The sequence below is a fragment of the Thermoanaerobaculia bacterium genome (genome assembly GCA_018057705.1).
Classification (GTDB): Bacteria; Acidobacteriota; Thermoanaerobaculia; order Multivoradales; family JAGPDF01; genus JAGPDF01.
In genome coordinates this window covers 57,496-115,166 of the sequence record JAGPDF010000001.1, presented here as the reverse complement: position 1 = coordinate 115,166, position 57,671 = coordinate 57,496, and the positions used below count along the sequence as shown (strand labels likewise).

General features: G+C 69.4%; 49 protein-coding genes (2 of these 49 only partly in view). 23 read left to right on the top strand and 26 right to left on the bottom strand.

Going from position 1 to position 57,671, the window contains the following annotated elements; genetic code table 11:
- Positions 1–866, bottom strand: partial view of a tryptophan 7-halogenase gene (locus KBI44_00485; protein ID MBP9142931.1) — the 5' portion only. Its footprint begins 442 nt before the window's first position; only the first 866 of its 1,308 coding nucleotides appear in the window; the start codon lies at positions 864–866; its stop codon lies off the left edge, out of view.
- Between the two features lie 69 nt (positions 867–935).
- Between KBI44_00485 and KBI44_00480 the strand changes: the two genes are divergently transcribed.
- Positions 936–2,387, top strand: coding sequence for an acyl--CoA ligase (locus KBI44_00480; GenBank protein ID MBP9142930.1), 1,452 nt, complete (start codon positions 936–938; stop codon positions 2,385–2,387).
- Complete coding sequence (locus KBI44_00475) at positions 2,384–3,940, top strand: NAD(P)/FAD-dependent oxidoreductase (protein MBP9142929.1); 1,557 nt, start codon at positions 2,384–2,386, stop codon at positions 3,938–3,940. Before KBI44_00480 ends, KBI44_00475 begins: the two co-directional genes overlap by 4 nt.
- A 226-nt stretch (positions 3,941–4,166) precedes the next feature.
- On the opposite strand, the gene KBI44_00470 is transcribed toward KBI44_00475, so the two are convergent.
- From KBI44_00470 to KBI44_00455, 4 genes are all read right to left on the bottom strand, one after another.
- Entirely contained in the window at positions 4,167–6,374 is a 2,208-nt protein-coding gene (locus tag KBI44_00470) for a hypothetical protein (GenBank protein MBP9142928.1), read from the bottom strand.
- The gene (locus KBI44_00465) at positions 6,371–7,258 is read right to left on the bottom strand and encodes a 3-hydroxyacyl-CoA dehydrogenase (protein MBP9142927.1); all 888 of its coding nucleotides are present in this window, start codon (positions 7,256–7,258) and stop codon (positions 6,371–6,373) included. Before KBI44_00465 ends, KBI44_00470 begins: the two co-directional genes overlap by 4 nt.
- Positions 7,259–7,329: 71 nt before the next feature.
- A complete protein-coding gene (locus KBI44_00460) occupies positions 7,330–7,989 on the bottom strand; it encodes a ferritin-like domain-containing protein (protein MBP9142926.1) in 660 nt (219 codons plus the stop codon).
- Complete coding sequence (locus tag KBI44_00455; GenBank protein ID MBP9142925.1) at positions 7,986–9,089, bottom strand: zinc-binding dehydrogenase; 1,104 nt, start codon at positions 9,087–9,089, stop codon at positions 7,986–7,988. The genes KBI44_00460 and KBI44_00455 overlap by 4 nt, the downstream gene beginning before the upstream one ends.
- Positions 9,090–9,148: 59 nt before the next feature.
- Between KBI44_00455 and KBI44_00450 the strand changes: the two genes are divergently transcribed.
- Entirely contained in the window at positions 9,149–10,081 is a 933-nt protein-coding gene (locus KBI44_00450) for a hypothetical protein (GenBank protein ID MBP9142924.1), read from the top strand.
- Positions 10,082–10,101: 20 nt separating this feature from the next.
- On the opposite strand, the gene KBI44_00445 is transcribed toward KBI44_00450, so the two are convergent.
- The gene (locus tag KBI44_00445; GenBank protein ID MBP9142923.1) at positions 10,102–10,581 is read right to left on the bottom strand and encodes a DUF2269 family protein; all 480 of its coding nucleotides are present in this window, start codon (positions 10,579–10,581) and stop codon (positions 10,102–10,104) included.
- Positions 10,582–10,737: 156 nt separating this feature from the next.
- Between KBI44_00445 and KBI44_00440 the strand changes: the two genes are divergently transcribed.
- Both KBI44_00440 and KBI44_00435 read left to right on the top strand, forming a co-directional pair.
- Complete coding sequence (locus tag KBI44_00440) at positions 10,738–11,463, top strand: metal-dependent hydrolase (protein MBP9142922.1); 726 nt, start codon at positions 10,738–10,740, stop codon at positions 11,461–11,463.
- A gap of 47 nt (positions 11,464–11,510) precedes the next feature.
- Positions 11,511–12,227, top strand: a complete 717-nt coding sequence (locus KBI44_00435; GenBank protein MBP9142921.1) for a YafY family transcriptional regulator — start codon at positions 11,511–11,513, stop codon at positions 12,225–12,227.
- On the opposite strand, the gene KBI44_00430 is transcribed toward KBI44_00435, so the two are convergent.
- The 4 genes from KBI44_00430 to KBI44_00415 all read right to left on the bottom strand — a co-directional run bounded on the left by KBI44_00430 (position 12,215) and on the right by KBI44_00415 (position 15,169).
- The gene (locus tag KBI44_00430; GenBank protein ID MBP9142920.1) at positions 12,215–12,688 is read right to left on the bottom strand and encodes a DinB family protein; all 474 of its coding nucleotides are present in this window, start codon (positions 12,686–12,688) and stop codon (positions 12,215–12,217) included. The genes KBI44_00435 and KBI44_00430 overlap by 13 nt on opposite strands.
- Before the next feature lie 111 nt (positions 12,689–12,799).
- Complete coding sequence (locus KBI44_00425) at positions 12,800–13,231, bottom strand: universal stress protein (protein MBP9142919.1); 432 nt, start codon at positions 13,229–13,231, stop codon at positions 12,800–12,802.
- Complete coding sequence (locus KBI44_00420) at positions 13,197–14,648, bottom strand: Nramp family divalent metal transporter (protein MBP9142918.1); 1,452 nt, start codon at positions 14,646–14,648, stop codon at positions 13,197–13,199. The genes KBI44_00425 and KBI44_00420 overlap by 35 nt, the downstream gene beginning before the upstream one ends.
- A 158-nt stretch (positions 14,649–14,806) precedes the next feature.
- Entirely contained in the window at positions 14,807–15,169 is a 363-nt protein-coding gene (locus tag KBI44_00415; GenBank protein MBP9142917.1) for a hypothetical protein, read from the bottom strand.
- A 245-nt stretch (positions 15,170–15,414) separates the two neighbouring features.
- Between KBI44_00415 and KBI44_00410 the strand changes: the two genes are divergently transcribed.
- Entirely contained in the window at positions 15,415–15,870 is a 456-nt protein-coding gene (locus tag KBI44_00410) for a DUF2383 domain-containing protein (GenBank protein MBP9142916.1), read from the top strand.
- A 66-nt stretch (positions 15,871–15,936) separates the two neighbouring features.
- Here KBI44_00410 and KBI44_00405 read toward each other — a convergent pair whose 3' ends face one another.
- Together KBI44_00405 and KBI44_00400 are read right to left on the bottom strand one after the other, a co-directional pair.
- Positions 15,937–16,899 carry a hypothetical protein gene (locus KBI44_00405; protein ID MBP9142915.1) on the bottom strand — a complete coding sequence of 321 codons (963 nt, stop codon included), beginning with the start codon at positions 16,897–16,899 and terminating at the stop codon, positions 15,937–15,939.
- Positions 16,899–18,086: an aminopeptidase P family protein gene (locus KBI44_00400; protein ID MBP9142914.1), complete on the bottom strand. Its 1,188-nt coding sequence runs from the start codon at positions 18,084–18,086 to the stop codon at positions 16,899–16,901. The genes KBI44_00405 and KBI44_00400 overlap by 1 nt, the downstream gene beginning before the upstream one ends.
- A 73-nt stretch (positions 18,087–18,159) precedes the next feature.
- On the opposite strand from KBI44_00400, the gene KBI44_00395 reads away from it, so the two are divergent.
- Positions 18,160–19,932: a protein kinase gene (locus KBI44_00395; GenBank protein MBP9142913.1), complete on the top strand. Its 1,773-nt coding sequence runs from the start codon at positions 18,160–18,162 to the stop codon at positions 19,930–19,932.
- Complete coding sequence (locus tag KBI44_00390; protein ID MBP9142912.1) at positions 19,929–20,333, top strand: ACT domain-containing protein; 405 nt, start codon at positions 19,929–19,931, stop codon at positions 20,331–20,333. The genes KBI44_00395 and KBI44_00390 overlap by 4 nt, the downstream gene beginning before the upstream one ends.
- Before the next feature lie 90 nt (positions 20,334–20,423).
- Here KBI44_00390 and rocF read toward each other — a convergent pair whose 3' ends face one another.
- Entirely contained in the window at positions 20,424–21,326 is a 903-nt protein-coding gene (gene rocF, locus KBI44_00385) for an arginase (protein ID MBP9142911.1), read from the bottom strand.
- A 224-nt stretch (positions 21,327–21,550) separates the two neighbouring features.
- Here rocF and KBI44_00380 point away from each other — a divergent pair, with 224 nt between their 5' ends.
- On the top strand, positions 21,551–22,099 hold the full coding sequence (locus tag KBI44_00380; GenBank protein ID MBP9142910.1) for a molybdenum cofactor biosynthesis protein: 549 nt from the start codon (positions 21,551–21,553) through the stop codon (positions 22,097–22,099).
- On the opposite strand, the gene KBI44_00375 is transcribed toward KBI44_00380, so the two are convergent.
- Positions 22,096–22,359 (bottom strand): GlsB/YeaQ/YmgE family stress response membrane protein, encoded by a 264-nt coding sequence (locus KBI44_00375; protein ID MBP9142909.1) that lies wholly within the window; start codon positions 22,357–22,359, stop codon positions 22,096–22,098. The two genes, KBI44_00380 and KBI44_00375, sit on opposite strands and share 4 nt — an antisense overlap.
- Positions 22,360–22,460: 101 nt before the next feature.
- Here KBI44_00375 and polA point away from each other — a divergent pair, with 101 nt between their 5' ends.
- The 5 genes from polA to KBI44_00350 are packed head-to-tail and all read left to right on the top strand — an operon-like array spanning position 22,461 to position 30,075.
- Entirely contained in the window at positions 22,461–25,184 is a 2,724-nt protein-coding gene (gene polA, locus KBI44_00370; protein MBP9142908.1) for a DNA polymerase I, read from the top strand.
- Between the two features lie 4 nt (positions 25,185–25,188).
- Positions 25,189–26,424, top strand: coding sequence for a tetratricopeptide repeat protein (locus KBI44_00365; GenBank protein ID MBP9142907.1), 1,236 nt, complete (start codon positions 25,189–25,191; stop codon positions 26,422–26,424).
- A 55-nt stretch (positions 26,425–26,479) separates the two neighbouring features.
- Positions 26,480–27,340, top strand: coding sequence for a hypothetical protein (locus tag KBI44_00360; protein ID MBP9142906.1), 861 nt, complete (start codon positions 26,480–26,482; stop codon positions 27,338–27,340).
- Positions 27,341–27,346: 6 nt separating this feature from the next.
- A complete protein-coding gene (locus KBI44_00355) occupies positions 27,347–28,639 on the top strand; it encodes an MFS transporter (GenBank protein ID MBP9142905.1) in 1,293 nt (430 codons plus the stop codon).
- Between the two features lie 2 nt (positions 28,640–28,641).
- On the top strand, positions 28,642–30,075 hold the full coding sequence (locus tag KBI44_00350) for a 1-acyl-sn-glycerol-3-phosphate acyltransferase (GenBank protein ID MBP9142904.1): 1,434 nt from the start codon (positions 28,642–28,644) through the stop codon (positions 30,073–30,075).
- On the opposite strand, the gene KBI44_00345 is transcribed toward KBI44_00350, so the two are convergent.
- The 10 genes from KBI44_00345 to KBI44_00300 all read right to left on the bottom strand — a co-directional run bounded on the left by KBI44_00345 (position 30,042) and on the right by KBI44_00300 (position 44,715).
- A complete protein-coding gene (locus tag KBI44_00345; GenBank protein ID MBP9142903.1) occupies positions 30,042–30,638 on the bottom strand; it encodes a nucleotidyltransferase family protein in 597 nt (198 codons plus the stop codon). The genes KBI44_00350 and KBI44_00345 overlap by 34 nt on opposite strands.
- Positions 30,635–31,621, bottom strand: coding sequence for an XdhC family protein (locus KBI44_00340; protein ID MBP9142902.1), 987 nt, complete (start codon positions 31,619–31,621; stop codon positions 30,635–30,637). Before KBI44_00340 ends, KBI44_00345 begins: the two co-directional genes overlap by 4 nt.
- A 25-nt stretch (positions 31,622–31,646) precedes the next feature.
- A complete protein-coding gene (locus KBI44_00335; protein MBP9142901.1) occupies positions 31,647–32,018 on the bottom strand; it encodes a CoA-binding protein in 372 nt (123 codons plus the stop codon).
- 7 nt (positions 32,019–32,025) lie between these two features.
- Positions 32,026–34,116 (bottom strand): sulfatase-like hydrolase/transferase, encoded by a 2,091-nt coding sequence (locus KBI44_00330; GenBank protein ID MBP9142900.1) that lies wholly within the window; start codon positions 34,114–34,116, stop codon positions 32,026–32,028.
- Complete coding sequence (locus KBI44_00325) at positions 34,113–36,152, bottom strand: sulfatase-like hydrolase/transferase (GenBank protein ID MBP9142899.1); 2,040 nt, start codon at positions 36,150–36,152, stop codon at positions 34,113–34,115. Before KBI44_00325 ends, KBI44_00330 begins: the two co-directional genes overlap by 4 nt.
- 79 nt (positions 36,153–36,231) lie before the next feature.
- On the bottom strand, positions 36,232–39,180 hold the full coding sequence (locus KBI44_00320) for a TonB-dependent receptor (protein ID MBP9142898.1): 2,949 nt from the start codon (positions 39,178–39,180) through the stop codon (positions 36,232–36,234).
- 258 nt (positions 39,181–39,438) lie between these two features.
- Positions 39,439–41,424: a selenocysteine-specific translation elongation factor gene (gene selB, locus KBI44_00315; GenBank protein ID MBP9142897.1), complete on the bottom strand. Its 1,986-nt coding sequence runs from the start codon at positions 41,422–41,424 to the stop codon at positions 39,439–39,441.
- 4 nt (positions 41,425–41,428) lie between these two features.
- On the bottom strand, positions 41,429–41,854 hold the full coding sequence (locus KBI44_00310) for a GatB/YqeY domain-containing protein (protein MBP9142896.1): 426 nt from the start codon (positions 41,852–41,854) through the stop codon (positions 41,429–41,431).
- 97 nt (positions 41,855–41,951) lie between these two features.
- Entirely contained in the window at positions 41,952–44,153 is a 2,202-nt protein-coding gene (locus KBI44_00305; protein ID MBP9142895.1) for a HAMP domain-containing protein, read from the bottom strand.
- Positions 44,154–44,163: 10 nt separating this feature from the next.
- Positions 44,164–44,715, bottom strand: a complete 552-nt coding sequence (locus KBI44_00300; protein ID MBP9142894.1) for a DUF4390 domain-containing protein — start codon at positions 44,713–44,715, stop codon at positions 44,164–44,166.
- Positions 44,716–44,847: 132 nt separating this feature from the next.
- On the opposite strand from KBI44_00300, the gene smpB reads away from it, so the two are divergent.
- Complete coding sequence (gene smpB, locus KBI44_00295; GenBank protein MBP9142893.1) at positions 44,848–45,336, top strand: SsrA-binding protein SmpB; 489 nt, start codon at positions 44,848–44,850, stop codon at positions 45,334–45,336.
- Positions 45,337–45,376: 40 nt separating this feature from the next.
- On the opposite strand, the gene KBI44_00290 is transcribed toward smpB, so the two are convergent.
- Both KBI44_00290 and KBI44_00285 read right to left on the bottom strand, forming a co-directional pair.
- Positions 45,377–45,724, bottom strand: coding sequence for a hypothetical protein (locus KBI44_00290; protein MBP9142892.1), 348 nt, complete (start codon positions 45,722–45,724; stop codon positions 45,377–45,379).
- 47 nt (positions 45,725–45,771) lie between these two features.
- Entirely contained in the window at positions 45,772–48,303 is a 2,532-nt protein-coding gene (locus KBI44_00285; protein ID MBP9142891.1) for a protein kinase, read from the bottom strand.
- A gap of 221 nt (positions 48,304–48,524) precedes the next feature.
- Here KBI44_00285 and uvrA point away from each other — a divergent pair, with 221 nt between their 5' ends.
- From uvrA to KBI44_00245, 8 genes are all read left to right on the top strand, one after another.
- Complete coding sequence (gene uvrA, locus KBI44_00280; protein MBP9142890.1) at positions 48,525–51,365, top strand: excinuclease ABC subunit UvrA; 2,841 nt, start codon at positions 48,525–48,527, stop codon at positions 51,363–51,365.
- Positions 51,366–51,384: 19 nt separating this feature from the next.
- The gene (locus KBI44_00275) at positions 51,385–51,849 is read left to right on the top strand and encodes a DUF1569 domain-containing protein (protein MBP9142889.1); all 465 of its coding nucleotides are present in this window, start codon (positions 51,385–51,387) and stop codon (positions 51,847–51,849) included.
- A gap of 105 nt (positions 51,850–51,954) precedes the next feature.
- Complete coding sequence (locus KBI44_00270; protein MBP9142888.1) at positions 51,955–52,245, top strand: type II toxin-antitoxin system RelE/ParE family toxin; 291 nt, start codon at positions 51,955–51,957, stop codon at positions 52,243–52,245.
- 18 nt (positions 52,246–52,263) lie between these two features.
- Positions 52,264–52,563, top strand: coding sequence for a HigA family addiction module antidote protein (locus tag KBI44_00265; GenBank protein MBP9142887.1), 300 nt, complete (start codon positions 52,264–52,266; stop codon positions 52,561–52,563).
- 46 nt (positions 52,564–52,609) lie between these two features.
- A complete protein-coding gene (tgt, locus tag KBI44_00260) occupies positions 52,610–54,754 on the top strand; it encodes a tRNA guanosine(34) transglycosylase Tgt (GenBank protein ID MBP9142886.1) in 2,145 nt (714 codons plus the stop codon).
- 187 nt (positions 54,755–54,941) lie between these two features.
- Positions 54,942–56,237 (top strand): SpoIIE family protein phosphatase, encoded by a 1,296-nt coding sequence (locus tag KBI44_00255; protein MBP9142885.1) that lies wholly within the window; start codon positions 54,942–54,944, stop codon positions 56,235–56,237.
- 30 nt (positions 56,238–56,267) lie between these two features.
- Positions 56,268–57,002 carry a hypothetical protein gene (locus KBI44_00250; protein ID MBP9142884.1) on the top strand — a complete coding sequence of 245 codons (735 nt, stop codon included), beginning with the start codon at positions 56,268–56,270 and terminating at the stop codon, positions 57,000–57,002.
- A 63-nt stretch (positions 57,003–57,065) separates the two neighbouring features.
- Positions 57,066–57,671 carry the start of a sigma 54-interacting transcriptional regulator gene (locus tag KBI44_00245; GenBank protein ID MBP9142883.1) on the top strand. Its footprint extends 870 nt past the window's final position, so 606 of the gene's 1,476 nt are visible here — the first part of the coding sequence; it begins with the start codon at positions 57,066–57,068; the stop codon falls past the right edge of the window.

Genomic DNA, 57,671 nt, shown 5'->3' with positions numbered 1-57,671 from the left:
TAAGTCGAGGCGCTGTAGGAGAAGTCCTTCTCCACGCGGACGGGCCACTCCCTTCGGGCGTCGCGCATCAGGCCCGCCATCATCGGCGTGTCGTCGAATGCCGCCTGCAGCATGGCCTCCGGAGACCCGTGCTCGAGCTGCATGTAGCGCTTCATCGGAATGACGACGCCGACGCTCGTGAGCTCAGGCGAAATCGGAATGAGCCAGAACCAGCCGGCATCCGCGCGCGCCACCAGCCGGATGTCGTCCGGGCGCTCGCCTTCGAGGCGCGGCACGCCGGTGAAATGAGAGAAGACTGCAATGTTCGCGAGCCGCGGTTCGTCGGAGCGCAGGTCGAACTTCTTCGCCAGCAAGCCGTGCCGGCCGGAGGCGTCGACCAGCGCGCGGACGCGCACTTTGCCGCCGCCGTCGGGCGAGGAGAACTCGAGGCTCGCGGCCTCGGCGTCGAACTCGCAGCCGGAGACGCGATGCCCCTCGCGCACGTCGACGCCCACCTCGCGGGCGCGCTCGAGCAGGATGGCGTCGAACTTCTCGCGGCAGACCTGGTAAGTCAGCGCGCGCGTCACTCCGCTGGCGATGGTGAAGTCGACGCCGCGTCCGGTGAGGCCGTCGGGCGTGTAGAGGCGGGCGCCCCACTTGGGCGGAAAACAGGCGGCCTCGACGCGCTCGGCGACTCCGAGGGTGGCGAAGGCGTCGTTCGCGGTCGACAGGAGCGATTCGCCGATGTGGAAGCGCGGGAACTGCTCGCGCTCGAACAGGACGACGCGATGGCCCTTCTGGGCCAGGCAGATCGCGGCCGAAGTGCCAGCGGGCCCCCCCCCGGCGACGGCGAAGTCGAAATCGTAGCTGGAGGCTGGACGGTTCATGGTCGCGTGGGTTCTCTCGGAAGGCGGTCGAAAATCCCCGTCTGGCGGGTGGACAAGTATACTCGCGGCGTGTTTCGCGACCCAATTCTCGGCGCTTTCGACGCCCTCCATACCGACCAGCCCGAGCGGCCGATCGTGGCTTCGCCCTCGCGTCTGGCGACCGTCGCCGACGTGCACCTCCAGGCGGGCGAGCTCGCCAGCCGCCTGCACGAGCACGCTCTCGTTCCGGGCCGGCTGGTCGGCCTGGTCGCCGCGAATGGTCCTGGATTCCTGGTCGGGTACCTGGCCCTGCGCCGCTGCGGCCTGGTGCCGGTGCTGTGCGACGTAGCGGTGCCGGCGCACGCCCTGGAGGGGATCCTCGAGCGCTTCGATGTCGCCGGCTGTCTCTCGCTCTCCGAGGCCTGGCCGCGCGGGGGAGAGCACTGGACCTTCGTCACCCGGCTCGGCTCGGTGGTGCGCCACCTCCCGGAGTCGATCGGCGCGATCAAGCTGACCTCCGGCTCCACCGGGCTGCCGCGCGGGGTCGTCGTCTCTTCGGCGGCGCTGGTCGCCGACGAGGCGCAGCTCGCGGCCTCCATGGGTCTCACCGCGGAGGACCGGCACGTAGGTGCCATCCCCTTCTCGCACTCCTACGGCTTCTCGAGTGTCGTGCTGCCGGCGCTCGTACGCGGAGCCCTGATCGTCGTTCCGGACGAGCGCTCGGTAATGGCGCCGCTCGCCGCCGCGCGCGATCTCGAGGCGACCTTCTTCCCGGCGGTGCCGGCCTGGCTCTCGTGCTGGGCGCGCCTCGCCTCGCCGCCGCCGCTGCCGCCGAGCGTCCGGCTCCTGACGAGCGCCGGCGCGCCGCTCGCGCCCGAGACGGCGCGCGCCGTCCGCGAGCGCTTCGGTCGGCCGGTGCAGGTCTTCTACGGTGCGAGCGAGTCCGGCGGCATCGCCTTCGACCGCGAGGGAACGGCTGCGGAGCAGGGCACGGTCGGCACGCCGATCGAGGGCGTCGCGATCGAGCTCGACGCCGAGACCGGGCGACTGCGGGTGCGCAGTGCGGCGGTGGCCGAAGGCTACCTCCCGGAGCCCGCCTCCGAGCTCGCCGGCGGGAGGTTCCTGACCGGCGACCTCGCGGCGTGGGACGAAAAGCGCCCCGGAGAGCTCCGCCTGCTTGGCCGGGCCGACGACCTGGTCATCGTCAAGGGCAAGAACGTGCAGCCGCGCGAGGTCGAGAACCTCCTGCGCGACCTTCCGGGGGTGGACGACGTCTGCGTCCTCGGCGTGGACGGACCGGAAGGGCCGCGCACGGTCCTGCGCGCCGTCTTCGGCGCCGCCAACGCGGCGGTGACGTTCGAGAGCGTCGTCGAGCACTGTCGCGGCAGACTCGCCGAGCACAAGATTCCGCGCAGCGTCGTGGTGCTGCTGGAGCTGCCGCGCGACGGGCGCGGCAAGCTCGACCGGCGGCAGCTCGCCGACCCCGCGCTCTCTTCCCTCGCGGCACTGGCTGCGCTCGCCACCGGCGAGGCCGGCCGATGAATCGGCCGCTACAGGAGCGCTACGACGTCGTCGTCCTCGGGGGGGCTTTCAGCGGCGCCTCGACAGCGATGTTGCTCAAACGCGACCATCCGGAGTTCTCGGTTCTCGTGGTCGAGAAGTCGAAGCAGTTCGACGCCAAGGTCGGCGAGGCGACGACCGAGATGTCGGCGATGTTCCTCACCCGGCGGCTCGCGCAGTGGCGGCACCTCGAGCTCGACCAGCTGCCGAAGGAGGGCTTGCGCTACTGGTTCGCGAACGCCGACGTGCAGCACCACTGGCAGGCGACCGAGGCGGGCGGATTCGTGCGCAGCGCCGTGCCGTCGTTTCAGCTGCGCCGGGACGTCCTCGACCAGCACCTGCTCGACGAGGCGGTCGCCGCCGGCGCCGAGCTCGTCCGCCCGGCCCGGGTGCGCGAGGTCGAGCTCGGGAAGTTCGACCATCGGGTGACGATCGACCAGGGGAGCGACACCTTCACGGTCGGCTGCCGCTGGGTGATCGATGCCACCGGCCGGGGCACGTTGCTCGGCCGGCAGCTCGGCCTGATCACGAAGAACGAGCAACATCCGACCGCAGCCTTCTGGGGGCGCTTCCGGAACCTTGGGCACATCGACGATCTCGCGGCGCGCGGGCCGGTCGAATGGGCGCGGCGGAACGTCTCCTCGCGGCGCCTGGGCACGAATCACTACACCGGCCGCGGCTACTGGGTCTGGGTGATTCCGCACGGTCACGGCGAGACCTCGGTCGGCGTCGTCTGGGACCGCCGGCTCCTCGACCTGCACACGCGGACGGATCGCGAGCAGGCGTTCCGGGACTTCCTCGCCGAGCTCGTGCCGTTCAACGAGCTCCTGCCGGGCGCGGAGCTGCGCACCGAAGACTTTCGTTACTACTCGAACCTGCCCTACGCCACGACGCAGTACATGGGCGAGGGCTGGGCGCTGGTCGGCGACGCCGCAGTCTTCCTCGACCCCTACTACTCGCCGGGCCTCGACCACTGCGCCTTCTCGGTCGAGGCCACCGCGGAGATCGTCGCGATCGACCTCGCTGGAAAGCCGATCGTCGCGCGCACGAAAGAGCACAACGAGACCTTCGTGCGCTCCTACTGGCGCTTCTTCGAGGCGATCTACAGGGACAAGTACTACTACATGGGCGAGGCCGACCTGCTGTCGGCGGCCTTCCTGCTCGATACCGCGCAGTACTACATCTTCGTCGTCATCCCGGCCTACCGCGTCTACGGCCGCTTTTTCTGGATGCCGGTGCTGGGGCCGAAAGAGGCCTACTTCAACTACCGCCTGATGATGTTCTACAACCGTCGGTTCAAGGCGCTCGCCGAGCTCCGGCACGAGATGGGCGAAGCGGGGAAGAGAAACGCCGGCCGCCGCATCAAAGCCTACTTCGCCCTCGACACCGCGCCCTTCCGCATGGCCCTGCGCGGCGTGAAGCTCTGGCTCTACGCCGAGCTCGATGGGCTGCGGCTCGGCCTCAAGAAGCTCTTTCGCGGCAAGCCCGCTGCGTCGGTGCCGCCGATGCCCGCTGCCGCGACCGAAGATCGCTGAGAAATTGGTGACAGTTACCTGATTTCCGCCTGTGTCTGGTCAGGTGCCATCCGCACCGCAGGTCGGAAATCAGGAAACTGTCACCAATTTCTCGCCAGTACAGTCGAGAGAGAAGCCCCCCGTATCCCAGGGGCGCTCGGGCACTCGAGGATCCAGGGTGGGCGACCACGCTTCAAATAGGAGCACGCCCTGGATCCTCGAGCGCCCGAGTGCCCCCTCACCAAAGCTACGGACAGGTGGCGAAAGCGTCGATCGAGAGGATCGGCGCGAACGCCTGATTCAAGGGGTTGGTGCGCGTGAAGGTCGTGGTCGAGAACAGCGTGTCGCGCACGGTGAGGTGGGTTTCGACGTTGGTCAGGCCGCCGGCGAAGACCCAGTAGCGGTCGTTGAAGCCACAGCCGTCGATGACCTTGATGACCAGCTCGACGTTGGCGTCGTCGAAGAACCAGAAGTAGCCGGAGTCGGTGGTCAGCGGGAAGGCCTGGCCGTCGCCGGTCGCGCCCTGCGCCGTGCGGTAGTCGATCTTCACCTCGAAGCGGCCCTGGTTGAGGCAGAGGGTGGTGGCGTCGGCGACGCAGCTGCCTGCGGTGCTCGCGCCGTCCGGCGTCGTCGAGTTCTCGGCGCTCGGGGTCGTGTCGGCGAGGACAGGGGACACGTAGCGGGGAGGCGACGGCTGCTGTTGGGCACTCGTCGGTGGCCCCGCAACATGTCCCCTCATCGTCAACGAGGCACCCCTCGCTGACATAGCTGTCCCAGAGGCGGCGAATGGCTGCGGTGCATCGCAGACGTTGAAGTGGCCGGTATCCAGGATCGGCTGAAAATCCTGGCGGAGGGGATTCCTGTAGACCCTCTGGTCGCCGGTCCAGGTATCCACGACGTCGAGGGTGACCTCGACGTTGGTCAGGCCGGTCGCGAAGATCCAATAGTTGTCGAAGCCACTGAGTCCGCAGGCGTCGATCGCCTTGACGACGATCTCGACGTTGGCGTCGTCGAAGAACCAGTAGTAGCCCGACTCGGGCGTCAGGGCCACCGCCTGGCCGGCGCCGCTCGCGCCGGCGGCGGTGGCGTAAGTGGCGCGCACGCGGAATCGGTCGTCGTTGAGACAGAGGGTGGCGGCGTCGGCGACGCAGGGCGGGAGCGGCGAGCCAAAGCGGCGCGCGAAGACGCCGAAAGAGTTGCCGTCCTGGCCGAAGCTCGCCCAGGCGGCGACGAGCCGGGAGGAGCCGAAGAGCGCCGGCGCGATCTGGTCGCCGGCCGAAGTCGAGCTCAGGGGGAAGTCGATGACCTGCGGCACGTTCGCGGCGTCGAAGCGGCTCGCCACGACCTGCTTGTCGCCGCTCGCGAGGTTGTGCTCCTGCCAGGCGACGGTGAGGGTCTCCTCGCCGTCGGTGATCAGGGCCGGCAGCTCGTGGCGGCGCGAGACGTCGCCCTGCACCTGGAGCTCAGGGCCGGTGGCGGGGAAGCCCGCGCTGCCGGCGAAGCGCCGCAGCGCGATGACCGGCTGCGGCCCGATGGGCGACCCGATCGCCTGCAGCGCCCGCTGCCAGGCGACCGCGAAGCCGCCGCTCGCAAACCCGGCGACGGCCGGAGCCGACTGGTCGTAGATCGTGTTCTGGGGCACCGGGATGTCGGCGGAGAGAGGCGTGAGCGCGCCGTCCAGGCGCCGGGCGACGACGCCGAAGCCGCTGCCGTCGGAACCTTCGCTCGCCCAGGCGGCGACGAGCCCGCTGCCGGCGGCGGCGATTGCCGGTTGCACCTGATTGCCGGAGACTCCGGCGTTGATCCGGACCTCGCCCGTCGTGGCGCCGGCTCCGCCGGTGCCCTCGACCGCTGCTGCGAAACCGCGAGCAAAGATGTCGTTGTCGCCGCCGGCCCCGAGGCCGCTCCAGACGACGTAGAAGGCCGAGCCCTGCGCCGCGACGCGCGGCGCGAGCTGGCTGCCTGCGGTCGTGACGTGCACCGGGAACTCGTTGCCGAGGAGCGCTCCTGTCGAGGCCTGAAGCCGCCGCGCGTAGATGCCGAAGCCGCTGCCGTCCTGGCCATTCGACGCCCAGGCGACCAGGAACGTCCCCGCCGGCGACCAGGCGACCGCCGGGCTGATCTGATCTCCGGCCGTCGTCTGCGAGAGGCGGAGCTCGCCGGTGAGGGCGGTCCCGGCGGCGTCGTAGAGGCGGCCGTAGACGCCGGCGCCGCTGCCATCCTGGTCGGCACTCTGCCAAACGACGAGGTAGGGGCCGCCGGGTTCTCCTGCCACGCCGGCGGCGAACTGCGAGCCGGCGGTCGTCGCGTTCACCGCCGACTCCGGGCCGATCGGCACCAGCTGCGCCGCAAGGCGAGCGCCCGCCGCCAGGGCGAGGGCCGCGGTGAATCCGGCGGTACGAAGGGTGGCGAAGGCCCGACGGAAGCGGGACACGGCGGGCGGTTTCGTCGTCATCCGATCTTCCTGCCCTGCTCGTCGTAGGTGTGCACGCCGCGCCCGGTCTTCCTGCCGAGGCGCCCCGCCTGCACGTACTGGCGCATCAGGTTCGACGGCCGGAAGGTCTCGCCCAGCGTGGCGTGGAGATGCTCGAGAATCTTGAGCCGCACGTCCAGGCCGACGAGGTCGCCCATCTCGAACGGCCCCATCGGGTGGTTGAGACCGAGCTTCACCGCCTTGTCGATGTCGTCCGCCGAGGCGACGCCCTGCTCGAGCATGCGGAACGCCTCGTTGCCGATCAGGGCGTTGATCCGCGAGGTGGCGAAGCCGGGGACGTCGCGCACCACGACGACCTCCTTGCCCATCCGCCGGCCGACCTCACGGAGGGTGGCGAGGGTCGCCTCCGAAGTCTCGAGACCGCGCACCAGCTCGAGGAGCTTCATGAGATGCACCGGATTGAAGAAGTGGGTGCCGGCGAAGCGCTCCGGCCGGCCGGTCGCGCCGGCCATCTCGGTGACCGAGAGCGCCGAGGTATTGGAGGCGAAGAGGGTCTCTTCGGAGCAGTGCATCGCGACTTGCTGGAAGAGCCGAACCTTGAGCTCCATCGATTCCGGAGCCGCCTCGATCACCAGATCGGCCTCGGCGACCGCCGCCGCGAGCTCGTTCTCGAGCGCCAGGCGCTCCTTGGCGCCGAGCGCCGCTTCGGTCTCGAGCTTGCCGATCTCGACTCCCTTGTCGAGATTGCGATGGATCGAGCGCTCGGCCGCACCCAACTGCTCGGCATCGACGTCGTAGAGGTTGGTGGTGTAGCCGGCGAGCGCGGAAATGTGGGCGATTCCCCGCCCCATCGTGCCGGCGCCGAGCACGGCGACCTGGAAGATCCCGTGCGGCGGATCGGTCATGACGGGCGATCGCGTCTCTTCGGACATGCTCTTCTCCAGTCGATTGCGGCAGGCCAGTTCGAAATGCCGGATCAGGACGCCGGGATCGAGCGCATTCCGGTCGCGCGCTCGGCCAGGGTCTGAAGCTCGTCGGCGATCGCCAGGGTGTTGCGCGCCGCCTGCGCGGCGAGCCGTTGCAGTTCCGGCGTGGTGCAGAGGCGCTCGAGGACCTTGCGGCCGAGCTCGTGATGGTGAATCTCTTCGGGCTGGATGAGGTCGCGGTAGAGCACCGCGGTACCGGTGTCGCCCATCTGGTGGCAAAGATCGATGAACTGCTCGTTGCGGACCTTGGCAATGGCCTCGCGCGCGAACGGACCGGCGGCGATGCGCTCGACGGTGGTCTTCAGCCCTTTGACGTAGTGGTAGAGCGGACTGTAGCCGTCGGCGAGCGGATCCTCGTTCGCGACGTCGACGCCCAACTCGGCGAGGCGGGCGACGATCAGCCGGTAGTGCTTCATTTCGTCGCCGCACTGCTGGGCGAAGGCGCTCTTGGCGTCGAGCTCCGGCGTTGTCGGCAGGGCGAGGCCGCCCAACTCGGCGGCTTCGATCTCGCTGCGCAACGCCGCCCTGAGCAGGGTCACGATCTCGACCTGGCCCTGGCTCTCGGCCTCCAGAGCCTGGCGCGCGCCGAGACGGGAGAAGACGGCTTCCATCTCGGCCACCAGGTCGGCGACGAATTCATGACTGGTCAAGTGCGGATCTCCTTCGGGTGGGGCGGGTGGGGCGGAGGGAGCGGGCGCGGAACCTCTCGCGCTCCGGTGCCGACGGTGAGCACGATCTTGCCGAAGGCGCCGCGTTGCGCGAGGTACTCCTGCGCGGCCGGCGCCTCGGCGAGCGTGAAAGTGCGGTCGACGACCGGGCGCAGGGCGCCGGTCTCGAAGTAGGGGAGCAGCGAGTGGAGCTCGGCGAGGCTCCCCATGGTCGAGCCGAGGATCGAGAGCTGCTTGAAGAAGAGCGCCCGCAGGTTGATTCTCGCCTCCGCTCCCGAGGTCGCTCCACAGAGCACCATCCGGCCGCCGCGTTTCAAGAGCCGCAGGCTCCGTTCGAAGGTCTCCCCGCCGACATGGTCGAAAACGACGTCCACGCCCTCGCCCTGGGTCGCCTCGCGCGCCGCGCGCACGAAATCGCCCTGGTTGTAGAGGATGCCGTGGGTCGCGCCGAGCTCACTCGCGCGGGCGAGCTTCGCCTCAGTTCCGGCGGTGACCAGGATCCGGCGGGCTCCGAGGAGTCGCGCGATCTGAATGCCGGCCGAGGTCACGCCCGAGCCGGCGGCGTGCAGCAGGATGTCCTCGTTGGCGGCGAGTGCGGCGCGCGCGACGAGCATGTGCCAGGCGGTGAGGAATCCCAGCGGGATCGCCGCCGCCTCGACGTAGGAGAGTCCCTTGGGAATCGGCAGGACGTTGCGCCGCGGGACGGTCACGTACTCGGCGTAGCCGCCGTCGCGATGCTCGCCCAGCAAGCCGTATTTCGGGCAGAGATGGTCGAGCCCGGCGAGGCACCGCGCGCAGACTCCGCAGGACACGCCGGAAGAGAGCAGACAGGGGGTCCCTGCGGGGAGGTCATCCACCCCGGCGCCGGTTGTCGCGACATCCCCCGCAACCTCGCTCCCCGGCACGAGCGGCAGCGGAAAGCGATGCCCGGGCACGCCGTTCCTGAGCCAGAGGTCGAGATGATTGAGCGCGCAGGCGCGCACCCGCACGGTGACCTTCCCCGGTCCCGGAACCGGATCCGCCCACTCCCCCCACTCCAACGCATCCGGCCCGCCATGCCGCGCTACACGAAAGCCTTTCATGGGCCAAGTCTACCTCCGGCCGGGGGGCCGAATCTCGCCGGACGCCGTAGACTCCCGGCATGCCGACTTCCTTTCTTCGCCTCGCCTCCGCGGTTCTCGTCCTTGCGGCGGTCACCCTCGCCTCCGGCAGTCTCTTGCCCGCCGATGTTGCCGGGCAGCGGACGGTCGATTTGCCGTTGCTGCTCGATCTGCCGGGGGACCTCGCGCCGGTGCGGTACACGCCGGGGGCGCTCGATCGGGCGGCCTCCGTGCAGATGCGGTTCGAGCTCCTGGCGCAGGAGTTCGCGCGCACACGGTTCCAGGCGGTGGCGGTGGTCGTCTACGTGCTGTCGCCGGAGGACTGGGCGGCCGCGCGGCTGACCCATCCCTACGGCGAACCAGAAGCGCTGGGAACCGATGCGCTGGTGGTGCCGGCGTGGGCCGACGCGGAGATGGTGGGCCGGGTGCGCGGTTGGCTCGGCGGCGAGATTCCGGTCTCGGTGGGGCTGCCTCTCCTCGCGACGCGGGAGGAGGCGGGCGCCCTCGGGGTTGCCGACATCCTGGCCCAGATCGCGGGCGCGCGGCTCCTCGCCGAGCGCGCCCACTTCGTCGGGGATCGTGACTGGATCGCGCCGGTCATCGGGCATCTCGTGGCGCGCCTCGCCTGGGACCGCTTCGAGCCCGGGCGGATTCGCGAGATCGCCGCCCAGGTCGACGCCATGGCGGCCCAGGACAAGACTCCGGGTGGCCACCTGCTCGCGGAATGGAACGAGAATCTGCCGCTGCCCCAGCGCGCCTGGTTCGAGGCCCGCTTCATGCGCGCTGCCGACCTCATCGTGACAGCCAAGGGGGCGCGGGCGGCGCGCAAGATCCTGAACCGGGACATCGCCGAGATCGAGCCGATCAACGAGGCCCTGCTGCTCAAGAAATACCCGGCGCTCGCCGCCTGGCTCGCTGGGAGTTTCGCTGCGCCGGCGCCGGCTCCAGCCGCCACGCCGACGCCGGCTCCCTGACGGGAGCGATCCGACGGGGCCTAGAACGGCTTGACGATCATCAGCAGGGTGAGGACGACGATGCCGAGCGCGTTGACGTCGGCGGCGATCCGCGGACCTTTCGCGGAGGCGAGCCGGGTGAACTCGGCGGTCGTCGCGCCGGCCGCGACAGAGGCCTCGGCCGCCGCGAGCAGCTTCTTCAAAGCCGGGCGCAGGTAGAACAGGCCGTTCAGCAGCATCAGAAGCCAAATGGCGATGGAGGCCTGCACCCAGCCGGGCTTGAAGCCCCAGCCGAGCGGGTGAAGGATGCCGAAGCCGAGAATGCCGGCCGCGATTGCGCCGGGGATGTTGTAGACGTTCGCCAGCCGCCAGGCGATGCGCAGCGCCAGCAGGCGCTCCTCGGGCCGCGTTGCCTTTCGCCCCTGGGAGCGCACCACAGCGCCCGCAAAGACCCCGCCGGCAAGCCAGAGGGCGGCCAGAACGTGCAGAAAGAGCATCCAATTGACCGCATTCGGGCTCATAGTCGCCTCCGCCACGAACTCTAGCATCAGAAAAATTCGTGACAGTTACCGATTTTCAGCCTGCAGACGACGATGCGCGGTTCACGATGGCCTGGCTGAAAATCGGTAACTGTCACGAATTTTTCTGCAACCTTTTTCGAAGGCAAGAGGTGTGCCATGACGCAAGCCGCCCCCCGATTCACCTGGCTCGGACACGCGACGTTGCGGGTCGATCTCGCGAGCGGCGAGACGATGGTCATCGACCCGTGGCTCGAGGGGAATCCTTCCTGTCCGCCCTCCTGCCGGAGGTTCGACCGCCTCGACCTCATTCTCGTCACCCATGCGCACTCCGACCACATGGCCGACGCCCTGGCGCTCGCCCGCGAACACGACGCGATGGTGATCTCGAACTACGATTTGTGCTGCTACCTCGAGGCCCAGGGAGCGCCGCGGACTTCCGGAATGAATCTCGGCGGCACGCAGGAGGCGTGCGGTGTCGCCATCAGCATGGTCCGGGCCGACCACTCGAGCGGCTTCCTGCACCAAGGCCTTCCGGTCTACGGCGGGCTCGCCGCCGGCTTCGTCGTGCAGGGGTCCGGCTGGTCTTTCTACTTCGCGGGGGACACGGCGCTCTTCTCCGACATGGCGCTCATTGCCGAGCTCTACCGTCCGCAGCTCGCCTTCCTGCCGATCGGCGACCACTTCACGATGGATCCGAGACAGGCGGCGCTTGCCTGCAGCTTCCTCGGCGTGCGCCAGGTGGTGCCGATCCACTGGGGCACCTTTCCCGTCCTGCGCGGCCGCCCCGCCGGCCTCGAGAGCGAGCTGCGTGCGTCAGGTCTCGCCACCGAAGTCGTGACCCTCGCACCGGGCTTGGCCTGGGCGTGGAACCCGGCCGGTTAGGCGGCCGCCGCCCCACGCGCCGGCGCGCCCTGCGCTAGATTGCGCCGATGCGACGCGCCGACCGGCTGTTCTCACTCCTGCTCGAGCTACGGCGCGGTCGGGTGGTGACGGCACGGCGGTTGGCGGAGCGGCTGGAGGTCTCGGAGCGCACCGTCTACCGGGATATCGCCGACCTTCAGGCTTCGGGCGTGCCCGTCGCCGGGGAGGCCGGCGTCGGCTACCAGCTTCGCGGCTTCGATCTGCCGCCGCTCATGTTCGACCGCGAGGAGGTCGAGGCGATGGTACTCGGCGCGCGGGTCGTAGAGGCCTGGGGAGATGGTGAGCTCGCCGCCGCCGCGACGACCGCGGTCGCCAAGATCGAGGCGGCCTTGCCACGCAACCGGGCGCACCTGGTGGAAGAGACCCGCCTCTACGTGCCGAAGTACGGGGAGCGCCGCGCCGACCGCCTGCCGTTCACCCGCTTGCGGCGCGCGATCCGCGACAAGCGCCGGGTCGCCCTGCACTATTGCGACGAAGGCGGACGCGAGAGCGAACGGACGGTACGTCCGCTCGCCCTCGCTTTCCATCCCCCGGTCTGGTTGCTGATCGGCTGGTGCGAGCTGCGAAACGACTTCCGGAACTTTCGCCTCGACCGGATCGCGAGCTGCGAAGCAACCATGGAGTGCTTCACCGACGAACCCGGAAAGAGCCTGGCCGACTACTTGCGTCGCCTCGACCTGGAGTCGAGCGACGCGGAGGCCGACGGGCGGTCTCAATCGCCGTAGGGCATCTCCGGGACTTTGCCGGCCAGGCGGGCGTATACGGCGAGCGCGCCGCGATGATGGCCGGAGTGATCCACAACGGCCTTGATGCCGCTGTGGCGCGGGCGCACTCCGAGGATCGGGTTGTCGGCCAGCGGGTTCCCGAGCTCCTCCTCGCTCGCCTGTTCGACGCGCGCCTGCAGCCGGTCCCAGGCCGCGTCGAGCTCCTTGCGGGCTGCGGTGAGCGACGTGAAGGCCTGCGTAGCCGCCGTCCCTCTCTCGAAGTCCATGTCCCAGTTGTCGTCGAACATGCCGGCGCGCAGCCAGTCGATAGTCTGCGCGGTGTGGGCCACCTGCTGGGCGGCCGTCATCGTATCGGGGGTGGCGCGAAAGCCGGAGTCGGCCTCGGCGAGGCAACGCGTGCTGCGGTTGAAGAAGTGGCGGGTGGTCTGGATCTCGTACAGCGCGTCGTCCTTGAGGCTCATCGAGAGGCTCCTCCGGAAAGATACGCGTGGGCGGCAGGCCCGCAGCGCGAGAGGAGTCTGTCGCAGTCCTCCTGACAGCGTGCTGTCAGGAGAGCCGCCGGGCGAAACAGGTCAGAGGTCGGCGGGGGCCTTGAGCAGGAGAACCGGGATGTTCACCGTGTGGCGGACCTTGTTGGCGGTCGAGCCGTAGACGAGGTCGGCGAGGAAGCGGTGGCCGTGGGTGCTCATGGCGATGAGGTCCACTCCGGTCGACTCGGCGACCTTGACGATCTCGTCGGCCGGCTCCCCCCAGAGGAGTTGGGTCTCGGCGGGAATTCCGGCGCTCTCGAACCGGGCGCGCACCGACTCGAGGTAGGCGCGGTCGATCCGCATCTCCTCCGACTCGGCGAGGTTCAGGCGGTCGCGGTGGCGCGCCATCCAGCCGTCGGCGACATGCACCAGCAGGAGTCGGCTGCCGAGCGGCTGCGCGAGCAGCTCGATGTGACGCAGGATCGCCTCGTCGGTGCGGCTATTTTCGAGCGTGACCAGGATCTTCTTGTACACGGTGCCTCCGAGGGTACACGTAGCGGACCCAGAGCGTGAAGCCCGCGCCCGCTCCGACGAGGAGCGCCATCCAGCCGGTGCCGATCGTCTGCCAGAGCAGCGAGAGGTTGAGGCCCGCGATGAGGCTGCAGATCGCGTAGCCGAGGATCTTGACTCCAGTCGAGTTGGCGAACTCGCCCATCAGGCGCCGGTCGGAGGTGAAGGCGAGCAGCGGGAAGATCGCGAACGAGAGCTGCATCGAGAGCACGACCTGCGAGAAGACCAGGAGGGCCACGGTGTCCTTGCCGCCCGAGATCGAGATCAGGATGACCGCCGGCACGATGGCGAGCGACCGGGTGACGAGGCGGCGCAGCCAGGGGCGGACGCGGATCCGCAGGAAGCCCTCCATGACGATCTGGCCGGCGAGCGTGCCGGTGATGGTCGACGACTGCCCGGAGGCGAGGAGCGCCACCGCGAAGGCGGTCGAGGCGATCGGAGCGCCGAGGAGCGGCGCCAGCAGGCGGTGCGCCTCCTGCAGCTCGCTGACCTCGAACTGGCCGGTGCGGTGGAAGACGGCGGCGGCGACGATGAGGATCGCAGCGTTGACGAAGAAGGCCGCGCCGAGCGCGATGACCGTGTCGGTGATGTTGTAGCGCACCGCCTGCCGCTTGTCGGCGGCGGTCGGTCCGATGTCCCGCGTCTGCACCAGGGCGGTATGGAGGTAGAGATTGTGCGGCATCACCGTGGCGCCGAGGATGCCGAGCGCGATGTAGAACGCCTCGGTTCCGGGCAGTGTCGGCACCAGCATGCCCAGCGCGACGCCCCCCCAGTCGGGCTGGGCGAGGAAGATCTGCAGCGCGAAGCAGAGCGCCACGGTCGAGACCAGGGTGAGGACGATCGCCTCGATCTTGCGGAAACCGAAGTGCATAGCCGCGAGGAGCAACATCACATCGAGGCCGGTGAGGATCACGCCCCAGACCAGTGGCACTCCGAAGAGGAGATTCAAGGCGACCGCCGAGCCGATGACCTCGGCGAGGTCGCAGGCGATGATCGCGATCTCGCAGAGTACCCAGAGGACGATCGAGACCGGCTTCGAGTACTGCTCGCGGCAGGCCTGCGCGAGGTCCTTTCCGGTCACCACGCCGAGCTTCACGCACAGCGACTGCAGGTACATCGCCATCAGGTTCGAAAGCAGAATCACCCAGATGAGGGCGTAGCCGAACTGGGCGCCGCCGGCGAGGTCGGTCGCCCAGTTGCCGGGATCCATATAGCCGACGCTGACCAGGTATCCCGGGCCGGCGAAGGCGAGGAAGCGGCGCCACCAGCCGCGATTGGGAACGAGGGGAATGCTGCCGTGAACCTCGGGCAGCGACAGGTGCGGGTCGGCGACGCCGCTCGGAGGCGTCGCGGGGTCGGAGACTGGGGCCTGGAGCTTCATGGGAGCAATTCGAAGGCGGAGAGGCAGCCGCCGCAACCCTAACCCGGGCGCGAGCCGTCGGCAACATCGTCCTCGAGCGGGTTGGAGCGCGGGGAGAGAGGCGCCCGGTGCACGGCGGCGCCCGCGCCGTGAACCGGGCAGTCACTTCCTGCTGCGGTCTATTTCGCGCGGATCCTGCGCACCACGGTCGGGGTCGCGGCGGCCGCAGCGAGGACGGCGAGCAGGCCGCCCGCGATGGCGAGCTTCTGTTTGCCATCGAGCTTGCTCCAGCGCTTGTTCAAGTCCTGGACACCCTTGCGGGTCTGCTTCACCAGCTTGCGGGCACCGGTTCCCATCGTCTCGGCGCCATCTTCGGCCGCCGTCGCGAGACTGGCCCGCATGTCCGAGACCTTTTCCGAGAGCGAACCCAGGAGCTCGTCGAGCTCGCCGCGCATCGTCTCTCCGGAATCCTTCAACCGCTCGGCGATGGCCGTACCCTCAGCCTTGACCGTGTCCAGCAGGGGCTGTGCTTCACTCTTCATTCCCATGGTCTGCACTCCTTTTCAGTCGAGCTCTCGGGCCTTCGTTGAGCGCGCATCGATGCGCGCTCGCGACCAGGATGCAGAACTGCAACTTCGTTGCCACGAATCGATGTTTGCGAAGCGCCGGTTTCGATACCGGGTTCAAAGCCGGTCTAGAGGCCGGGTAGCGTTCGTGGGCGCCACGTCCGGTGCGGCGGCCTGGTACCTGTCGTGCAGAAGGCAGTGGGAGGAGGACCAGCCCGGCTATGCCCCCACACCTTCAGGTCGATGTTTCCAGACTCAATACGCTGCTCAACTGTGAACTGTCCGCATCCGAAATCTACAATCTGGCGATTTCCCGGGTCGGAGATGACCATGCCGAGGAGGCGTTCGAGCTCAGTCGCCTCGCCATCGAACATCAGACGCAGTCGAACCTCCTCAAGGACGAGATCCGCCGCCGGGGTGGAAGAGCCAAGGCCGGGGTGAGCGACTGGAGCCCTTACGCCCAGACCATCGCGGATTCGGAGAACATCTTCGGCGATGTCCTGGCGCTCGATGCGCTCAGGCTGGGCGAATTGCGTGGGCTCGAGGAGTATCGCGCCGTCCTCGCCGATGACTCCCTCGACGAGCCGACGCGCCGCCTGCTCCTCGACTATCTCGTTCCGGGCAAGGAGCGCCACATCGCCACCCTCGAAGCCCTGATCGGCCGCATCCAGTCCTGAAAGCCGAGCCGCTCGATGGTGCACCGCGGCCTGCACGCGTGCGCCGCTCCGGCGGCGAGGCGCGATCTAACCCAGGGGGGTGAAGCGGGCGCGCCAGTAGGCGCGGCGGAGGGCCCATTTGCCGACCGTGGGGGCGCGACGCACGAGCTCCGGTGGGCGGTCCTCGAGGAGGCCCAGGAGCGAGAGTGCGACCGGGAGGAGGAAAGCGACCGGGCGGCGGAAGGAGAGCGGGACTTCGCCCGCGGCGCGCGCTCCCTTGAGCAGAAGCTGGCGGAGCTCCCCACACTCGCGCTCGACGGCGGCACCGACCTCTTCGGGCGTCCTGTACTGCACCGGTTCGGCGAGTGCGCTCTCGGGCAGCGCGCAGTGGTGGCCGCGCAGGTCCTCGGCCAAGGACTGCAGCGCCCGGAGGCGCAGCAGGCCGGCGCCGAGATCGACGACTGCCGGCGTCGGCGCGGCGCCGAAGAGCGCGGTGGTGAAGGCGTCGGAGAGAACATGGGCGCGCAGCGCCAGCGCCTCGGCGGTCTCGGGCCGGCGACGGCGCGCGACGACGCGCGCGGCGTCGAAGAGATCGTCGAGCGCCTGGCGGGTGAAGCTGCGGCGGCGCGACTCTGCGGCGAGGCGGCGCACGAAGCTCTCGTCCTCCTGCGTGCTGCTTTCTCCGCGCAGCGCGCGGGCGATCGCGAAAGCGATGCGGTCGAGATCGTCGACGCGGGATTCGGGGTTACCCGCGCCGGTCGCGGTCGCGAAGAGCGCCCCGGTGAGAGCGAGCAGCAGCGCCGCGCGCTCCTGCTCGCGGGCGGGAAGCAGCTCGAGCGCGCGGGCGAAATCACCGGCGCGCTCGCCCGCCATGCGCAGGCAGCTGCGCAGGAGCGCGAGCTCGTCGCCGGAGCCCGGGGGCCGCGAGAAGAGCCGGCCTGCAGGGCTTTCGGCGCTCCAGGTGGGACGATCGAAGACCGCCGGCCGGCCGGAAGTCTGGCGCGGGCCGGCGACGGCCGGAGTCGTCTCCACCAGTGGGGCCGTGGTCATCAGGGGAGCAGGCGGAGCAGCTCGCGCTGCGGCGCGCCGCCGGTGACCTCGGCTGCCGTCGGCGTGAGCGCGATGTTGACCTCGCTGCGCACGCCGAACTCGCCGGCCAGATAGATCCCGGGCTCGATCGAGAATCCGGTCATCGCGATCAGCCGTCGCGTGTCGTGGGTCTCGAGGTTGTCCATGTTGGCGCCCTGCCCGTGGTCCTTGATGCCGATCGAGTGCCCGGTGCGATGGAAGAAGGCGTCGCCGTAGCCGGCCTTGCGGATCACGTTGCGGGTGGCGTCGTCCACCTCGAAGCCGTGGACGGGAGTCGACGGCCAGCGCTCCTGGACGAGCTCGATCCCGGCGTCGCGCGCGTCGCGCACGATGCGCCAGATCTCCTCCTGGCGGTCCGTCGGGGCCTCGGCGCAGACTCCGCACCAGGTGATGTCGGCGTAGACGCTGCCCGCGGCCTTCTCCTTCGCCCAGAGATCGATGAGCAGGAAGTCGCCGCGCCGGATCGGACTCGCGGTCTCGGGGGTCGGCTCGAAATGCGGATCGGCGCTGTGCTCGTTGACGCCGATGATCGGATCCGCCTCGGTATGCAGCCCACACTGGTCGAAAGCCTCGAGGATGAAGCGTTGCACCCGGTACTCGTCGATCGACCGGTCGGCTCCGAGGTGTGCCGAAACCAGCGCGAAGGCTTCGAGCGCGATGCGGTGCAGATGGGCGTTGGCACGCCGATGCCCTTCGAGCTGGTCGGGGGTCCAGACCGCGGCGAAACGCTGCGCGAGGTCGGCGGCCGAGCGCAGCGAGCAGCCGAACGAGGTCAGGAGCTCTGCCGTGCCGGCATCGAGCCGGGAAACGCTGGGAATCTCGTTGCGCGGACTGTACTGCGCGGCGAGCCGGCCGCAGTCGCGAACGAGGAGCTCCAGCTGCTGGCGATGCTGCTGCCAGGTCGTGTAGAGCGCCTTGGTCCCGGGCAGGTGATCGAGCATTGCGGGTTCGAGCGTCGAGACGAGTTTCCTCGGCTCGCCCTGGCTCGGCACGACGTAGTAGCAGCGCCGGGTCACCAGGCTCCTGTCGGCAAGGCCGAGCAGATCCAGGCTGATCGGATCGTTCGCCTGGAAGACCGCGAAGAACCAGCCGTCGAGCTCGGCCTCGACGAGAGCGGCTTGAATGGCGGAAATTCGGTTGGCGAGCATCGACACCTCGGACCTAATCTTACGCGAATCTGGGGGCCGTGGAAGCGCGCCGGACTCCCGTAGAATCGGCGGCGTGATCCCTCCCGAGAGAATCGGTCGTTACCGCCTCGGCGGCGAGATCGGCCGCGGCGCGATGGGCGCGGTCTACCGCGCGCACGATCCGCAGCTCGACCGCGCCGTCGCAATCAAACTGATCTCGCTCGCCGCGGCCGCCGGCCACGGTGATTTCAAGGAGGCCGCTGCCCGCTTCGCGCGCGAAGCGCGGGTTGCGGCGCGGCTGCACCATCCGAACGTCGTGACGGTGTTCGACTTCGGCGAAGAAAACGACCAGCTCTACCTCGTGATGGAGCTCGTCCCCGGCGAGACGCTCGCGCAGCGGCTGGCGCGTGGCGATTTCCCGGGCACGACAGCGGCTCTCGAGATCGTCGCGCAGACCGCCGACGCCCTGGCTTCAGCGCACCGTGCCGGAGTCATCCACCGCGACATCAAGCCCGGCAATCTTCTGTTGGCCACGCCCGGTGGCGTCAAGGTGAGCGACTTCGGCGTCGCCAAGGCGGTCGGCGAGTCGACCGAGCTGACGCGCACCGGCACGATGGTGGGGAGCCCCGCCTACATGGCGCCCGAGCAGGTTCAGGGTCTCGAGCTCGACGGCCGGAGCGACCTCTTCTCGCTCGGCGTCGTGCTCTACGAGATGCTGATGCAGCGCAAGCCCTTTCCTGCCGATACGCTGACGACACTGGTCTTCCAGATCCTGCATCAGGACCCCTTCGAGTCGGCGACCGTGGCCGGCCGGCTGCATCCCGACCTGGTCGACCTGCTGCGTTGGTCACTGGACAAGGAACGCGACGTCCGGATTCCCGATGCGCAGACGTTCGCGGCTCGCGCTCGCGCCCTCATCGCGCAGTTCGGCCGCTCCGGCGCGCCTTCGGCGCCCGGGGGCGGAACGACTTCGCCGACAGCGCCCCTGCGCGGACGGCCCTCGTCGCAGCCGGCTTGGGTGGCATCCGCCGCCGGCCCGGGAGCCCAGGACGCGCCAGGGGGGCATCCGGCGCCACTCCCGCCGGCGAGCTACGCCACCTCCGCGCCGACCGAGATCGTCCAGCGCCGGCCGAACCGACGGCAGGCCTGGAAGCGCTGGGCCCCCTGGCTCGGGGCCGGCCTCCTGCTCGCCGCTCTGGTCGGCGGTCTCCTCCTGAAACAGCCGTCGCTGCCTCCGGACATGGCGCAGGCGCCCGGCTCTGCCGGCTCGGGCGGAGCCGGAGTGTCTCCGGTCGCTGCCGGGCCGTTGGCGACGTCGTCCGGTCCGGGCGCCCCGGCAACCGAGCCGGCGGCCGCCGCTGCACCGTCTGCCGGCGAAGCGCTGCCGCTCGCTGCCGGACAGCGCATCGAGCAGGCGCGGCCGTCGGCGAGCGAGCCGCAGCCGGTGCCGGCAAGACCCGCTCCGGTGCCAGCCGTGGTGGCCACGGGAAGTGCGGCCCGAGAGGCGCCGAGCGGCAGCGTCGCGGATACGAACGCAGCCGCCGGGGCCGCGGCAACCGTGCCGCCGCCCGCACCCGTGGCGACTCCGGCGCCGCCGATCACGAACGTTTTCGAGTGCCGCAAGGGGGCGGAGTTTCACGTCGATCCGGAGGAGGTCCTGGTCACCATCGACGGCCGGTTGCTCGGCGAAGCCGACGATTGGGACGGCGCCGGCGGCGGTGAGACCTACTTCTTCGCGGGTCCTGGTGAGTACCTGGTCCAGCTCTCCCTCAAGGGCTTCCGCACCGTCTGGGTGAAGGTCGTCGTCACGCCCACAGCCAAACGGGACGTTGTCGACGTCGACACCGAGCTCGAAGAGATCGAGTGAGCCCGCCGGGCGAAGCCGATCTCGGACGCCTTCTCGCCGGCATCGAGCCGGTTCTGCAGGACGGCACCTGGCTCTATTGCACTCTTGCCGGGGACTCGATTCCGGCGGGCTTCGCGCCGCTCGCGACCTTTCGCGAGGCCGAAGGCCTGACACTGGTGCTGCGTCAAGAGGAGGCCGAGCGGCACGGCCTCGAAGGGACCTTCCCTTGCGCCTGGATCACGCTCACCGTGCACTCGGATCTCGCTGCGGTCGGCTTTCTCGCCGCCGTCGCGACGGGGCTGGCGCGCCAGGGGATCCCGTGCAACGCGATCTCTGCCTACCACCACGACCATCTCTTCGTGCCGAAAGCGATGGCCGCGCAGGCCATGGCGACGCTCGCGAAATTCGTGACAGTTACCTAGAAATTCGTGACAGTTACCTATTTTCCGCTCGAACGCTTGCTGGCTGCCAGAGGCCTCCCAAGCGGAAAATGGGTAACTGTCACGAATTTCTCAGAAGATCCGCTTGCCCAGCAGACTCGCGGCGAGCTCGACCATGGTGTTGGCGGTGCGATTCTCGCGGTCGAGAATCGGGTTCACTTCGACGAGGTCGAGGCTGGTGACGCGCCCCGAGTCGGCGAAGAGCTCCATCAGCAGGTGGGCTTCGCGGTAGGTGAAACCGCCGGGTACCGGCGTGCCGACGCCGGGCGCGACCTCCGGGTCGAGCACGTCGGCATCGAAGGAGACGTGGAGGCGCGGGAGACTGCCCAGCCGCGCCAGGGTCTCCTCGGCGATCCGCGGCAGGCCGACGTGATCGACCTCCTTCATGGTGTAGACGGTGACGCCGGCGTTGCGCATCAACCGGGCCTCTTCGCTGTCGAGGTCGCGCACGCCGATGAGCACGACGTCCTCCGGCCTGATCTTCGCCCCCGGCCAGCCGAGGTCGATCAGGCGCCGGTCACCGACGCCGCAGAGGGCGCCCAACGGCATGCCGTGGATGTTGCCCGAGGGCGAGGTCTCCGTGGTGTTGAAGTCGCCGTGGGCGTCGACCCAGATGACGCCGGTGCGCTCGCGGCGGGAGGCGCCGGTCACCGAGCCCATGGCGATCGAGTGGTCGCCGCCGAGGATGACCGGAAAGGTCGCCGCCGGCAGGGCGAGGAGTTTCTCGATCGTCGCTTCGCAGGCGTGGACGATGGCGTCGAGATAGCCCATGCCGCCGCCCGGCTGCGCGTGTTCGACGCCCAACTCCTCGGCGCCCGGCACATCGACGTCGCCCAGATCGGTGACCTCGCAGCCGATCGCTGCGAGCCGCTCGTGCAGCCGGCCGTAGCGGATCGCCGACGGTCCCATGTCGACGCCGCGCCGCCCCTGCCCGAGATCCATCGGTACTCCGAGAATCGCCACTTTTCTGCTCATGCGCTGGATCCTAGCCCGGATTTCTCACCAGCTTTCTACTGCGGCGCCCCATCTGCCCACGCCTGCTGCGTTGCGCTCGGTCGGCGTGCTCGACGGGCCGACCGGCCCGCCTGCGCTCGCCTCGGTCGCGACGCCTTGCAGTCACGGGCATCTGCGACGCCTCGCGACGAATGCTGGTGAGAAGTCCGGGCTAGCAAGGCGGGCGAATCGGCTAGGCTACGTGCATGGTGGTCGGGGAACATCGGTCGCAAGCGGGAAGTCCGGTCCTGGGATTCGCTCTGCTCACAGTGAGTGACAGCCGGAACGAAAGAACCGATAAAGGAGGAGGATTGCTCGCGACGCTCGTCGCCGGAGCGGGGCATCGCATCGTTTCGCGCGGCCTGGTGCGTGACGACATCGGCGAGATCCGAGCCGAGGTCAAGGCGGCGCTGGCGCTGCCGGCGGTCGATGCCGCACTGGTCACCGGCGGCACAGGACTCGCGCCGCGCGACGTGACGATCGAGGCGGTGACGCCGCTCTTCGAAAGGGAGATCCCGGGCTTCGGCGAGCTCTTCCGGATGCTCTCCTTCGCCGAGATCGGCGCCGCCGCGATGCTGTCGCGCGCCGCCGCCGGCCTGGTCTCGGGACGGGCGATCTTCCTCCTGCCCGGTTCGCCGGCAGCGATCGAGCTCGCGCTTCAGCGGCTGGTGTTGCCAGAGATCGGCCACCTGCTGGCGCAGGCCCGGCGGCCCGCAAAGCGCCTGCCGATGGGCGTTCCCGGCGAGCTCGACTAGGTCGACTTCTTCCCGCCGCGGATGATCCGCACCACGAGCAGGAAGAGGATGGCGCCGAGGGTCGCGATGATCAGGCTGTAGATGTCGAACCCCTGGAAGCCGCCGAAGCCCAACTTCGTGGCGACGAAGCCTCCGACGACGGCGCCGACGATGCCGACGAGGCTCGTGGTGATGCAGCCCAGGGCGTCCCGGCCGGGGAGCAGCAGTCGCGCCAGCGCTCCGGCCACGAGTCCCATCACGATCCAAGAGAAGAGTCCCATCTGGACATATTCCGGCATGTCGGTCTCCTTTCGAGCGGTGATCTGCAGTCTAGCCGAACGTGCGCCGCCGGCCTGCCGCGCCCTGGGCTAAGCTTCGGGAAATGGACTCCGAAACGCCTGCGCCGGTCGCCGGACCCGTACCTGCGGCTCCGGACGCGGCTCGCCGCCCCAAGCTCGTCCTGATCGACGGCTTCCACAACATCTTCCGTGCCTTCTTCGCCATCCGGAACCTCTCGAACTCGAAGGGGCTGCCGACCAACGCCGTCTTCGGTTTCGTGCAGATCCTGCGCAAGGTCCTCAAGGACGAAGCGCCGGACTTCATCGGCGTTGCGCTCGACATCTCCGACAAGACCGTGCGCACCGAGAAGTTCGCCGACTACAAGGCGAATCGCGCCCCGATGCCGGACGATCTGGTGCCGCAGATCCCCTACGTCCGCAAGGCGATCGAGGCGTTTCGCATTCCGCGCCTCGAGCTCGACAACTACGAGGCCGACGACGTCATGGGGACGCTGGCGAAGAAGGCTGTGGCCGAGGGCTATGAGGTCGTGCTGGTGTCGGCCGACAAGGACCTGATGCAGCTCGTCGGGCCGCACGTGACCCTGCTCCATACCGGCCGCAACAAGCGCTACGACGCGGCCGCCGTGACCGAGGATTTCGGCGTGCCGCCGGAGCAGGTCGCGGACGTCCTCGCCCTGATGGGGGACGCGGTGGACAACGTGCCGGGTGTGCCCGGAATCGGCGAGAAAGGGGCGCGCCAGCTCGTCGCCGAGTACGGTTCGGTCGAGGCGCTTCTGGCGCGCGCCTCCGAGGTGCCGCGCAAGGCCTATCGCGAAGGGCTGCTCGCCTATCGCGAGCAGGCGATCCTGTCGAAGGAGCTGGTCACCATCCACACCGACCTGCCGATCGAGATCCATCCCGAGTCGCTGCAGCTCGATCCGCCCGATGCGGCGCTGCTGCGCGAGCTCTACACCGAGCTCGAGTTCTTCACGCTGCTCGCCGAGCTCGACGCTGCTTCTGCGTCGGGCTCGCTGCTGCCCGCCTCCGGCGGTGGCGACGTTCCCGCGATCCCAGCCGTTCTTTCGGTAGAGCAATGGGCGGAGTTTGCGGCGGCGGTGGGGGAGAACGTAACGATCGCTCTGGCGGATGCAGGCGTTCCCGTGGCTCCGGTCGCCCTCGCGGTGGCCTCTTCCTCGGGCGACCGGCGCGGCTGGGTCGACCTGCGTTCGCCGGATCTCGGCGCCGCGGTCGTCGTGACTCTCTCGGAGTGGTTCACCGATCCGGCGCGGGAGATCATCGGCTGCGATCTCAAGGAGCTCCTCCGGCTGGCGCCCGCGGCAGGAGAGGTCTGCGTCGCTCGGCTATTCGATCTCATGCTCGCCTCGTACTTGTGCAAGGCATCGGTGCACGGCCACTCGCTCGACGAGATCGCGCTCGAACGCACCGGGTCGAAACTGCGATCGGCGAAGGAGGCCGGGTTCGACAAGGGTGTCGAGCCGGCCTTGGGGGACGAGCGGGTCGGAGCCTGGGTCGCCGAGCGCCTGGCGGCCGTCGAGCGTTTCGCGCCGCTGCTGCGGCAGGAGCTCGGAACGGGGGCCCTTCTCGACCTGTATCGCCGGATCGAGTCCCCGCTCCTGCCGGTGCTCGTCGGGATGGAGGAGGCCGGCATCCGCCTCGACGTCGAGTTTCTGCGCCGGATGTCGGCGGAGCTCGGCGAGGAGATCACGGGTCTCGAGGCGGAGATCTACCGCCTCGCCGGCGAGCGCTTCAACATCCAGTCGCCGCAGCAGCTCGGCACGATCCTGTTCGAGAAACTGAAGCTCCCGGCGGGCAAGAAGACGAAGAAGACCAAGAGCTACTCGACCGGCGCCGAGACCCTGGAAGAGCTCGCCGCGGCGGGTCACGAGCTGCCGCAATACCTGCTGCGCTACCGCGAGCTCTCCAAGCTCAAGTCGACCTACGTCGATGCCCTGCCGCAGCTCCTCGCGGCGGACGGACGGATTCACACCCGCTTCCAGCAGGCGGTCGCGGCGACCGGGCGCCTGTCGTCGGTCAATCCGAATCTGCAGAACATCCCCATCCGCACGGAGCTCGGGATGAAGATCCGCAAGGCCTTCTGCGCCGCGCCCGGGTCGCTCCTGGTCGCCGCGGACTACAGCCAGATCGAGCTTCGCGTGCTGGCCCACATCGCCGGCGAGAGGGCGATGATCGAGGCGTTTCGCAGCGGCGAGGACATCCACCGCTCGACTGCGGCGACCGTTCTCGGGATCTCGGTCGACTTTGTCAACGCGGAGCAGCGCCGCGCGGCGAAAACGATCAACTTCGGCCTCATCTACGGCATGAGCGCCTACGGTCTCGCCCAGGCGCTTGGCATCCCGACCAGGGAGGCAGAGCAGTTCATCGCGGTCTATTTCGCCCGCTACGCCGGCGTTGAAGGCTACATGCAGGAGACCCTGGCGGCCGCCGAGCGCGACGGGCGCGTCGAGACGCTCTACGGCCGGGTGCGCTACCTGCCCGACATCCAGAGCCGGAACTGGAATCTGAAGGAGAATGCCCGCCGGATGGCGATCAACGCCCGCATCCAGGGGACGGCCGCCGACCTGATGAAGCTCGCCATGATCGCCGTCGATCGCCGCCTGCGCGCCGAGCACCGCCAAGCGCGCCTCCTGCTCTCGGTGCACGACGAGCTGGTGGTCGAGGCGCCGGCCGACGAGGCTCCCGCCGTCGCGGAGCTCGTCCGGAGCGAGATGGCCGGGGTGGCGGAGCTCGCGGTGCCGCTGGTCGTCGACAGCGGCATCGGCCCGACCTGGTTCGACGCCAAGGGCTGAGGGTATGAACACCGATGTCCTCGCCGCGCTCCGCGACCGGCTCGCAGCCGGCGACGTGAATGGGGCGCAGTCGCTGCTGCGGGGGATTGGGATCGACCATCCCGCCTGGCTCGAGTCGCGGCGCCTCGCGGCGCATGGGCTCCTCGCCGCCTCGGATCCGGCAGGGGCGCGAGCGATCCTCGACGAGGTCCGCGCGGGGCGGCCGAACTCGCCGTGGGCGCTGCAACTGCTGGCGCGGATCGCGAGCGCCGAGGGCCGCCCCGACGCCGCGGCCGCGCTGCTGTCGCGCCTCCAGGAGCTGCTACCCGACAACGCGGAGATCGCGATGGACTGCGCGCAGATGCTGCGCACGCTCGGCGAGGAGAGCCGGGCGGCGGCGGTCGAGGCCGAGCAGGCCGCCTGGGCCAGGGTGGATGTGGCGACCCTGCCGCTCTGGCTGGACACCGGGTTGCCGCTGGAGGCCAGCAGTCCTGTCGACCTCTACCTCGATCTCCTCGAACGCACCGTGAGCAACGACATCTATCGCGACCCGAGTTTCTCGGAGGGGCGGGTCGGCGAGTATTCGGAAGTGCTCCGGCAGAGCGGCCGCGACCTGCCCATGGTTGCGCACACGATGATCGGCAGGAAGCGCCTGCGGCATCTGCGTCGCATGGTCGAGACGGTTCTCGCCGAAAATGTTCCCGGCGACCTCATCGAAACGGGTGTCTGGCGCGGCGGCGCCTGCATTCTGATGCGTGGAGTGCTCGCCGCGCACGGCGACCCGCGCCGCCGGGTCTTCGCCGCGGACTCCTTTCGCGGCCTGCCGCCGCCGGACCCGCGCTTTCTCGAGGACGCCCTGACCACCTTCGATTTCCATCTGCGTCCCGAGCTCGCGGTCGCGCGCGCCGAAGTGGAGGAGAACTTCGCGCGCTACGGACTGCTCGATGATCGCGTGGTCTTCGTCGAGGGTCTGTTCCGCGACACCCTGCCGGCGCTCGCGACCCAGCGCTTCGCGGTGCTGCGCCTGGACGGGGATCTCTACAGCTCGACCATGGACGCGCTGACGCTCCTCTACGACAGCGTGTCGCCGGGAGGCTTCGTGATCGTCGACGACTACGGCGTCGTCCTCGATGCGCGCCGCGCTGTGCTCGACTTCCGGGCCCGACGCGGCGTGGAGGCGCCCATGACGGCCGTGGACGGGGACGCAGTCTTCTGGCGCAAGCCAGCCGAGGGAGGCGACCCGGCGACGGGTGCGCGCTAGAGCCTCCCTTCTCTCGCGGGGGCCCATGAGTTAGGATTCGCGCCGAAGTTACGCCATGCGCCGCCCACTCCAGATCCTCTCGACCGTTGGCGCTCTGGGCGCTCTCACCGGCCTCGCCCTCTTCGCGCCGGCACCAGCGTCTGCGCAGGCCGCCTACTCGTTCCACGGCACGACCGCCGGAGGATCGATGTTCAATCGCCCGGCGACGCCGCTCGCGCCGACGCCCGCGCTCTCCGGCAAGGTCGTGCGCTACTCGAGCCAGGCGTTCTTCACCAACTCCAACGCCACCTGCAGCTTCTCGAGCGTGCAGGAAGCCGGGTTCGACGGCGTGATCTATCTCTACAGCGGAGCTTTCGACCCGGCGAACCCACTCGTCCACCTCGTGAAGGCGAGCGACAACGGACCGCAGGGCGTCCATTTCTCGGCGTTCACCGACGTCGCACTGCAGGGCAATCAGAGCTATTACCTGGTGACGGCCGGCGCGGAGCCGGCCGCCCAGGGGACGTTCACCAACTTCCTCTCGTGCACCGGGGCGACGCGCATCCTCGCCGGCGACGGCTCGATGCCCTCGTACGACGGCCGCTACGGCGAGCTGCGCAAGGGCCGCTTCCGGATCAGCGCCACCTGGACGAACTTCCAGCAGGTGAGCGGCGTCGGCACCTTCGTGCCGCTCGGCTCCGAGGATTCGGGCATCCTCTGGTTCTTCAGCCCCTCGAACTTCGAGGTCATGATCAAGATCGTCGACGGCTGTACGCTGAACAACCGCTACTGGGTCTTCTTCGCCGCCCTGACCAACGTCGAGTTCCACATCACCGTCCACGACACCTGGACGGACACTTCCAAGGTCTACGACAACGCCCTCGGAGTCTCCGCCGCGGCGATCACCGACAGCAGCGCCTTCGCTACCTGCCCCTGAGCCGGCTTGAGCGCGGAAACGACAGCGTCTCCGCCTCCGGTCACCCGCCGCGAGATCGTGTCGTGGGCGATGTTCGACTTCGCCAACTCGAGCTACACCACGGTCGTGGTGACGGTCGCCTTCAGCGTCTACTTCACCCGCCTGGTCGCGAGCGGGCCCGACGCCGACGCCTGGTGGGGCGGCGGGATCTTCGTCGCCAACCTGATCGTGCTGCTGCTGTCGCCGATCGTCGGGGCGATGGCCGACGAGTCGGGGCGCAAGAAGGTCTTCCTCTTCGTCACCTATCTGTTCTGCGTCTGCGGCACGGCGGCTCTCTGGTTCGTGACGCCGGGGTCGATCCAGCTCGCGCTGGTCCTGTTCGTGATCTCCAACATCGCCTTCTCGTTCGGGGAGAACCTGACCGCGGCGTTCCTGCCCGAAATCTCGACGCCCGCGACAGTGGGACGGATCTCGGGCTTCGGTTGGGGCCTGGGCTACTTCGGCGGTCTCGTCTCGCTGCTGCTCATCAAACCGATGATCGACGGCGGCTTCACGCTCGAGAACCTCCCCCGGCTGCGGATGGTGTGGCCGCTGACGGCGCTCTTCTTTCTGGTTGCGGCGCTCCCCACCTTCCTGTTTCTGCGCGAACGCGCGCCGCGCCGCAGTGAGCCGCTGCTCTACTACGCCCGCCAGGGCTTCGGGCGGCTGCTGACGACGGTGCGCTCGATCGGGCACTTCCGCGAGCTCGCGAAGTTCCTCGGGGTCTTCTTCGTCTACTCGTCCGGGCTGATGAGCATCATCGCCTTCGTCGGCGTCTACGCGGAGCGCACGGTCGGCTTCACTTCGAGCGAGCTCATCTTCCTCTTTCTCGTGGTGCAGATATCTTCGGCCGGTGGCGCCTTCGCGTTCGGCGCCATCCAGGACCGCCTGGGAGCGCGCCGCACGATCCAGGTGTCGCTCCTGCTGTGGATCGGCACCTGTATCGCGACCTACCTGACTTCGAGCAAATTCGCCTTCTGGGTGATCGCGGTCACCGCCGGCCTCGGCATCGGGTCGCTGCAGTCGGCCTCGCGCGCCCTCGTCGGCATGTTCGCGCCGGTCGGCAAGGCGGGCGAGTTCTTCGGTCTGTGGGGACTCTTCGGCAAGGCCGCTTACGCCTTCGGTCCGCCGGTGTTCGGACTCGTCTCGTCGGCAAGCCAGTCGCAGCGGGTGGCGATCCTCTGCACCGGGGTGTTCTTCGTCCTCGGCCTGCTCGGCATGTTCCTGGTCGACGAGCGCCGTGGTGTGGCTGCCGCGGCGGCCTGGAGCGAGCCCGCCTGACCGTGCCCCCTGCCGGGCCCCCCACTTCTTCGAGACCCTCCAGAGGCCGCGCGGCGGTCGATCGGGCGATCGGCCTGCTCTGTCGCCTGATCCTGGCGGTCTTCTTTCGACGCATCGAGGTCGTGGGGGGAGAGCGCATCGGGCGCGGCGACACGCGCTCGCGCAAAGTGCCCCTGGTCGTCGTCGCGAACCACGTCAACGGGCTGGTCGATCCGATGTTCCTCCTGGGGCCGCTCCGCTTGCCGGCCCGCATGCTCGGCAAGAGCACGCTGTGGAAGATCCCGGTCCTTGCGCAGATCTGCGATCTCGCCGGAGTCATTCCGGTCTACCGCCGCCAGGACGAGGGCGTCGACACCGCGAAGAACCTCGAGACCTTCGCGCGCTGCCACGAGGAGCTCGCCCGCGGCGGCATCCTCGCGATCTTCCCGGAGGGCGTGAGCCACGACGAGCCGCAACTGCAGCCGCTGAAGACCGGCGCGGCTCGGATCCTGATCGAGGCCGAACGCCGTTTTGGTCCCCTGGGCAGCCGTATCCTGCCGGTGGGCCTCCTGTTCGAGGATCGGGGGACCTTTCGCTCGCGCGCGCTCGTGGTCGTCGGCCCGCCGATCGACCCGGCCGGGGAGGTGGAGCTCGCGGAGCGCGACGAGGCGACCGCCGTGCGGCTGCTGACCGAACGGGTCGCCGAGGCACTCGAGCGCGTCACGCTCAACTATCGCTCCTGGGAGGAGTCGCGCCTGGTCGAACGCGGGGCGCGGATCCTGGAGGCCGAAGCGCAGGAGCTGCCGCGGGAGCGCCGGCTGGCGGCCGAGTTCGACGCCCGGCGGTCCCTCCTCGACGGACTCGACGCCCTGCGTGAGAGCCATCCTCGCGAGGTGGCGGCGGCCGTCGAGGCGGCGCGTGACTACGACCGCCTGCTGCGGGTCTCGGGCCTCGGCGATGCGCAGGTGATCGCCAGCTATCCGCTCGACCGGCTGCTCGCGGCGCTCGCGCGGAGCGCGGTGAATACCGTCGTCATGCTGCCGGTCGCCCTCCTCGGGGGGCTGCTGAACTTCGTCCCCTTCGTCGCGGTCGAGCTCGTCTCCCGCCGATTCGACGACGAGGAGAATCAGATCGCCACCTACAAGGTCTTTCCCGGGATCGTCGCTTACCCGCTCACCTGGGGACTCGAAGCGGCCCTCGCCTGGCGGTTCTGGGGGCTCGCGTCCGGCTTCGCCACGGTCGTCGTCGCGGCGCTCTCCGGATACATCGCGGTGCGCTTCGTCGAGCGCCAGGAGGCGCTCTGGCGGGAGAGCCGCGCCTTCCTGCTGCTGCGGCGGCGGCACAGGATCGCCGAGGAGCTGCGCGCCCGTCGCGCCGAGGCCGCGCGGCGGATCGAGACCCTGGTCGAGCTCTGGGTCGAGGCTCAGGCCTTCTCGCCCGACAGCAGGCGCCCGTAGTCGGCCGCGTCGTCGATATCCAGCGCCGCGCCCGGAAACTCCACCATTCGAACTCTGTCGATGTTCCCGCGCAGGATCTTCTTCGCGCCGAAGTCACCGCTGAGATCCTTCAGCGAAGGAAAAAAGGACCGGTAAAGGAAGACTGGAGGGCCGAACGTCGTTGACCAGGACGTGGCCGCGAGGCCGGTTTCGGCGCCGGCGTCGAGAATGGCCTTCAGATGCTCGGGGGTGACGAGGGGTTGATCGACGAGGGTGATCAGGATGCCCTCGACGTTTTCGTGCGCGGCGCCGCCTTCGATTGCTTCTACCGCCTGGCGAATCGAGCTCGACAACCCTCGCAGAGGGTCCGGGTTCATCACGAGCGCAATGCCGACATCCTTCATTTGCCAGCAGCCTTTTTCCATCTCTGGGCTGACGACGACGATCCGGGGACGGCACGACGTCGCGCCCAGCGTTTCGACGGCATGCTGCAAGAGGGTCTTGTCGCGATAGGGAAGGAGCGCTTTCGGGCGCCCCATCCGCTGCGAGGTGCCCGCCGCGAGCAGGACGCCTGCGACAGTCACGGCTCGCGGTCGACGGTCGGTTCCGGCGCTGCGTCGGCAGCGCCCGCGCGCGTCCGCGAGAGCGCTCCCGCGCGCGCTCCGGTCATGACGGCCTGGATTTCGGCGGCGATTGCGAGTGCCACCTGTTCGGGCGCTCTTCCTCCGAGGTCGAGGCCGGCGGGGCCGTGCAGGCGCCCGCGCATCGGCGCGTCGAGAGCGAGCCCCTGCTCGGCGAGGTCGGCGATCAGCCGGTCACGCCGTGCCGCGGGCCCGAGGAGCCCCACGTACGGCGCCGGGGTGGGCAATAGCGCCGCGAGCCAGGCGAGATCGTCGAGGTAGTTGTGCGTCATGACGACGGCCGCAGTCCAGGGATCGACCGTCACCGCGCCGGCGAGCTCGTCGGGGCGGACTCCGGCGAAGCATGCGAGACCGGTGAAGCGCGTCGCGGCCGCGGCGGTCGGCCGGGCGTCGAGAACGGTCGTCTCCCAGCCGAGCTCGTCGGCGAACCGGGCGAGTGGCACGCCGTCGCGCCCGGCGCCGGCGAGCAGCAGACGGATCGGCGGCGCGAGCGTCTCGCGCAGCAGCACCTCCTCCCCGAGCCTCGTCACGATCTCGCGCGGAGCGCGGTCGCGCGCGACGGCTTCCAGGGGGTCGAGTGGCGACGGCCCATCAGGCCGGGCCGGGAGCGGTTCGAGGAGCACAGTGATCCTGCCGCCGCAGCCGAGGCCCAGGCCCCAGAGGGCCTCGTCCGGCGAACGCAGGTCGTAGGTGGCGACACCGGCGACGCTGGTGGCCAGCACCTCCGCGGCGCGCAGGGCCAGATCGCGCTCGAGACAGCCACCCGAAAGGACGCCGGTGAGCGCGCCGTCCGGCTCGATGAGCATGCGCGCCCCCTCCCTGCGGTACGCCGAACCCTCGACGGCGACCACGGTCGCCAGTACGGCGCTCTCGCCGCGCTGCCGCAGCTCACGCGCCCGGTCGAGAATCAGTCGCAGCTCGCGCATGACGTTCCAGAGTCGGCGGCGCGGGTCAGGGGAACTCGGATGGCGACAGGCCGAGGTCGACGATGCTGCAGCCGTCGATGGCGGCGACCCCCAGACGGCGGGCCTCAGCGAGCACCGCCGGGTCCGCGGCGCCGGGGTTGAACCAGACCTCGCGTGCTCCGGCACGGGCGATCTCGGGCAGGAGCGCGAGCGCCACCGGCGGCGGCAGATAGACGCTGATGCGCTCGACCGGATGGGGCAGCGCGCCGAGGTTGGGGTAGGCGGCGAGCCCCTCGATCTCGGCCTCCTTCGGGTGGATGGGCAGTACTTCGTAGCCGGCGGCGAGGTGAGCTCGCACCGATTTGTTGCCGAACTTGGCGCGGTCCTTCGAGGCTCCCAGGATGGCGACGCTCTTCATGGGCCGATTATCCTCCGCCCCGGCCGTCAGGGGAAAGGCGGGCGAGAGCGGCGCGCGCCTCGGGCGCGCGCGGATCGTCGGGCGGAGCCCCGGCGAGGAACCGGCGCAGGTGCTCGGCCGCCTCGGCGCGCCGCTCCGGCTGGGCCGCGAGCAGCATCGCGAGGTTGAGCTCGCAAGGGTAGAGCGCCGGATCGAGCGCCAGCGCGCTGCGATAGGCGGCCTCGGCTTCTCCGAGCCGTCCGAGGCCGTCCAGTGCGAGGGCGAGGGTGTGCTGCGCCGCGGCGCTCTGCGGCGAGAGCGCCAAGGCCGCCCGCGCCCGGCTCTCGGCCTCCGCGAATCGACGCTCACCGAGGGCGAGCGTCGCGAGGCTGAGGTGCGCGAGGGCTTGCGTTTCGCGGTCTGCGGAAGGCTGCGCGGCCGCCTCGAGAAGCTTGCGCGCCTCGCCGCGCCGCCCGTCGAGTGCCACGAGGTGCGCCAGCCGGACACGCAGGGCCCCAGCGGTCGCTGCGTTCTCCAGGGTCTCCAGGTTCGCGGGGCTCGCCGGGGCCGCAACGTGGCCGCCGTCGAGCTGCGCGATGGCGCCGCGCAACTGCCTTTCGACGACTTCACGCAACAGGCGATTCCGCGGATCGGCAGCGAAGAGCTCGTCGAGCGCCCGTTCCGCTCCGCGCAGGTCGCCGCTCTGCCACTGCGCGTCGAGCGCCCGCAGGCGCTCGTGCAGGGCGATGCGGTCGCGCGGATCCTCCGCGGCCGCACTCTCGCTGCCCGGTGCGGCGGCGGAGAGATAGCCGAGGCTGCGCAGGCTCGCCGCGAGGGCGGCGTCCATGGGGAGGGGGGCGGCGGCCGCGCCCGCGAGCGTCTCCCGGGCGCGGATCTCGGCGAGCGCGCGCTCCAGGGCACCGGCCTCCGCCGGCTGAGTGGCCCGCAGGTCGCGGGTTTCTCCGGGATCCGCGACGATGTCGTAGAGCTCCCCGCGCGCCCCGGCGACCCACTTGTAGCTGCCGCGCCGGGTCGAGCGCAGCGGCGCCCAGCCATAGAGAGCGCTGGCGTAGAGCGATTCGGCGTAGAGCGTCCGCGAGCGGCCACCGTCGTCGGCGCCGTGCATCCCGGAGCTGAGGTCGATGCCGTCGAGCGCGCCCGCCGCGGCGAGGGGCGCCGCCCCCGCGAGCGCGAGCAGCGTCGGCGCGACGTCCACCTGACTCACCAGTCCGCCGAGCCGGCGCGGTGGGATCCCGGGCGCCGCGAGGATCCACGGCACATGGAGCGTCGCTTCTTGGAGCAGGATGCCGTGGGTCGCCTCGCCGTGCTCCCCCAGGCTCTCGCCGTGGTCGCCGATCACGCTGACGATCGCCTCGGCTCCCCGGCGGAATCGGGGGTGTTCGAGGAGGCGCGCGAGCGCCTCGTCCGTGGCGGCGATCTCGCCGCTGTAGGGGTCGTCGGCGAAGCGGGAATCGAACGGCGCCGGCGGCAGATACGGGTCGTGCGGCTCGAAGAGGTGCACCCAGAGGAAGACCGGTCGCCCGGACGTCTGTTCTGCGAGCCAGGCGAGCGCTCGCGAGAGGGTCTCCCGTGCCGGGCGCTCGGCTTTCCAGGCGCCGCCCGGTCCTGCGACGGCCTCGCCGACCTCGTCGTCGTAGCGCTCGAAGCCGCGGTCGAGACCGAAGGCGCGGTCGAGAACCGAGGCCGAGACGAAGGCCCCGGTGGCATAGCCCGCGCCGCGGAGGCGCTCCGCCAGGGTCGGCAGATCGGCGGCCGCATCGGGGAGCCGCTGCTCGCCGTTCCAGCGCACCCCCGTCCGTGTCGGCAGCCGCCCGGTGAAGAGCGACGCGTGCGCCGGCAGGGTCATCGGCGCGACGGCATAGGCGCGCTCGAAAACCACGCTGCGCGCCGCGAGGGCGTCGAGGACGGGTGTCGCTCCGCTCGAGCTTCCGTAGGCGCCGAGACGGTCGGCCCGCGTGGTGTCGAGGGTGATCAGCAGCACGGCCGGCGGTTGGCGCTGCCCGGATCCGTGCGTCACCTCGTCCTCCCCGCAGGCAGTCGCGGCGAGGGCGACCACCACGAGCCAGGGTGACGACAGGCGCCACGCGCGGCGGGTCAACGTGGTCGCGCTCCCGGGCCGGCGGCGCTCTCCAGCGTGTCGAGGTCGGCGCGGGCATCGCGGTCGTCGGGATCGATCGCCAGCACTTCCGCGAGGAGCCGCCGCGCCTCGGCGTCGTCTCCCTGCGCGTGCCGCAGCATCGCGAGGGCCTTGCGCGCCTGGAGATGGCGGGCGTCGAGGCCGATGGCGACGACCAGGTCGTCCAGCGCCTGCAGGCCGTTCTGGCGGGCGAGCGCGACCACGGCCCGCTGGTAGTAGGCGTCCGCGAGCCCGCCATCGATCTCGACGGCTTCGTCGGCGCGGCGCGCGGCGTCGTCGATGCGGCCGAGCTGCAGCAGCGAGCGCGAGGCGAGCACTCGCAGCCGGGCGCTCCCGGAACCCGTCGGACGGCGCTCGAGCTCCTGCGCGACGAGATCGGCCGCGGCTTGGGGCCGCCCGAGCTCGAGAAGCCGCAGGGCTGCGGTTTCGGCGAGGTACGACGGCGAGCCCGCGAGGGTCATGCCTTGCCGGTAGGCGGCCAGGGCCTCGTCCTTTCTCCCGAGGGCATCGTACGAGGCGCCGAGGTATTGCCAGGCGAGGGCCGCGCCCTCGTTGCGCTCGGCCGCTGGTCGGAGCACGGCGATCGCTGCCGGGTAGTCGCCCTCGTTGTAGAGCCGCAATCCCCGCAGCACCGGAGCGATCTCGACGATCTTGTCGCGTGGGTCGGCGAGGGCTTCGTGCGCACCGGCCGGAGCCGTCGTCCCGAGATAGCCGAGAGCGCTGAGGGCCGCGATCGTTTCGGCATCGGCGGGCGCCGGGGGCAGGAGCGTCCGGTCGATTGCGGCCAGCGCGCGGCGCATCGCGGAGAGCTGGCGGCGCTCGGCGCTCGCCAGATCGGTGCGCTCGGACGGATCGCCGGCGAGGTCGAAGAGCTCCGGGCGCAGACCCTCGATGAGATGCCGGTCGCCGCTCACGATCGACGCCTGGTCGCTCCAGCCGAAGTGGATGAACGGGTACATCGTCTCGGAGTAGATCGCCCGGTCGGCGACCGGAACACCGGTGGCGAGAAGGGAGATGCCCGGCAGCGCGCCGGCATCTGGAACCTGGAGCAGCGCGAGGACCGTCGGCGCGACGTCGATCAGGCCGACATTGCGCCGCACGCGCTCGCCGGCACGTTGCCCGCCCGGGAGCTTGGTCACCAGCGGTACCTGGATCGCCTCGCGGTAGAGCAGCAGACCGTGCTCGTCCTCGCCGTGATCGCCCAGTCCTTCGCCGTGGTCGGAGAGCAGGACGACGAGAGCCCGGTCGTAGAGTCCGCGCCGGTCGAGCTCCCCGAGAAGCCGACCGACGAGATCGTCGGCAGCGGCGATCTCGCCGTCGTACGGGTCGGGGTAGCGCGCCAGCATCGCCGCCGGCGGGCGATACGGAGCATGCGGCTCGTAGAGGTGCAGAAAGAGGAAGAACGGTCGCGCGCCGACACCGTCGAGAAAACGCAGCGCCGCCTCGACCGTCTCGCCGCCGGGCCGTTCGGCGATGTGGGTGGCCCCGGGCCGCCCCGGGGCCGCGGCAGCGAAGGGCGCCGGCGCGTCGTAGAAATCGAAGCCGGCGGCGATCCCGGTGCGCTTCGCCAGGACCTCCGCCGAGACCGCGGCGCCAGTGGCATATCCCAGGTCGCGCAGACGCTGCTGCAGGAGCGGGGTGCGCGCCGCGTCGACGGTGAAACCGATGTTGTCGCGCACGCCGTGTGCCGGCGGCAGGAGCCCGGTGAGGAGCGAGGCGTGGGATGGCAGTGTCAGTGGGGCCTCGGCGAAGGCGCGCTCGAACAGCAGCCCGTCGCGCACCAGCCGGTCGATTGCCGGCGTCGCGAGGTCGGTGCGTCCGGACCAGGCCGGCAGGCGGTCGGACCTCAGAGTGTCGATCGAGATCAGCACGATGGACGGACGAGGGGGCGAAGGGGCCATCTCGATTTCCGGCGGCGTGCGGCAGCCGGCTGCGCCGAAAGCGACAGTGAAGACCGCAGGAAGAAGAATCGTTGCTGCAACTCGGCGTTCGGGCACGGGGCGATTCTCTCAAAGAAGAACGCCCCCGGCGGTCGGGGACCGCCCGGGGCTGGGAAGAATGCTGCCGGTCGAGCGTCTAGAGGCGCACGCCCAGCGACAGGATGTAGGTACGCGGCAACTGCAGGTTGTTGACGGAAGTCGCCTTGCCGAAGTTCGGGCCCTTACGCCAGTGCACACCTTCGACCGGAGTGTCGGTGAAGGGATTGAACGGCTGCAGCGTCGGATCGGTGCGGCTGGTGAATACGGCGGTGTTGACGCCGATGACTCCGTCCTCGTTGAACACGTTCTGGATGTCCAGCTGGGAGAAGATCTCGAAGTCGCCGAAGAAGAGCGAGTAGTTGAAGCCCAGAGCGGTCGAGCTGATGTCGTCCGTCTTGAAAGCGCCGCGGTCGGAGAAGAAATAGTTGACCGAGGAAGGCGGCGTCTCGTAGCCGGGATTGGTCACGAAAGCCCGGGTACCGACCGGACCGACCGCCGAGTACGGAAATCCGGAGTTGTAGAGCTGCCGGCCGCTGATCGCCAGACGCTGGCGCTCGGTTTTGAACGCCTCCCAGACCGCGAACAGCGACAACTTGTGGCGCTGGTCGATGAGCAGGTCGCCGGTCGGCGCGAACCATCGCGCCTCTTTGTACTCCGGATAGCTCTCGAGGGTCGAAGTGACCGGACCGACACCGGCCGCCTCACCCTCGAAGTTTCCCTGCGCCTGGGACAGCGTGTAACCGCCGCCGATGGTGAGGCGATCGGTGGCGCGCAGATCGAAGGAGGTCTGGAGACCGAGATACTCGCGCTCCAGATTGGTGTCGTTGTTCTTCACCACCCCGAGGTCCACCAGGTTGCCGTTGGCATCGAGCACTTTCCCGGTCGAAGTGTCCTTCTGGGTGACGTAGAAGTTGCCGAACTCACGGTAGACCAGGTCGGCGCGGACCGACCCCTTGGCGCCGAAGCTGCGCACGCCGCCGATCGAAATCTCGTCGGCATAAGTCGAGCCGATGCCGTCCGCGACGACGGTGCCGCCGCCAGGAAGGTTGACCAACTGCAGCAGGGCGGTGTTGTCGAGGCCGCCCACCGAGTCGAACCAGGCGAACACCCGCCGCATGGCCTCCTCGCTGCTCACCGGCGTCTGGCCAGGGAGGACGTCGACGTTGATGTCCGGTCCGAAGTAGCTGTAGTGGAAGGTGGCCGCCTGTCCGGCGGAGGAGCCGGAGTCGGCGATGCCGTTGTTGATGCCAGCGACATAGCGGCCGTAGGAGGCGTTCAGCAGCCAGACACCACCGCCGTCCGGGTTCCAGTTCGCGCCGAGCCGCGGGCTGAAGGCGCTGTCCTTGGTGATCTCGTTGCCGGTGGCGTCCTTGCCGTCGTTCTTGTCGTAGCGCAAGCCGACGTTGAAGCTCAGGTTGTCGGAAAGGCGCCAGCGGTCGTTGACGAACAGGGAATTGGTCTTGAAATGCGTTCCGAGGCTGTTGGCGAGAATCGGATAATAGGCGATGTACGAATTGCCGCCGTCGTCACCGGCCTGGCTGCCGATCACCGGGTAGACGACGTTGTCGCGGATGATCGACTGGTCGGCGAAGACGAAGAAGTCGTTCGGCGACTGATAGTTGTTGCTGGTGCGGATGTCGTCGAAGCTGTCGAAACCGGCGACGATGTCGTGCGAGCCGGTGTTCTCGGTCGACAGGAAGTAGCTCGCCTTGGCGAGATAGTTCTCGCTCGCGCGCTCGTCGCCGCCGTCCGGGCAGAGGCTCGCGTCGCAGAAGATGGGCTCGTTGTAGATGATGCCGTTGGCGGGGTCGAAGATCGGCGTGCCGCCGGCGAGCGAGGGGTCCGCGCCGCCGGTGGCCTCGAAGTTGAAGGACCGCTCGGAGTACTGCGCCTCGACGAAGAAGTTCGAAGTCAGGACGCCGGAGTAGTTGGCCGCCATGAGCGTGTTCGGAAGACTCCGCGTGTGCAGCCCGGAGAGGTCGACCAGGTAGTTCAGGTTGCCACCGTGCCCCGTGAGCTGCTCCTGGGAGATGTCGATGTAGGAGCCGGTGAAGCGATGGTTCGCCGTCGGCGAGAAGGTCAGCTTCCCTTCGTAGCGCTCCTGCTCGTTCGTGGCGTTGTACGGGATGTTCGTCAGGTTGGTGGTCGCGACGGCGTCGGTCTCGAGCTGCCGACCAGCGACGAAGAACCACAGCTTGTCCCGGATGATCCTGCCGCCCACGGTCTCTTCATAGACACCGCGGACCTTGTCCTCGGGTTCCGGAGAGAACTCGTTCTTGCTGTTCCAGCTCTGATTGGTGAGGGTGTCGCGGACGCTGCCGTGGAACTCGTTGCCGCCCGATTTCGTCACCGTATTGATGATGCCGCCCGCGAAGCGCCCGTACTCGGCCGAGATGCCCGAGGTCGAGGTCGTCGTCTCTTCGATGGCGTCTTCGATGAAGAGCGCGTTCGGCTGGCCACGGAGGTTGTCGTTCACGTTCACGCCGTTGATCGAGTAGGTGTTCTCCCAGGATTGTGCGCCGGAAATGGTGATCGCGCCGGCGGGACCGGTCGCCGAAGCTCCCGGCGAAAGAGCGACGGCCGCGAGCTGGGTGCGGGCGCCCGGCAGCTCTTCGAGGATGTCCTGCGAAATGGTCGTGGCGTTGGTGTTGTCCTTCGAGATGAGGGTGACGGCCTCGCCGGTGACCTCGATCGTCTCGGTGACCGCGGCGAGCGACATGTCGATGTCCAACTGCAGCGCCTGCGAAGAGGCGAGCCTGGACGTTCGGCTCTGCGTCTCGAAACCGTCCATGGTGTAGGTCGCGGTGTATTCGCCCGGCGGCAAGCTGGGAAGCACGTAGTCGCCGTTCAGGTCGGTCACCGTCGTGCGTACGCCCTGGAGCGCCGCCGAGGAGACTTCGACCGACACTCCCGGCACGCCGTTGCCCTCGGCATCGGAGACGCGGCCCGAGAGGCGGCCCGTGGGAATGCCCTGAGCGACGGCGACGCCCGAAGCGACGAACGCGAAGAGCAGGGCGAGTCCGACTGCTTTCTTGAATCTCTTCATCGATCTTCCTCCCTCGTAGTTGCGTTCGAACATCCGCGTGCACCGCGGTTGTTCGACTGCACTGCGCTATCGCGAGATCGATGCCAGCTTCGAGATCGAGCGCGGAAACCTCGCTTCGACACTCGCCGTATAAGGAAGCGAATGCGATCGGAAGCGAGAGAGGGGGGTGATCGGATCGAAGGTGTTCTTCAGCGCGATGAGTTCAATTCCACGGCGTTGAACGAAATCGCGGAGACGAAATCGAATCGCCGAGACGCTTCAGCGCGATGAGTTCGGCTTCACGGCCTTGGATGTGTCCGCTGCGGCGCGCAGCTCGCGCTCTTCTCCGACGCGTCCCGTCACGCCGACATTGTCGAGATGCTCGAGCAGCGGAATCGTCCACTTGCGCGAGAGCCCGAAGCGGCCTTTGAAGGCGACGATGGAGAAGCGGGACCAGCCGGTGGCGCGAAGCTCGTCCACGAGGTGCGCGATCGTCGCGTTCGCGAAAATGAGGCCGCCGGGCAGGCGCACGAGCTCCTTGCGCTTGACCAGGTGCTGGATGAGTCCCTCGACGATCTGCGGTTTGGCGTCGAGGGCGCGCGCGACTTCGCCTGGCGAAGGCGGCGTCAGCCCGGCCGCGGCGTAGCGCTCGACGATGGCGCGGGCGAGCGGCGACAGCTCGGCCGGCGGCTCGAGGGCGCGGCCCGGGAAGCGCACATCGCCAGCGGAGATGTCGATGTCGCCGGCCGCTGCGAGACGCGCGAACCAGAGGTCCGCGAGCGCCCGCGCGGCGCCGGGCAGGAGCAACCGCGCCGCAGCAGCCTTGGCCAGGCCGAGCTCGAGGGGATGTTCGGCGAAGAACCGAGCCAGTGCTTCGCGTGCGCCGCGGCGCACGGCTGCGAGCGTCTCGGGCCGCAGATAGCGCGCCTCGGTGTTGCGCGTGCGTTCGTCCGCCGCCTCCGGCCGGAGGCGCACCAACTCGCCCCGCTCTTCGAGCGCGGCGAGCAGGCGTCCGGTCTCTTCGGCGCTTCTGCCGGTGCGCGCCGCTGCCGCGGCGGCGGTGAGGCCGTGCTCGGCGGACTCGGTGGACCAGGCGAGGAGCGCCGATGCCTCGTCCCCGGCGAGCGCAAGCATCCGAGCCGCGGGATCGCCGCGGCGCTTGCGCCGCCACCAGGGATCGAGGATCGTCCCGCCGCCGATCGTCGCGGGCGGCGATGGGCGGCGGACCACGATGCGATCGCCGCGCACCGCCACGACCGGCGTCGCGAGGGCGATCTCGACGAGGTCCGTATCGCCGGGGGCGAGGCCTGTGTCAGTCAGCGGACGCGCCGTACCCACGGTTTCGGTGGCATAGAGATGCACCCGCACGGCCACCGGTTCGAGGGGGCTCGCGAGCGCGACCGGCGAGCTCGCGAGCATCCGCCAACGCACGAGCAGTCGGCGGGTGGAGCGCAGCGCTCCCGGCGTCGCGAGCTCCATGCCGCGGGCGAGCGCCGCGAGCTCGACGCCTGCGAGCTGCAGGGCGGTGCGCTCCCCGGCCGCGGCCCGCCTGGGTTTGCCGTGCACCTCGACCGAGCGCACGCGGGCCGCGAGCCGCGACGGCAGGAGCTCGAGGAGGTCGCCAGGAGCGACCGTTCCGGAGATCAGAGTGCCGGTCACCACGACGCCCTGCCCCTTGACCAGGAAGGCGCGGTCGATCGGCAGCCGGGCGGGATCGGCGTCGCGGGCCGAGGGCGCGAGCTCGCGGGCTGCTTTCTCGAGAGCGGCGCGCAACGCCGGGACGCCCTCGCCGGTCAGGGCCGAGACCGGGAAGATCGGCGCTCCGGAGAATCGCGTACCCGCGAGGAGGTCGGTGATCTCGAGCTCGGCGAGCCCAGCGGTCTCGGCATCGACGGCGTCGACCTTGTTCAGCGCGACGATGAGGCCGGGGAGCTCGAGCAGTTCGGCGATCTCCAGGTGCTCGCGGGTCTGCGGTCGGATCCCCTCGTCGGCGGCAACGACGAGGAGAAGGAGCCGCACTCCGCCCAGTCCGGCCAAGGCGTTGTGCAGGAAACGTTCGTGTCCCGGGACGTCGACGAAGGAGATCTCGCTGGCCGCGGTCGCGGCCGATCCGGTGCCCGCGAGGTGCGCGAAGCCGAGATCGAGGGTGATACCGCGTCGCTTCTCTTCTTCGAGACGGTCGCAGTCGATGCCGGTGAGCGCGCGGACGAGCGCAGTCTTGCCGTGATCGACGTGGCCGGCGGTGCCGACGAGAAGGGAGCTCACCGCCTCACCGTGCGGCAAGCAGCTCGCGGGCGAGGCGATTCACGAGGGCGCCGTCGGCGGTGCCCGCGAAGCGCGCCAGAGCCGCCTTCATGACCGCCCCCAGGGCTGCCGGCCCGGCGAGACCCTGCGCGCCGACCTCGTTGACGATTCCCGCGATCGCGAGCCGCAGCTCCACTTCTGTGGCCTGCTGCGGCAGGTAGCCGGAGAGGATACCGGCCTCGACGTCCTCCTTCGCGGCGAGCTCCGGGCGGTGTCCGCTGCGAAACTGCTCGGCGGACTCGCGACGCTGCTTGATCGCCTTTCGCACCAGCGCCTGAAACGCCGCCTCGTCGACCTCGCCCTGGGCGGCGGGTCCACGCAGACCGGCGCTCTGGACTTCGGTGAGCAGCATCCGGAGCGTCTGCAGCCGGACCTTGTCGCCCGACCGCATCGTCTCCTGTATCTCCCTTGAGAGCCTCGCCTGCGGTGTCTCCTGCATCGGCCGATTGTACAGTCAGTCCGCCGCGCGCTCCGGCGAGCCGGGGGACTCAGCGAACCGGCAGCTCGATCGTGAAGACCGAGCCGCGCGGCAGGTTCTCGGCGACTCGGATCGAGCCGTTGTGGTCGCTCACGATGCGGTGCACGATGGCGAGCCCCATGCCGGTGCCGCGCTTCTTGCGCGAGAAGAAGGGCAGGAAGAGCTTGTCGCGATCCTCCGCGGGGATGCCGGTTCCGCTGTCGGCGACCTCCAGGATCAGACGCTCGCCGCGGCGCTCGGCGCGGACCTCGACCTCGCCGGGCGAGTCGGTCGCCTCGAGCGCATTGTCGAGGAGGTTGATGAGCACTCGCCGCAGCTGCTCCGGATCGACCCAGACCTCGCCGATCTCCGGCGCGACCGCGGTGCGGATGGCGACGCCGGGCTTGACGTCACGGTAGAGCGCCACCACCTCGGCGACCAGGCCGTCGATGGCGGTATCCGCGAGCTGCGGTCCAGGCATGCGGGCGTAGCGCGAGAACTCGTCGACCAGCGACTGCATCTTGCCCACCTCGCGCACGATGATGGCGACGCTCTCTTCGAGCAGCTCGCCGATCGCGGGATCGCCGTCCCGATGCTTGACGCGCAGGCGTTCGGCGGCGAGACGGATCGGTGTGAGGGGGTTCTTGATCTCGTGCGCGATGCGCTGGGCGGCCTCGGTCCAGGCGGCGAGCTTCTGCGCCTTGATCAGGTCGGAGAGGTCCTCGAGCACGACGACTCTGCCGCCGTCGCGCCCGGTGCCGTCGCGCAGATCCGATACCTTGACCTCGAAGGTACGGCGCTCGCCGCCGAGGACGAGGCTCACCTCGGCGGCCTCGCCGGGGTGGCCTTCTGCCGTCTCGATCAGGCCTTCGAGGCGCGCGCGCTCGGAGTCGCTCCAGGCTTCGGCGAGCCTCCGGCCCAGCAGATCGCCCTCCTTCTGGGCGAGCATGGCGAGTGCGGCGGCGTTGGCGGACAGCACCGTGCCGTCGCTCCCCAGCGCGATGACGCCGGCGGCCAGATTCTCGAGGATGGCGCCGACCAGCGCGCGCTCCTCGGCGAGGCCGCGGTTCGCCGCCAGGAGGTCGCGGTGGTTGCGGTCGATCTCTTCGCGATTGCGCCGCAGCTCCAGCGTCATGCTGTTGAACGACTCGACCACCGTGGCCATCTCGTCGTCCGTGGCGACCTCGATCTGCTGGTCGAGATCGCCACTCGCGACCCGCCGCGTACCTTCGGCGAGCGCCTGGATGGGCAGCATCAGGCGGCGGGCGAGGAAGAGACCCGCCCAGGAGGAGGCGAGCAGGATGAGCAGCGTCACGAGCACGAACATCAGCCAGTAGCTGGCGGCGAAATCGCGTTTCTGCACTTCGAGCTGGCGGTAGGTCTGATACGACTGGATGAGCTCCTCGCTCTGGCCGGAGGAGACCGGATCGAGAACGGTTCCGGCCACGACGATCGGGCGCCGCGTGCCGCCGGCAGCGGCACCCACGGCGGCGGCGAGGATCAGCCGTCCGCGCGTGCCGGCCGGCAGCAGCACCCGGTTGGCCCGGCCACTGCCGGAGGCGTCGAGCAGGAAGTTGCGCCCCACCTCCGGCAGGTCGTTCAGGCCGGACTCCGGGTCGACCACGGCGTGGACGAAGTCGGTCTCGAGGTAGACGCCGAGGAAGGCGACGCCCGACTCGTCGCGCCACTGCGCGAGCTTGGCCGGGAGGGCCGCGCGTGATTCGGCTTCCTCGAGGTTCAGGCCCGAGAGCCGCCGCGCCACCCGCAGCGCTTCGCGATAGTTGCGGTCGCCGATCTCCTTCTGCAGCGATTGCGCCACGGCGCTGCTCTGCTCGAGGACGGTGCGCAGCGAGCTCGAGAACCAGCGGTCGATCGAGCCCTGCAGCAGCTCGCTGGCGTAGAAGAAGAGCAGCAGCACGGGCACCAGCGAGAGGCCGACGTAGGTCGCGACCAGTTTGGTCTTGAACTTCGCGCCGAGGGCGCGCTGGCGGCGCTCGAGCCAGAGCCGCACGAGGTTCCTCGCCAGCACGAAGAGGATGACCAGGATGAGCAGCGCGTCGGCGTAGACCAGAACGAACAGCAGCACCTTGTTCGTGACCAGCACCGAAGGCAGGTCGCGTCCGCGCTGGATCAGGTAGTAGATGAGGGTGAGGACGGCGAGCACCAGAATGAGGGCGGCGGCGACGTACCGGCCGTCCTTGCGACGCTGCCCGAAGAGCTCGCGAAGGTCCATGGCGCTCGTCTCAGGGCTCCGGCGCGTGCAACCGGACCTTGTTGGACTCGACCCATTCGGTGGAGCGCTGGTAGGGGATGAACCCCAGCACGGCGCCGGGTCCGAGGTCGACGCGCACGCGGACGAGGAAACGCGAGCCGTCCGCGTCGGCCTCGAGGGCGAAGGCGGGGAAGCTCTCGAAGTGGGTCATGGCGCGCTCGAGCTCCTCCTCGTCGCGCACCGTGCGGCTCTCGATGAGCCGGCCGCCCTGCTTGGTGTTGACCAGGTACTCGCGGGTGACGGCGTTGTACATGGCGACCACCTCGAGCACCGTCGAATCGAGACCCCTGTCCCACCAGTGCTTGCGATCGCGCTTCAACTCGAGCTCGTAGATGAAGCTCGTCGGCAGGCCGGAGGCGATCCGTTCCCTGGTTTCGGCGTCGAGGCCGTTGGCGAGGTGGAAGCCGACGAGCACCTGGCCGCCGTCGACGGTCACCCGGAGGTCCTCGATCGCGGGCTCGCCGGGCCCGCCGGTCACGGCGAGGAGCAGGCCCAAGACGAGGAAGCGCGACCACGCGAACATGAGAGGTCAATCTACCATCGCGCACCGGCCGGGTCGCGCTCTCGCGAGGCCCCACGGACAGGTAGCGGAGGCTTTTCGGCGATAGACTGGGGACCGACCGGGCGCTCGCTGCCGGTCGCCGGCAAACCACCCATGAACGAAACCACCCCGCAGGTACGCCTCCTGGCCGGCAACCGCCGCGCCGCTTTCGACTACTTCATCCACGAACGGCTGGAGGCGGGCATCGCGCTCACCGGCACCGAGGTGAAATCGGCGCGCACCGGCAAGATCCAGCTCTCCGACGCCTTCGTCGACTTCCAGAACGGCGAGGCCTTCCTGGTCGGCGCCCACATCAGCCCCTACTCGCACGGCAACCGCGAGAACCATCTCCCGGACCGTTCGCGCAAGCTCCTGCTGTCGCGGCGCGAGATCGACAAGCTCGCCGGCCGCGTGGTCACCAAGGGCTACAGCGTCGTGCCGCTCCAGGTCTACCTGCGCGGCAGCCGCATCAAGGTCGAGATCGGCCTCGTCCAGGGCAAGAAGCTCTACGACAAACGCGAGACCAAGCGCACCCAGGAGCTCGACCGCGAAGCCGCCGCCGCCATGGACCGCGCCACCCGCGGCCGCGGCGACCGCTGGTAAAGGGGGCTTCCGCGGAGCCGCTGCCTCATCGGCGAAACGACTAGCGGCCTTTGTTGAGGATCGCCGGGTCGAGGTTTCCGACGGTGGTCGACAGGGTGTAGGTGTAGCTGCTGGCCTTCGTGCCTGCAGGATTTGAGTCCGCGATCGTGACCGCGTCCGACCCTCCCGAGGTGAGCGTCACGTCCTGAATTCCCGGAGTCTTCGACACGATCGAGATCCATGGACTCTGGAACATCCAGCTCTGGCCGCTCGCGGGGGCAAAAGTGATCGAGGCGCTCTCCCCGATCTCTATGGTGATCGTTCCATCCGACGCGACCTGCTTGCTCTCCGAGCTGTAGGACGCGACCCCTTTTTCGTCGATGGTGACTGCGATGCCGATGACTGTCATGGCTTGCCGTCCTTTCTGGTTGTGATGGTTCTCGAGCGCCGCGAAGCCTAGCGCAGCGGATTCTCGAAAGGCGCACGGCGGTAGCCGCCGGCGCGCAGTCGATCGATGACGGCCTGGGCCTCCGCGCGGTGGCCCAGGCCGACGAGGGCTTGCGCGAGCGGCGCCAGCACCCGCGGGTCCTTGCTGCCGTCGGCGAGGGGCTTCAATACCGACTCCGCCTCCGCCCAGGCGGCGCGGGCTTCGGTTCGATGCCCGGTCGCGCTCAGCGCGTCGCCGAGCATCAGACGGACCTCGCCTTCGAGCACCCGCCTCGGGCGGTCGTCGGCGTCCCCGGGCACCGGTCCCAGCGCATTCAGGGCACCCTGCGCCTCTGCGACAGCGCCCGCGGTCTCACCCGCAGCGAGCAGGCCGTGCGCCAGCTCCATGCGGGCGCAGGCGAAATCGAGCCGGCGCTCGCTGTTGGTCGTGTCACTCTGGAAGAGGGCGTCGAGAATTTCGACCGCCTGGGTGAGGTGCGGCATAGCCTTGGCCGCGTCGGTATCCCTCAGGATCACTCCCAGGCGCATGTGACAGAGCGCGACCTCGCGCCGCCAGTCGGCGTTCGCGGGATCGAGCTCCGCGAGCTGGCGGTGGATGGCCAGGCTCTGGATGTACTCCTCGATCGCTGCTTCCGACCGTCCGAGGCTCTCCAGCGTCGTACCCAGCTTGCGGCGCTGGAGGCCGAGAAGGAAACGGTTGCCGGTATCGGCGGGCGAGAGCTCGACGAGCCGCTGGAACGCGGCGCGCGCCTCCTCGTAGAAGGTCCGCGACTCCTCGAGCTCGCCACGCCCGTAGAGGACCTCGCCGAGCCACGAGAGACCGTTGGCCAGCTCCTTCTGCCAGCGCGGCTCCGCCGGGTCGGCCGCCACCAGCGCGCGCTCGACGTCGACAGTGAGCCGGAACTGCTCGAGCGCGGCGTCGACGTTGCCGCGCGCGTTCTGGACCGTGCCCAGATTGCTGTGAGCGTAGGCCTGCTCCATGCGCCACTCGGGCTTGGCGCCGTCGATCGCCACCAGCCGATCGGCGACCGCAAGGTAGGCGCGGAAGCGCTCCTCGGCCGCCGCCAGGTCCCCCTGCAGCCAGTCGACGTTGCCGAGCCAGAACTCGATGGCGCCCAGGCCCATCAGCCAGTCGCCGTTCCTGGGCTGTCTCGCGACCAGGTCGGAGGCCGAGGCGTGCGCGGCGCTCAATTGCTGCCTGGCGGCGGCCAGATCCCCCTGGGCGATGCGAACCTCGCCGATCTGTGTCAGGGCGCGCGAACGGCGGAAGAGGTCCGCGTCGTTGAGCTGCCCGGCTTCGACCGAAGCGAAGTAGTCGAGCGCCTTGGCGGCGACTCCGTCGAGCGCGTCGAGGCGGCCCACCGACTCGAGTCGTTCGCGCAGGTCTCCGAGCATGAACTGGATGAGGTCTTCGGCCTGGCCGCGGCGGCGCTCGGCCTCCTCTTGCGCCGCGATCGCGAGGCTGCGCTCGGCGCGCAGGTCGAGCGTGTACTTGACTCCCACGAGGACGGCGAGGAGGAGACCGCCGGCGGCGGCCAGCCGGCGCCATCGGCGCTTGGGCGCGTCCCGAATCCAACCCAGGCGGGTCGCGACCTCGACTGCCGTCGGGCGAGCGGCCGGGGCGGCCGCCTTGAGCTGCACGACGAGCGCCGTCAGGTCTTTGGGAATCCCGATTGGGGGCAGGCTTTCGGCGCGCAGCGCGCGCCGCACCAGTTCCGTCGAGTCGAGTCCTTCGGGCTGGGGCGAGCGACCGGTGAAGAGGAACTGAGCCAGCAAGCCGAACGAATACATGTCGCTCGCGGTGGTGGCGGGTTCGCCGCGCGCCTGCTCGGGGCTCATGTAGGCGGGCGTGCCCAGGATCACGCCGTGCTGGGTGTGGACACCGTCGTCCGCGGACGACGGCCCTGCCGCTGCCCAGGCGAGCGGGGAGGCCCCCGGCGCCGCGGTCACTCCGGGCGGCGGTTCCTCGTATGCGAGCCCTTCGGCGCCGACGAAACCCGCTTCGGTAGGCGGCAGCTCCGTCTCCGACGTCGCGGTCGAAGGCGGTGCGATCGGCCGCGGGGCGGCTCTCTCTCCCGTCGTCCATGCCAGCCCGAAGTCGAGGACCTTGACCTCGCCGGCGTCGGACAGCATGACGTTTCCGGGTTTCAAGTCGCGATGAACGATCCCCTCGGCGTGCGCGGCGACGAGCGCTGCGGCAATCTGTCCGGCGATGCGCAGCTCCTGGTCGCGGCCCAGCCCGGCCTGGATCGCGTCGTCGAGGCGGCGACCGGAGACGAGCTCGAGCACCAGAAAATCGTGGGTCTCCATCTCGACGTAGTCGTAGATCCGGCAGATGTTGGGGTGGTCGAGCCGCGAGAGCAGACGCGCCTCGCGCCGGAAGCGCGCCTGCGCCGAGGGCTGCAGGCGCCGGCCGGCGACGATCGACTTGAGCGCGACTCGGCGGTCGAGCGTCTCGTCATAGGCGACGTAGACCTCGCCCATGCCCCCCCGGCCGAGGAGCGATAGCACGCGAAAGCGCCCGACTGTCTTCCCCAGCAAGGTCAATCGTTCGCCTCCGCAGTCAGTATCGTTGCGACAGCATTCTAGACGGACACCCGAGCCGGAACGCCGCGAGAAAAAAGAGGTTAGGGCCGCGATGTTCGACGGGTAGTCGCTGAATCTCCGGCGCCATCCTCTCCGCTCATGGCTGACGCGGCGCGGCGGACTCGATACGTTGAAGTTTACGCCGGATTACCGCCGTGCTAGGCTTTCGCGTCCGTATGGATGCCATCGTCGTACGCGGCGCGCGCGAGCACAATCTCAAGAATCTGCATCTCGAGATCCCCCGGAACCGGCTGGTGGTCGTGACCGGCGTTTCGGGCTCGGGGAAGTCGTCCCTGGCTTTCGACACTCTCTTCGCCGAGGGGCAGCGGCGCTATGTCGAGTCGCTTTCGGCCTATGCCCGTCAGTTCCTGCCGCAGGTCGAGAAGCCGGATGTCGACGCCATCGATGGGCTGTCGCCGGCGATCTCGATCGAGCAGAAGTCGGTGTCACGCAATCCCCGTTCGACCGTGGGGACGGTTACCGAGATCCACGACTACCTGCGCCTCCTCTACGCCTCGATCGGCATCCCGCACTGCCCGACCTGCGGCCAGGAGATCCGGCCGCAGACGGTGCAGCAGATGGTCGATCGGCTGTCCGCGCTGCCCGAGGGCACGAAGCTCCTGCTCTACGCGCCTTACGTGCGCGGCAAGAAGGGCGAGTACAAGAAGCAGCTCATGGAGATGGCGCGCCAGGGGTTCCTGCGCGCCCGTATCGACGGCCAGACCTTCGATCTCTCGAAGGAGATCCCGGCGCTCGACAAGCAGAAAAAGCACGCGATCGACATCCTCATCGACCGGCTGGTGGTGAAGCCCGGCCTCGACAAGCGTCTGGCCGACTCGCTCGAGACGGCGCTCAAGGTGGGGAGCGGCCTCGTCGTCGCGGCGCCCGAGGGCCTTCCGGAAGAGACCCTGTCGCAGAACTTCTCCTGCTCGACCTGCGGCACCAGCCTTTCGGAGATCACGCCGCGCCTATTCTCGTTCAACAGCCCCTACGGCGCCTGCCCGACCTGTTCCGGCCTCGGCACGCTCATGGGGGTCGATCCGGAGAAGGTGGTGACCGACCCCGAGCGCTCGATCGACGCCGGCGCTCTGTCGCTCTTTCAGCCGGGTTCGAAGTCCTGGCGGCTGCGCATGATCGAAACCCTCGCCAAGGCGATGGGCTTCTCGCTGCGCACGCCGTGGAACCGCTTGTCGGCGAAGGCCAGGGCGGTCATCCTCCAGGGCAGCGGCGAGCAGGAGCTCCAGTTCGAGTTCAAGGGCAAGAAGTCGAGCTACAAGTGGGAGGGCAAGTACGAGGGCGTCGTGCCGATGCTCGAACGGCGCTATCGCGAGTCCGACTCCCAGGTGGTGCGCGGCGAGATCGAGAAGTACATGTCGGTCCATCTCTGCCCCGACTGCAAGGGCCGGCGCCTGCGCCCCGAGGCGCTGGCGATCACCGTCGCCGGCCGCGCGGTCGACGAGCTCACGACGATGCCGGTGTCGGAGCTCCGCCGGCTGGTGCCGACGCTCGAGCTCTCCGACCGCGAGCGCACGATCGCCGCCAAGGTCCTGCAGGAGGTAGGTGACCGGCTCGGCTTCCTCGACGACGTCGGCGTCGGCTATCTGACGCTCGACCGCTCCTCGGCGACGCTCTCGGGCGGCGAGAGCCAGCGCATCCGCCTCGCGACGCAGATCGGCTCGAAGCTGATGGGCGTGCTCTACGTCCTCGACGAGCCGTCGATCGGCCTCCATCAGCGCGACAACGACCGCCTCATCACGACCCTCAAAGGGATGCGCGACCTCGGCAACACCGTGCTGGTGGTCGAGCACGACGAGGACACCATCCTCGCCGCCGACTGGGTGCTCGATCTCGGGCCCGGGGCGGGGATTCACGGCGGGGAGCTCGTCGCCTCGGGGACGCCCGAGCAGGTCGCCCTCGCACCGCAGTCGCTCACCGGCAAGTACCTGCGTGGCGAGCTCGCGGTGGCGATCCCGCAGCAGCGCCGCGCCGGCAACGGCAGGAAGCTGGTCATCGAAGGGGCGCGGCACAACAACCTGCGCGGCCTCGACGTCGAGTTTCCGCTCGGCGCCTTCACGGTGGTCACGGGCGTCTCCGGCTCCGGCAAGAGCAGCCTGGTGAACGACATCCTGCACCGCGCCCTGGCACGGCATTTCTACGAAGCCTCGGAGCTCCCGGGCAAGCACGACCGTCTGACCGGGGTCGAGCATCTCGACAAGGTGATCGCCATCGACCAGAGTCCGATCGGCCGCACGCCGCGCTCGAATCCGGCGACCTATACCAACGTCTTCGGCCAGATCCGCAATCTCATGGCGATGACCCCGGAGGCGCGGGCGCGCGGCTACAAGGCCGGGCGCTTCAGCTTCAACGTCGCCGGCGGACGCTGCGAGGCCTGCGGCGGCGACGGCCAGATCAAGATCGAGATGCACTTCCTGCCGGACATCTACGTCAAGTGCGAGGTCTGCGACGGCAAGCGCTACGACCGCGAGACGCTGGCGGTGCGCTACAAGGGGCTGAACATCGCCGAGATCCTCGAGCTCACGATCGAGCAGGCCTACGACGTCTTCCGCAACATTCCGGCGGTCGAGAGGATCCTCGCGACGCTCGCCGAGGTCGGCCTCGGCTACCTGCACCTCGGACAGTCGGCGACCACGCTCTCCGGCGGCGAGGCGCAGCGCGTCAAGCTCGCCACCGAGCTCTGCAAGCGCTCGACGGGGAAGACCCTCTACCTTCTCGACGAGCCGACCACGGGCCTCCACTTCGACGACGTGAGGAAGCTTCTGCAGTTGCTGCACCGGCTGGTCGATCTCGGCAACACCGTGATCGTCGTCGAGCACAACCTCGACGTCATCAAGACCGCCGACTGGCTGGTCGACCTCGGCCCCGACGGCGGCTCGGGCGGCGGCCAGTTGGTCGCCGCCGGCACGCCGGAGAAAGTCGCGAAGGCCAAGGCGAGCTACACCGGCCAGTACCTCGCCCGCTCTCTCGCCGCGCGGCCGGCGGCGGTTCCTGCAAGCTGATCCAGAAGGAGATCGCGCCATGCCCGGACCTGCCGTGGGTTCCATCTTCGACGCCTCCGACCGCGAACGGATCCTCTCTCGACTCTCTGCTCTCCGCCCGGACGGAGCTCGGCTGTGGGGAAAGATGGATCCGGCACAGATGCTGGCGCACTGCGCGGTCGCGATCGAGCTGCCGCTCGCCGACCCGAACCGCAAGCAGCGCTGGATCGGCCGGCTCTTCGCGCCGCTCGTACGTGCCAAGTACCTGGGCGACGTGCCGTTTCCGAAGTCCTCGCCCACGGATCCGGCCTTCCTCGTCGGCGACCGGCGGAGCTTCGAGGCCGAGAAGGCGAGACTTCTAGCCGCGCTGGCGCAGTTCGTCGAGCGCGGACCCGAGGCTGCGACCGGAACGGTCCACACCTTCTTCGGCCGGCTGACCGGACCGGAGTGGGGGCGCCTGATCTACAAGCACCTCGACCACCACCTTCGCCAGTTCGGCGGCTGAGCGCCGCTGCGAGCTGCGCCGCCGCCACCCTCTCTCGGTGGGAGAGCTTCGCCCGTAGATGTTATACCTTGACAGGGTATACCTGATAAAGGTAAGTTGTCGCCGATGTCGATTCGGGGTTTCGCCCGCCCTGCCGTCGAGCGCTTCTACTTCGAGGGGCGCGCTCCTCGGGGCGCCGGGTGGTCCGGAGTCGCCAGAGCTGTTCTGCGAAAGCTGGACATGCTCGACTACGCGGCCGTCCTGAGCGATCAGGCTTCGCCTCCGGGAAATCGGCTGGAGGCGCTCAAGGGGGACCTCGGGGGAATGCACAGCATCCGGGTCAATGATCAATGGCGCATTGTCTTTCGCTGGACGCCTTTCGGACCTGAGCAGGTGGATGTAGTGGACTATCACTGAGGGCGATCGATGATGACGATGAACGGAAAGAGCTTGCAGCGCAAGCCGACGACGCCGGGCGAGATCCTGCGCGAGGAGTTTCTGGAGCCGCTCGGACTCACGCAGCAGCGACTCGCGGAGCACCTCGGCTGCGACGTCAAGGTGGTGAACCGGATCGTCAACGGGCGGAGTGCTGTCACGGCAGGAGTGGCTCTGAAGCTGGGCGCCGCGCTCTCGACTTCGGCTGCGTTCTGGCTCAACGCGCAGACGGCCGTGGACCTCTACGCTGCGAGGCAGCGGGCGTCCAAGCTGCCCTCTTCCTTGCTCAAGGCGGGATGACAGCTGTATCTCGCCGGTTGGCGCTCGCCGCTTTCGCCGTGGTGAGATGAACATCTCCCGGAGTGGTTTCCGCAGGGTCGCGACGGCGTGCGGGTCGGGGGCGCGCGCCGGGATTCTCGAAACCCTGCACGGCCCCGTCCTGACACCGGTCTTCATGCCGGTGGGCACGCAGGCCACGGTGAAGGCGCAGCTGCCGCAGACGCTCCTCGACTCCGGGGCGCAGGTGCTGCTCGCCAACACTTACCACCTGCTGCTGCGTCCCGGCCCGGAGGTCCTGCGCCACGTGGGGGGAATTCACCGGTTCATGAGCTGGCCGCGCGCCGTGCTCACCGACTCCGGCGGTTACCAGGTGTTCTCCCTCCCCGGCGCTCGTACGGTCTCCGAGGAAGGCGCCGCCTTCAGGAGCTACGTCGACCACAAAACGGTCCTCCTCTCCCCGGAGTCGAGCATCGCGACCCAGATCGCGATCGGCGCCGACATCATGATGGCCTTCGACCACTGCGTGGCCTCCACGGTCGACCTCGCCACGGCGCGCGCCGCGGCCGATCTCACGGCGCGCTGGGCGTTGCGCTGCCTCCAAGCGCGGGAGGCTGCCAACGCGCGGGGACAGCCCCTGCAGAAGGCGCAGGGACAGTCCCCTCAGGCCCTCTTCGGCATCGTGCAGGGGGCGCTCTTCCCCGAGCTGCGGCGCGAGTGCGCGGCGCGTCTCGCGGAGATGCCGTTCGACGGTTTCGCGATCGGGGGACTCGCAGTGGGCGAGAGCCGTGCAGAGCGCGAGGATGTCTGCGCCCTCACCGCCGAACGGATGCCAGAGGAGAAGCCGCGCTACCTGATGGGCGTGGGCACACCTCTCGATCTCCTCGAGGCCGTGCACCGCGGGGTCGACATGTTCGACTGCATCATCCCGACGCAGGTGGCGCAGCGCGGCGGAGCCTTCACCTCCCGCGGGTATCTGCAGATGCGCCGGACCGTCCACGCGATGGCCGACCGTGCGCTCGATCCGGACTGCGACTGCCCGACCTGCCCGCGCCATTCGCGCGCCTATCTGCACCATCTGATCAAGGTGCGGGAGCCGCTCGGCTGGCAGCTTCTGGGGCAGCACAATCTCCACTTCTACCACCGGCTGATGCGCGAGGTGCGGGAGAGCATCCTGGCGGACACCTTCGCGGACCTCTACCGCACGAGGCGGGAGTCCCTCGGCGCCGACGACCTCGACAACCCCGTGAAGCGGTCGCGCGTGCGCACACTCCCGGCGTCAGCGGCTCTGGCCGCATCGGCGGCTGCCCTCGCGAAGGGTGCCTACGCCGTGCACATGGCGCCCGCAGGTTTCGCGAGCATTCGCCACGTCGCCTCGGGCGAGACCATGCATGCGCGCACGCCGCCCATGGACGAGGCGCGCTCGCTGTACCTCGAGCAGTCAGGGCTCGCCGAGCGCTTGCGCCTTCGCGACGGCGAGGATGCGGCGTCTGCGGAGGCACTGGTCGTATGGGATGTCGGGCTCGGCGCCGCGGCCAACGCGATGGCGGCGATCGGCTGCTACGAGGACGCCGCCGCGGGTGTCGGTATCGGAGAGTCGGGCTGTCCGGGCGGGCTGCGGGATCTCCGAGGACTCCAGATCGTCAGCTTCGAGACCGACCTCGATCCGCTCCGGCTGGCGCTGCGCCATCACCGCCACTTTCCTTACCTGCGCCACGGCGGTCCGGCCACCCTGCTCGCCACCGGACACTGGACGTCGCGCACTCACCCGGGCCTCGAGTGGCGGCTGCTCGCCGGGGACTTCGCAGAGACGATGGCGCGGGCGCCGTTCGCCCCGGACCTGGTTTTCTACGACCTCTTCTCGGGCTCGACGCATCCTGCGGCCTGGACGCTCTCGACCTTCGAGGGCCTGCACGCCGCCTGCGACGGCAGAGCCGTCGAGCTCTACACCTACACCGCCTCCACGGCGGCACGGGTCGCCATGCTGGGGGCGGGATTCTGGGTGGCCCGCGGACGCCCCACCGATGGCCGGCCCGAGAGCACGATCGCGCTGACGGCCGCCTCCGTGACCGCCGCCGGGCGTCGCCACGATCTGCTGGGCGCCGCGTGGCTCGCGCGCTGGGGTCGCTCGCAGGCGCGCTTCCCGAGCGACGTCGGCGCCGGCGAGCACGCCGCTTTCGCGCAGCGGATCCTCGGTCACCCGCAGTTCCGCTGAAGCGCGTTGGCTTCGAGCGGGCTGAGGATCGGCCCGAGGGCGGGAGTCGCGCCATCGCGGAGGGGTAGTTGTCTATACTCCGGCCATCGAAAAAGGACCGAAGGCCGCACCGGGGCGCCGGGCTGGCGTCGACGATCCCAGGGCTGCGGCGCCGGCGCGCCGCGGGAGCGCAGCCGCGCGCACCCGCGTGCGCGGACGCCTGGCGCACTCCGCGACCCTGCGCCTCATCCACCTGGTCACCGAACGCCTGGCGCGCACCCTGGATTTCGACGCAGCGCTCGCGGCGCTCCTCGAGGGCGCGACCGACCTCCTCGGCGTCGAGCGCGGCTCGATCCTGATCCTGGACGCGGAGAGAAAGACGCTCTCGATCCGCAGCGCGAAGGGACTCTCCGAAGCGGTGGTGCGCTCGACGCGGATCGTCCTCGGCACGGGGATCGCCGGCGAGGTCGCGGCGACCGGCAAGCCGCTCGTGCTGCAGGACGTTCGCGAGCATCCCGGATGGCGGCGCCGGCGCGCGACGGCGCACACCAGCGACTACGCGAATCACTCGGCCCTGTGCGTCCCGCTCGAGATCCGCGGCGCCGTCCAGGGGGTGATGACCTTCAACGACAAGCGGGACGGCCGACCTTTCGACGGCACGGATCTCGACTTCGCCCTGTTGATCGCCAATCAGGCGGCCGTGGTGCTGTGGAGCTCCATGCTGCACAGGCAGTTCCTGGACAAACAGGAGATCGAGCAGGAGCTCGCGATTGCCGGCGCCATCCAGGGTCGCCTGCTGCCGCAGGGCGTGCCGCAGCTGGCCGGTTTCCGTTTCGCTGCGGCCCAGAAGATGTGCCGCAGCGTAGGCGGCGACTACTACGACTTCATCCCGCTCGCCGACGGCCGGCTGGCGATCGCGATCGGCGACGTCGCGGGGCATGGCCTCGGGTCGGCCTTGCTCGCCGCCGACGCGCGCGCGGCGTTGCGTGAGTGCCTCGCGCACGGCGACTCGCTGGAGGCCTGTCTTCAGCACATGAACGACCTGTTGCAGGCCGACACCTCGGACGAGATGTACATGACGCTCCTGCTGGGCATTCTCGATCCCGAAGGACGGCTCTTCGAGTTCGCCACGGCCGGCCACCACATGCCGGTGCTGGTGCGTCGGGATCGCGTCGAACGCCTGCCGCCGGTGGGCTCGAACATCCCGCTCGGCGTGCGTCGCGGGCTGCGCTTCGGGCTCGAGGCGCCGCTGCGGCTCGAGCCCAGCGACCTGCTGCTGTTGTTCACCGACGGCGTCTGGGAGGAGACCGACGCGGCGGGGCGGCGATTCGGGACATCGGGCCTCGAAGCGGTCCTCATGAAGAGCCGGAAGCGCTCCGAGAGCGAGGTCGTCGCCGCGATCTTCGCCAGTGTCGCGGCGCACCGGGCGAGCCCCGAACCCGAAGACGACTGCACTCTCGTGGTCGTCAAGTGCGTCGGGGAGCGGCGGGCGGAAGAGGCGTAGACTCCAGGAATACTCGCAGGAGGAGACCGCATGCGATCGCTCGCCAGGACCCGGCCTCTCGTCCGCTGGGCTTGCAGACTGCTGCTCTCGACCGTCGTCGGGATCCCCGGCGTGGTCGTCGCGCAGTCGATCGTCATCGATGACTTCAACTCGGGCGCGCTCACCGTCGTTCTCAACAGCGCACCGGGTACGGCCGTGAACTTCGTGGATGGCAACGCCGGCACGGTCCTGCAGACCGAGCGCACGCTGCGTGTGAGCGGGAGCAGCGTCGCCGGCGGCAACATCTCGTCGACTTCTGGCCTCGGCAGCTACGGCTTCACCCGGCCCGCCGGATCCGACGGCACCCTCGAGATCTGGTGGGACGGCAACAACAACTCGACGACCTTTCAGCCGACCGGGCTGGGTGGCGTGAACCTCACGGCGAACGGCCAGAACGCTTTCCGGTTTCAGATCACCAGCAGCTCTTCGGCTGCGCTCTCGCTGGCTTTCTATGTCTGGACCGACGGCAGCAACCTCTCGCGGGGGGAGCTGACGCTGCCTGCCGGAGGTGGAACGATCGACCTGCCCTTTGCCAGCTTCGGCGTCTTCGGCGGCGGCGGTGCTGTGTTCACCAACGTCGGCGCGCTCTTCCTGGGCACGACGAGCCCGTCGAACCAGGCATGGTCGGCGGTGATCGATGACATCCGGACGGTCCAGTCCTCCCTGGTCTTCATGGATGGCTTCGCCACCGGGACGACGGTACGTTGGTCGTCAGCTGTGCCGTGATCGGCCTCGGGCAGGGGCCCCGCAGGTGCCTCCCGCGCCTGACACAGGCGTAGACTTGGTGCGATGACCGGAGCCGCGAGCTTTGCCGACCGGCGGCGACTGCTGCAGCTCGAGACGCTCTACGACCTGGCGCTCAAGCTCCACGCCGAGCGCCAGGAGCAGGAGCTCCTCGACGAGCTCCTCGAGCGCGTGTGTGCCGTCCTCGACCCGGCGGTCGCAGTGGCGGTGACGCGTGAAGCGGCGGCCGGCAGCCGCGCCCTCGCCGTCGTCGGCTGGCCCGATGCCCGGCCTTCTGGTACCGAATTTCTGGCGCAGCCGCTCTGGCGCGAGCTGCTTTCGGAAGGGCAGACCCTCCTGCGGCGGCAGGGTGTGTTCGCGGGCGTTCCCTTCCGTGAGCTCATCGCGACACCGCTCGGCTACCGCGGCGTCTTTCTCGGCTACCTGGCGCTCCTCGACAAGGAGGAGCGTGGCGGCGGGGAGGGAGGCTTCTCGCCCGAGGACCGGCGCTTCCTGGAGTCGGTCGCCGCTCTCGCCGGCGTGGCGCTCGATGGCGCCCGGCAGATCGAGCGTCTGGAGACGCAGAGCGAGCGTCTGGCCGAGGAGAACAAGGTGCTGCGCGGGCAGCTCGCTTCGGAGCTCGACGGCCAGGGGATCGTCGCCGCGTCGCCC

Coding starts and splice junctions, on each gene's coding strand:
- KBI44_00320 (MBP9142898.1), bottom strand. CDS start 39,180: ATGAAGAGATTCAAGAAAGCAGTCGGACTCGCCCTGCTCTTCGCGTTC.
- KBI44_00365 (MBP9142907.1), top strand. CDS start 25,189: ATGAACACCGATGTCCTCGCCGCGCTCCGCGACCGGCTCGCAGCCGGC.
- KBI44_00305 (MBP9142895.1), bottom strand. CDS start 44,153: ATGGACCTTCGCGAGCTCTTCGGGCAGCGTCGCAAGGACGGCCGGTAC.
- KBI44_00405 (MBP9142915.1), bottom strand. CDS start 16,899: ATGACCACGGCCCCACTGGTGGAGACGACTCCGGCCGTCGCCGGCCCG.
- KBI44_00335 (MBP9142901.1), bottom strand. CDS start 32,018: ATGAAGAGCGTCGCCATCCTGGGAGCCTCGAAGGACCGCGCCAAGTTC.
- KBI44_00275 (MBP9142889.1), top strand. CDS start 51,385: ATGCCCGGACCTGCCGTGGGTTCCATCTTCGACGCCTCCGACCGCGAA.
- KBI44_00430 (MBP9142920.1), bottom strand. CDS start 12,688: ATGAGCCTCAAGGACGACGCGCTGTACGAGATCCAGACCACCCGCCAC.
- KBI44_00290 (MBP9142892.1), bottom strand. CDS start 45,724: ATGACAGTCATCGGCATCGCAGTCACCATCGACGAAAAAGGGGTCGCG.
- KBI44_00265 (MBP9142887.1), top strand. CDS start 52,264: ATGAACGGAAAGAGCTTGCAGCGCAAGCCGACGACGCCGGGCGAGATC.
- KBI44_00270 (MBP9142888.1), top strand. CDS start 51,955: ATGTCGATTCGGGGTTTCGCCCGCCCTGCCGTCGAGCGCTTCTACTTC.
- KBI44_00380 (MBP9142910.1), top strand. CDS start 21,551: ATGGTGGTCGGGGAACATCGGTCGCAAGCGGGAAGTCCGGTCCTGGGA.
- KBI44_00440 (MBP9142922.1), top strand. CDS start 10,738: ATGACGCAAGCCGCCCCCCGATTCACCTGGCTCGGACACGCGACGTTG.
- KBI44_00465 (MBP9142927.1), bottom strand. CDS start 7,258: ATGACCGATCCGCCGCACGGGATCTTCCAGGTCGCCGTGCTCGGCGCC.
- KBI44_00340 (MBP9142902.1), bottom strand. CDS start 31,621: ATGCGCGAGCTGCGACTGATTCTCGACCGGGCGCGTGAGCTGCGGCAG.
- rocF (MBP9142911.1), bottom strand. CDS start 21,326: ATGAGCAGAAAAGTGGCGATTCTCGGAGTACCGATGGATCTCGGGCAG.
- KBI44_00310 (MBP9142896.1), bottom strand. CDS start 41,854: ATGCGGTCGGGCGACAAGGTCCGGCTGCAGACGCTCCGGATGCTGCTC.
- smpB (MBP9142893.1), top strand. CDS start 44,848: ATGAACGAAACCACCCCGCAGGTACGCCTCCTGGCCGGCAACCGCCGC.
- KBI44_00435 (MBP9142921.1), top strand. CDS start 11,511: ATGCGACGCGCCGACCGGCTGTTCTCACTCCTGCTCGAGCTACGGCGC.
- KBI44_00415 (MBP9142917.1), bottom strand. CDS start 15,169: ATGAAGAGTGAAGCACAGCCCCTGCTGGACACGGTCAAGGCTGAGGGT.
- KBI44_00470 (MBP9142928.1), bottom strand. CDS start 6,374: ATGACGACGAAACCGCCCGCCGTGTCCCGCTTCCGTCGGGCCTTCGCC.
- KBI44_00410 (MBP9142916.1), top strand. CDS start 15,415: ATGCCCCCACACCTTCAGGTCGATGTTTCCAGACTCAATACGCTGCTC.
- KBI44_00455 (MBP9142925.1), bottom strand. CDS start 9,089: ATGAAAGGCTTTCGTGTAGCGCGGCATGGCGGGCCGGATGCGTTGGAG.
- tgt (MBP9142886.1), top strand. CDS start 52,610: ATGAACATCTCCCGGAGTGGTTTCCGCAGGGTCGCGACGGCGTGCGGG.
- KBI44_00445 (MBP9142923.1), bottom strand. CDS start 10,581: ATGAGCCCGAATGCGGTCAATTGGATGCTCTTTCTGCACGTTCTGGCC.
- KBI44_00420 (MBP9142918.1), bottom strand. CDS start 14,648: ATGAAGCTCCAGGCCCCAGTCTCCGACCCCGCGACGCCTCCGAGCGGC.
- KBI44_00400 (MBP9142914.1), bottom strand. CDS start 18,086: ATGCTCGCCAACCGAATTTCCGCCATTCAAGCCGCTCTCGTCGAGGCC.
- KBI44_00250 (MBP9142884.1), top strand. CDS start 56,268: ATGCGATCGCTCGCCAGGACCCGGCCTCTCGTCCGCTGGGCTTGCAGA.
- KBI44_00450 (MBP9142924.1), top strand. CDS start 9,149: ATGCCGACTTCCTTTCTTCGCCTCGCCTCCGCGGTTCTCGTCCTTGCG.
- KBI44_00375 (MBP9142909.1), bottom strand. CDS start 22,359: ATGGGACTCTTCTCTTGGATCGTGATGGGACTCGTGGCCGGAGCGCTG.
- polA (MBP9142908.1), top strand. CDS start 22,461: ATGGACTCCGAAACGCCTGCGCCGGTCGCCGGACCCGTACCTGCGGCT.
- KBI44_00300 (MBP9142894.1), bottom strand. CDS start 44,715: ATGTTCGCGTGGTCGCGCTTCCTCGTCTTGGGCCTGCTCCTCGCCGTG.
- uvrA (MBP9142890.1), top strand. CDS start 48,525: ATGGATGCCATCGTCGTACGCGGCGCGCGCGAGCACAATCTCAAGAAT.
- KBI44_00360 (MBP9142906.1), top strand. CDS start 26,480: ATGCGCCGCCCACTCCAGATCCTCTCGACCGTTGGCGCTCTGGGCGCT.
- KBI44_00475 (MBP9142929.1), top strand. CDS start 2,384: ATGAATCGGCCGCTACAGGAGCGCTACGACGTCGTCGTCCTCGGGGGG.